This window comes from Fodinicurvata fenggangensis DSM 21160 (assembly GCF_000686045.1).
In the GTDB taxonomy this organism is placed as follows: domain Bacteria; phylum Pseudomonadota; class Alphaproteobacteria; order Kiloniellales; family DSM-21159; genus Fodinicurvata; species Fodinicurvata fenggangensis.
Window position 1 is genome coordinate 222416 of sequence record NZ_JMLV01000004.1, and the last position, 45129, is coordinate 267544.

Sequence of the window (45129 nt, forward strand, 5' to 3'; positions counted from 1 at the left end):
CAAAGGTGTAACAGCCCTTGAGGAAGTGGTGGTGAAGCTGGACATCGCTTGCTCCAGTAGTTTATAAAATATGGCATACACTTGCATATACCTTTATAAAATTTGGCATAAAGTGATTTATGGTATGCCCGATTCAGAAACGAATGAGGTTCGTAAACGCACCGCACCGGTAGAGGTTCCTGACGTAACGGACCGAAGGTTGTTAAGGCTGTTGGCCGAGGATGCCACGCGGTCTTACGCGGAACTTGGTCGCCTCGTGCATCTGTCTCCTCCTGCGGTGCACGAGCGGGTCAAACGTCTGAAACGCGAAGGTGTGATTACAGGAACAGTTGCGACACTCGATGGTGCCAAGATTGGATGCCCGCTTTTGAGTTTCATTCACGTGGATACGGATGGCTGGGGCCTGTCGGGACCCGTGCTGGCCTTGCGGGACCTGGCAGACGTTGAGGAAATCCACACTGTAGCCGGGGATACCTGTCTGATCCTCAAGGTTCGCACCCGAGATACACAGGCATTGGAAGCGCTTCTCGAACGCCTCTACAGTATCGAGGGTGTACGTGGGACTCGCAGCTTTATCGCCCTGCGCAGCTATCTGGAGCGCGGGCCAAAGCCGGATATTCCATAACTATCTGTCAGAGTCAGTCCCGCACCACCAGGACCGAGCAGTCGGCGTGGCGGACGACGCGCGCCGCGTTGGGGCCCAGCAGGTAGTCCTCGAGGCCCGGGCGCGTGGAGGCCATGACGATAAGGTCACAGTTGGTCTGTTTTGCGTAGTGCAGGATCTCCTTGTAGATCGTGCCGTGGGCCAGGATGTGCTGGACGCTGATGCCTTCGGGGACGTGTTCCTTCACGAAGGCATGCAGAGCCTGGTTGCCCTTCTCGAGCGCCTGTTTCTCGTAGTCCCTGGGAAAGAAACTGCCCACCATGCTGAGACCAAAGTCGGGAAGCACGCTGATGACGTGCAGTGTCGAGCCAAAGGCCTGGGCGTACTCGACAGTCGTTTCCAGGGCCTTCTTGTGGGTGTCGGGATCGTCCAGATCCACGGCCAGGAGTATGTCACGATACATGACGGTTTCTTCCGTTCGTGAGGGTTGCCGGCGTGCTCATGGCCAGGACCTCAGGCCTGGGCCCGGGCGGTCTGTCCGCTTTCCCGCGGACGCCGCCGGCGCTGCAGGAACCAGACGCCGCCTGCTAGAAGGAGCGCGGGAATCAGCATGATCTCCCCGGGCGGTCGATCCGGATTGGGCAATTGGACAGAAGTGACGGTGTAGCCGAAGCCGATGTTGAAGTCGCTGGCCTCGCTGCCCTGGGTTACGCGGTCGATGCGGACCTGATCCCCGGCCGTCGAGACATGCAGGCCGGTGTTGGTTGACAGCCGCTCTTCGGGCGTTTCCATGGGCGCGCCCAGGTTCAGCATGACGGTTTTGGTGACCTCGTCGCCCATGTCGTTGAGGCCCTCGACCTCCATGCGCAGGTATCTGTTGGAAGGGGAGTCTTCGACGATCTCCATGAGCTGCGCCGGCGGTTGCGGCAGATAGGCTTCCGTGAACTGGTCCAGGAACAGCCCGGGACGGAAGATCATCAATGCGGCCAGCAGCAGGGCGGCGCTTTCCCAGATACGGCTCTTGGTGACGAAGAAGCCCTGAGTCGCCGCGGCGAAGATCAGCATGGCCAACTGGGCGGTCACGGCGACCAGGATGACATGCGGGATGCTGTCCACTCCGATCAGCAGCAACTGAGTGTTGAAGATGAAGATGAAGGGCAGGATGACCGTACGCAGGCTGTAGTAGAAGGCCTGGAAACCCGTCTTGATGGGGTCGCCCCGCGATATAGCGGCGGCCGCGAAGGAGGCAAGCCCCACCGGCGGCGTGACGTCGGCCATGATGCCGAAGTAGAAGACGAAGAGGTGGACGGCGATCAAGGGCACCACCAGACCGTTCTGTGGACCCAACTCGACGATCACCGGCGCCATGATGGTGGCGACCACAATGTAGTTGGCCGTGGTCGGCAGGCCCATGCCGAGGATCAGGCAGAGCACGGCCGTGAGGATCAGCATGATCATCAGGTTGCCGCCGGAAACCGTCTCGACGACGCCGGCCAGCACCTGGCTGAGACCCGTCTGGGCGACCACACCGACGATGATGCCGGCGGTGGCCGTGGCGACGGCAATGCCGACCATGTTGCGGGCTCCGGCCACGAAGCCGGAGGCAAGGTCCTCAACACCCGCCCAGGCGGCCCGTCCGACATGGCCGGCCTGGCGGAAGACAGCCAGGATGGGGCGCTGCGTCAAAAGGATGAAGATCATGAAGGCCACGGCATAGAAGGCAGAGAGCCCCGGCGAGAGCCGCTCGATCATCAGGCACCAGATCAGGATCACCACCGGCAGCAGGAAATAGAGGCCGGACTTGACCGTGGGACCGGCCTCGGGAAGCTGAAGGATCGGCGCATTGGGGTCGTCAAGGTGCAGTTCCGGCACCCGCGACGCCTGCCAGAGCAGCGCCAGGTAGGCAGCAAGCACCAGCAGCAGGATGACGATCAGCGAGGCCTCGCCCGCCACCACCTTGATCCAGCCGATGCCATAGTAGACCAGTCCGGAGAGGATAATCAGGCTGGTGACCGTGATGCCCACCCTGACCAGCGTGCCCATCAGTGTGGTTGGATTGCGTTTCGGCAGGCCTTGAAGGCCCATCTTCAGGGCCTCGAGATGGACGATGTAGAGCAGCGCCACGTAGGTAATGACGGCCGGCAGGAAGGCGTGCTTGATGATCTGGATATAAGGAATGCCCACGTACTCGATCATCAGAAACGCGGCCGCCCCCATGACCGGCGGCATGATCTGGCCGTTCACGGAGCTGGAGACCTCGATGGCGCCAGCCTGCTCGGCCTTGTAGCCGACCCGCTTCATCAGCGGAATCGTGAAGGTGCCCGTGGTCACCGTGTTGGCGATGGAGGAGCCGGAAATGATTCCGGTCATGCCGGAGGAGACCACCGCCGCCTTGGCGGGTCCGCCACGCATGTGGCCCAGGAAGGCGAAGGCAACCTGGATGAAGTAGTTGCCGGCCCCGGCCTTGTCGAGCATCGATCCGAAGAGCACGAAGAGGAACACGAAACTGGTGGAAACCCCCAGGGCAATGCCGAACACGCCTTCCTGCGTCAGCCACTGCTGGGAGGCCATGCGGCTGAAGGAGGCGCCGCCGTGGGCGATCATGTTCGGCATGTAGGGGCCGGCAAAAGCATAGACCAGGAAGACCGCCGCAATGCTCGTCAGCGCCGGCCCCAGGGAGCGGCGCGAGGCTTCGAGCAGCAGGATCATGCCGATACCGGACACCACCAGGTCTGACAGGATCGGTGCACCCGGGCGCTGGGTCAGCTGTTCGTAGAAGACGAAGAGATAGAGGACACTCGCCACCGCCAGCAGGGCCAACAGCCAGTCGAGCAGAGGGATGCGGCTGAGCGGCGCCGGGCGAAAGGAGGCCAGGCAGACAAGCAGGGCCGTCAGGCCGGTCGCCGCGAATATGAGGGCGCGCCCACCGTCATCGCCAAGAAACGCCATGACTGCGTAGACGAGCGTGACAAGGCCGCCGATGCCGAAAAGGCTGCTGAAGATAGGATAGCCCCGGGCGCTGCTGATCATGCCCGGGAAGGACAGGAAGGCCAGGAAAATGGCGAAGGCCAGGTGTATGGAGCGGGCCTGTGTGGAGTTGAAGATGCCGAACCCGAGAATGAAGGGCAGGGGAGAGGCGATCCAGACCTGGAAGGCCGACCAGAGAAAGGCCACCGTGAGGATCAAGCGTTTCGGAAAGCCTTCGGGCACACGGGCGCCGGTTTCAATCTTGGCGACCAGATCCTGTGCCGTGTCCTGGGAAGTTGCCGTGCCCTGGGAACTTTGGGTGTTGCCCGTTTCGCTGTTCGTCATGCCAAGCCCCGAATGCCTTCACCCCTTGTCCCGCCAAGTCGTGTGCCCAGGGGCAAGCAGATGAATGAAAAACGGAAGAAAAACCGGGGACGCGAGAGGCGCCCCCGGTTTCAGGTCAAAGCTTACTCTTCGAGGAGGCCTTCTTCCTCGAAGTACTTCTTGGCACCGTCATGCATCGGTGCGGAACTGCCGTCGTTGGCCATGGCGTTTGCCTCCAGGACCTCGAAGGCCGGGTGGAGACCCTTGAAGGTGTCCAGGTTGTCGAAGACTGCCTTGGTCACCTGATAGACGGCATCCTCGGGCACGTCGCTGGAAGTCACGAGGGTCGCGCCGACGCCGAAGGTGTTCACGTCCTCTTCGTTATTGTACATGCCGGCCGGGATGGTGGCGCTGAAGTAGTAGGGATATTCCTCGACCACCTGGTCGATGACCTCGCCTTCCACCGGCACCAGGACGGCGTCGCAAGTGGCGATCGGTTCCTCGATGGAGCCGCTGGGGTGGCCGACAGAGAAGACGAAGGCGTCATAGTTGTTGTCACAGAGCGCCTGCGCCTGTTCGCGGGACGGCAGCTCCGAGGTCTGCTCGAAGTCGTCCTGGGTCCAGCCGTATTCCTCCATCAGAAGGTCCATGATGTTGCGCTGGCCGGAACCGGGATTGCCGATGTTGACGCGCTTGCCCTTCAGGTCCTCGAAGCTCTCGATGCCGGCGTCGGGACGGGCCACAACGGTGAAGGGCTCGGGATGCAGCGAAAAGACGGAGCGCAGGTTCTCGTTCGGGCCGGCATCCTCCATGGCGCCCTCGCCATTGTAGGCGAAGTACTGCACGTCGGACTGGGCCACGCCGAAGTCCAGTTCGCCTTCGCGGATGGCGTTCACATTGAACACCGAGCCGCCGGTGCTTTCCGCTGAGCAGCGGATGCCGTGGTCCGCGCGGCCCTGGTTGACCAGACGGCAGATCGCACCGCCTGCGGGATAGTAGACGCCGGTGACACCGCCGGTGCCGATGGTGACGAAGCGCTGATCCTGAGCATGAGCTTCAGGTGTCGCCAGGCTTCCGTAAGCCCCGGCCGCGAGTGCGGCAACGGCGGCTGTGAGTGCGATTTTCTTCATTGTCCGTATCCTTCTTTACTGCTGAATCCTGAGATCGGAGAGCCCGTGATGCACCCGGCCATTGTCAGGCCGGCGACGGCCGGCAGCAGGCCATTGGCGATTGTCCGGGACGGATGCGAGCAGCCCCGCAAACCGGCCACGAAAGCGTGGCGATCCCGAAGTCGTCCGGAAAACGGTATTCCACCTATGGTCATGGCCTCTGCCGGCGTTTCCCAAGGCTCACCTGTTCACTGTTGTTGTTTGGCGGCATCTTCTGCGCCGCCTTTCAAGGTAAAATTAAACACCTTTTTGGCTCCGGCGCCACCCCCAAATGCGGCGTGCCTGCGCCGCCGGTCAAGGGTGGCCGGACAGGCGGAATCTGCAATCTAAAGGAGAGGTTGTAAACAGCCGGCCTGAAGCGGTGCGCCAGCCCGGTCTCAACTGTCCTGCGGGAACGCCAGCATTTCTCGTGCCGTGGCGGCATCAGCCAGGGGGCGGCCGATGGTTTTCGCTGCCGCGGCAGCGGCGCGGACCAGGGCGGCGTTGTCCGGGGCCGTTCCCCCACTGGGCAGGTGCAGATTGTTCTCGAAGCCCACCCGTGCATGTCCGCCCAGGGCGGCTGCTGCTGCGGCACAAGCGCACTCGCGTGGCCCAAAGGCGCAGACGGCCCAGATGTGCGCCTTGCTGTTGGCCTCGAGGAAAGGAAGCAGTTCGCTGGGGTGCGAGGTCATATCCTGGCTGTAGCGGCCCAGGACGAAGAGTACGAAATGCCGGCGGGCGGGAATGATGCCGCGCTCGGTCAGGTCGTTGAAGCGCCGCAGGTCCTCCACGTCGTAGAGGATGAACTGAGGCGAGATACCTGCCTCGTCCAGCCAGGCCATGAAATGGCTGGCCTCCTCCTCCGCCTCGGCATCGGGCACCAGTTCGCGGACCGAAAGGCTGACGGCCTCGGGCTCCACGGCGCGCACGCAATTCATTTGCTGATGCCGGTCATAGAGGCCGACGGCCTCGGTGGTGATCTGGATGATCAGGTCCTGGCCCACCGCCTCACGGACGGCGGCGATGGCTTCACGGTAACGGCCGGCATCCAGGCTGTGGCGTTCCGCGTCGTCGCGCACGTGCAGGTGCAGCAGGCTGGCGCCTGCCTTGTGGCAGTCCCGCGCCGTCGCGGCCAACTCCTCGGGCGTGATGGGGACGCGTTTGTGATCGGCCTTCGTCTTGCGCGCCCCGTTGGGCGCCACCGCCAGGATCAGGGGGTCCCAATCCTCCATTGAGGCTGTCATGGATTCCCTCCAATTTCATGAATGGCAGCTTGCACGGCCCCTTCGAGTCGCTCGAGAATCTCCTCAATTTGCTGTGCGCCAATGATGAAAGGTGGGGCCAGCAGGATGTGGTCGCCGGACTGTCCGTCCTTGGTGCCGCCGTTGGGATAGCACATCAGACCGTGCTCCATGGCCTGCGCCTTGATCCGGGCAAACAGCTTGTGCGAGGGATCGAAGGGCTGTTTCGTCGCGCGATCCTGGACCAGCTCGATGCCGAGGAAGAGCCCGCGCCCCCGTATGTCGCCGACGTGGGGGTGATTGCCGAAGCGCGCCTCGAGCCCCTGGCGCAGCCTTGCGCCCTGTTGCTGCACATTCTCCAGCAGGCCCTCGCGTTCGATTGTGCGCTGGACTTCCAGTGCGCCGGCGCAGGCTGTGGCATGGCCGATGTAGGTGAAGCCGTGCTGGAAGGCGCCGCTGCCGCCGACGATGGTGTCGTGAATCTCGTCCGACAGCAGGCAGGCGCCGATAGGCTGGTAACCCGCGCCCAGGCCCTTGGCACAGGTCAGCAGATCGGGAACCACGCCGTCCTCATCGCAGGCGAAGAGGCGCCCGGTGCGGCCCATGCCGCTCATGATCTCGTCCAGGATCAGCAGGATGCCGTGACGGTCGCAGATCTCGCGGATTCGCTTGAGGTAACCGGGCACGGGCTCGACGGCGCCCAGGGTCGCACCGACCACCGTTTCGGCCACGAAGGCAATGACGGTTTCCGGGCCCAGTTCGCGAATTTTGGCGTCCAGCTCGTCGGCCAGGCGCTGGGCGTAGGCGGCGTCGCTCTCCTCGGCCGGCTGTTCGCGATAGGGGTAACAGGGCGAGACGTGATTGGCGGGCAGCAGGATGGGTTCGTAGACCGCGCGGCGCCCGGGGTTACCGCCAATGGAAAGCGCCCCCAGGGTGTTGCCGTGATAGCTCTGCCGCCGGGCAATGAAATGCCGGCGCTGCGGTTCGCCCTTTTCGTAGAAGTACTGCCGCGCCAGCTTCATGGCTGTCTCGTTGGCCTCCGAACCACCAGAGACGAAGTAGGCCTTGTTCAGGTTGCCCGGCGCGCGGGCCGTCAGGTGCTCGGCCAGGTCCTCGGAGGGCTGATTGGCGAAGAACCCGGTGTGTGCGTAGGGCAATTTGTCCAGCTGGTCCTTGATGGCCTCGACCACGGCCTTGTGGCTGTGGCCCAGGCAGGACACGGCCGCGCCACCCGAGGCGTCCAGGTAGCGCTTGCCGTTGCTGTCGATCACATAGGGGCCATCGCCACTTACGGCGAGGGGCAAGGACTGGCGGGGTTGGCGGTGCAGTATGGCTGTCATGCCGGAAGCTTAGGCCGCCGGCGTGCCACCATCAAGTGCACCTTGCGGAAGCGTGGCAAGTGCCGTCAGGACCAGGGCAATCAGATCGGCCTGCCGGTTCGTGCCCGTCTTCTCGAAGAGGTTGCGCAGGTGGAAGGCCACCGTGGTCTGCGACACGCCCAGCTCGCTGGCGATCTGGTCCGTTCGCCGACCATGTGCCAGGGCACGCGCAACCTCGCCTTCAGTGGGCGTCAACTCGAAGAGTTCTGACAGCACGGAGCCCGGCAGGTCCGGCCGGCGCTCGGGATCGGACAGGAAGACCACGGCCAGGGGGTCGTCGCGTCCCTCCCCGGCGACAGCCGGCAATGCGCAGGCAATGAGCAGCAGGTCACGCCGGCCCGAGGGACGTGGAACCGACAGGCTGGCGACCTGTTCCCGGCCTTCGCGGGCCGCCGAGCGGCAGGCTTCCAGCTGTTGGCGCAGCTGGCGATTCAGCTGCGGGGTGTCGGTCTTCAGCTCCGGCGCGATGCGCAGGCCGTCATGCGCCTCGTGCAGGGAACGCGCCGCCCGGTTGGTGAAAAGCTGGCCCTCGGCGCCGACCAGAACCACGCCGAAGGCCAGCAGGTCGAGAATCCGGTGCAGCCCGCTGTGGTCTCCGGCGTTGGCCTTGGCCAGGGCAGCGCGAAGTGAGTCCAGTTCCTGCCCGAGCTTGTTGTTGATGCGCTGGACTTGCTGCAGGCGGGCGTCGATGCTGGCCAGCAGCAGGTCATAGTCGATGGGCTTTACCAGGTAGTCGTCGGCCCCGGCACGCTTGCCGTTGATGACCTCCTCGCGCTGATTGAGGGCGGTCAGGAACACGAAAGGCACATCGGCCAGGTCGGGGTGTTTGTTGCGCAGGTGGGCCAGCAGTTCATAGCCATCGAGCTGGGGCATGGAGATATCGCAGAGGATCAGGTCCGGCCGACGGTTCTCCAGGGCGGCCAGCGCCTCCAGGCCGTCTTCGGCGCCGATGGCACGATAGCCGGCTGTGATCAGTTCATCGAGGATGTCCTGACGCAGGTAGGGTTCATCCTCGATACAGAGAATGGTGCCAAGAGTCTCAGCCTGTTTCGTCTCCATCCTCATGGTCCTTCCAGAACCCTGTCGCGATGGCCGTCCCAATCGATGGGGGTATCTCTTTCGGATAGAGTTAGTCCGCAAAGTGCCTGCCAGGCAAGCTTTGCCTGAAGGCCCCCTTCAAACGAACGGGGACAGGCCACACGACAGTCCCTAGGATTCCCTTTTTCCGAACCACGCGGAAGAGGGGACACCATGTGGGATTTCTCGGTTGGCCGGGCGCTGGGCCTGATGGGCCAGACCCTGCCATTCCTGTTGCTGCGCGTCGCCGTCTATTTCGGCGTTGCCGTGGCCTATGTGCTGATGACGGGGGTCGGTGCCGGCGTCGGTTGGGGCATCGGCGGCTTCGGTGACGCCGGTTTCCAGGCCGGTTCGACCTTCTGGGGAGGGCTGATCGGCTTCGGCATCGTTGGTGCCGTGATGTATTTCCTGCGCGAATACATCCTCTATATGGTCAAGGCCGGTCACATTGCGGTGCTGGTGAAACTGCTGGACGGCGAGAAAATGCCGGAAGGCCGTTCGCAGATTGCTTATGCTCGTGAGGAAGTCACGAGCCGCTTTGCCCAGGCCAGCGTGCTGTTCGGCGTGGACCAGCTGGTCAAGGGTGTGCTGAGGGCGATCACTGGGCTGGTGCGCGGGATCGTGACCATCCTGCCGATTCCCGGGGCGCAGCAGCTGGTGAGCCTGCTGAAAGCCTTCCTGAAGATTGCCGTGGGCTTCATCGACGAGGTGATCCTGGCCTATGCGATTCGCACCGGCTCGACCAATGCCTGGGGCTCGGCGCGTACCGGTCTGGTGCTCTATGCCCAGAACTACAAGCCCATGCTGAAGAACGCGGCCTGGCTGGCGCTGATCGTCTATGGCCTGTCCTTCGTGATCTTCCTCCTGATGCTGGCGCCGGCGGCGCTTGCCGTCTACCTGATCCCCGGTGCCTGGTCGGCCGGCGGCATCGTCTTTGCCCTGCTGTTTGCCTGGAGCGTGAAGGCGGCCATCCTGGAGCCCTTCGCAATCACCTGCATGATGCAGGTCTATTTCCGCACCATCGAGGGCCAGACGCCGGATCCGGCCTGGGAATCCAAGCTGGAGCAGCTCTCGGGCAAGTTCGGCAAGCTGAAGGAAAAGGCCCGCGCCTATGGCGCTTCGACGGGCGATGCCGGGGACGGGGGCCTGGCACAAGCCAATCAGAGCGCCTCGTGAGGCCTTTCCGCCGGGCGGGGCCGTGCGCTCCGCCCGGCGGCGGCGCGCGTCCTCATTCCACAGCTGGATCTTCAAGCTGCCGGCAGGCGTGGACAGGCCTGCCGGATTCTGCTGTTCTGAACGGAAGATATCAATAATCCGTCAGGTAGCGGGAGGAAGGCATGTCGTCTGTTTGCATGAGGAAAGTGCGCGCGTTGAAAGGGAACGGGAACAGGTCTGTCCTGAGGCGCTTGTTCCATTCCGTGACCTTGTTCCTGGCCGCCCTCCTGGCACTGGGGGCTGTGTCTGCAGCGGCTTCGGACCTGCCCGATCCCACGGGAGAGGTGCTGCTGACCGTCACCGGCAACATCGGACAGACGAACGATGGGGACAGGGCCCTGTTCGACCGGGCCATGCTGGAAAACCTGCCGAGGCAGACACTGGAGACCCGCACGGTGGTGACCGATGGCGTGAAGACCTTCGACGGCTTCCTGATGCGCGATCTGCTGGCGCGGGTGGAGGCCGAGGGCGAGACGGTCACGGCCAGTGCGCTCAACGACTATGTCATCGAGATTCCCATGGAGGACTTCCAGGATTTCGACGTTCTGGTGGCAACGCAGATGGACGGCGAACGCCTCTCCCCCCGGGACAAGGGGCCCTTGTGGATTGTCTATCCAAGGGACGATCACGAAGCCCTGCAGGACATCCGCTATGACTACCGTTGGGTCTGGCAGTTGATACAGCTCGACATCGAATGAAGCGGCGCCATGATGCCATAGCCTATGCGGTCTCGGGCATTGCCATCCTGGCCTTCGCCGTTGTCCTGGTCTTCGCGCTCTGGCGGCTGCTGGAAACGGAAAGCGAGATGCGCCGGAACGAGGGCGACAACATGCTCTGGGCCATCTCGCAGGCGCAGACGGCCACCCTGCTTCTGGATGCCTCATTGGCCCGGCGCGCCAGCGGCCTGGAAGAGAACACCGAGGTCGAGCGCCGCTACAACGTGTTGCTGAGCCGCTTGAACCTGCTGTCCCAGGGGCCCCAGGCCCGCTACATGGCCGACCTGGGATTTGCCGAACCCCTGGCCGAGGATGCGCGCGCGGTGCGCAACCTGGAGGACGTCATCCTGGGAAAGGGAAGCGGGGCGGAGGAGCCGCCGACAGAGGTCCATTCCGTCCTGGGAGAGCTGGAGCGGGATCTGGGCCGTGCTGCGAACGAATCCATGGTCGCCCACTGGGACCGGACCGGGGCGCGCCTGGATCGGCAACGCGAAGCCATCCTGCAGGTGATCGTCTCGATCCTGGCGATCCTGGCGCTGGGCGTTTTCCTGTCCGTGACCATGCTACGCGCCCTGGCCCAGAAGGAGCGCATGCGGCGCACCCTGGCCAGGGAACAGGAAGTGGCCGAGATATATCGCAGTTTCGTGGCGCTGGTGTCGCACCAGTTCCGCACGCCGCTGGCGGTGATCGACTCCTCCATGCAGCGCCTGCAGCGCCAGGGAGACAGCCTGTCGCGCGAGGATATCCAGGAACGGGCGCGGCGCGCCCGAACGGAAGCCCAGGGCCTGGCCCGCCTGGTGGACACGACGCTGGATGCCATCCGCCTCGAGGGTGGTGGCATTGCCGTGGAGGCCCAGGATTGTGATATCGCCCAGTTGCTGGAACGCGTGCGGGAGCGGCAACTGGGTGTGACGCCGGAACGCAGCATCACGCTGTCTATTGCCGATGAGGTACCGCCCTACATCCGCACCGACCCCTTGCTGGTCGAGCAGGTCCTGGGCAATCTGCTGTCCAACGCGGTCAAGTATTCCCCGGACAGCGAGACCGTGGGCCTGAGCGTGCGGGCGGAGGACCATCGAATCCTCTTCTCGGTGACCGACCGCGGCATTGGTATCCCGCAGGACGAGCAGGACAGGCTGTTCAGCCGTTTTTTCCGGGCCACTACGGCGGCCGGCACACGGGGGGCAGGCATAGGCCTGAGTATTTCCCATCAGCTGGCCGGTGAGCTGGGCGGGGATTTGAGATTCGAAAGTCGCAGCGGCCTCGGCTCCACCTTTACCCTGGCCCTGCCCAATTTATAGGGGACGACAGGTCCGACGGCCGTGAATCCCAGGCCGGCCTTGTCATGCCCTCCCGAGCCCGTTATAACCCGCCTCTCGACGCACGGCGGTGCGGCCAACAGGCATGCCCAGCCGCCGGAATTTTGCTGTCCAGACAGCGACCAGACCAGAGGACAAAATGCCGAAACTGAAGACAAAGAGCAGCGCCAAGAAGCGCTTCAAGCTGACCGCCACCGGCAAGGTGCGCGTCGGCTCCGCTTTCATGAGCCATAACATGCGCAAACGGCCGCAGAAAATGAAGCGCAATGCGCGCGGAACGAAGCTGCTGAGCAGCACGGACGCCCGCATCGTCAAGCGCTATTACATGCCCAACGACTGACGGGAGAGCCGAGCCATGTCACGTATCAAACGCGGAACCACCGCACACGCCCGTCACAAGAAGATCCTGAAGCAGGCCAAAGGCTATCGCGGCCGCAGGAACAATGTCTATCGCGCTGCCGTCCAGCAGGTCGAGAAGTCCCTGCAGTACGCCTATCGCGACCGCCGTGTCCGCAAGCGCAATTTCCGTTCGCTGTGGATCCAGCGGATCAACGCCGGCGCCCGCGAGCACGGCCTGAGCTATTCGCAGTTCATGAATGGCATGCGGAAGGCCGGTATCGAGCTGGACCGCAAGGTCCTGGCCGACATTGCCGTGCGCGAGCCGGAGGCCTTCAAGTCCCTGGCCGAGCAGGCACAGAGCGCACTGAACCAGGCCGAGGCCTGAACGCTTCCTGAGACCGGGCGGCTGCGGCCCCGCAAGGCTGCCCGGTATCGGCCCTCCGCTGTCACCGCTGTTGCGGGGCGTCTTTCCGCGCGTGAGAGCCCCATTTCACCTGAAGACTGCGACAGAGTGCCGATGCAAGACCTGGAACAGCTCAAGCAGAAACTGCTGGACGAGGCCGCCGAGGCGGCCGACCTGGACAGCCTGGAAGCCCTGCGTGTGCGCGCGCTCGGCAAGAAGGGCGAGATCACCCAGCGCATGAAGACACTGGGCCAGCTTTCGCCCGACGAGCGGCGAGAGGCAGGCCAGGCGCTCAACCAGGTGAAGGATGCCCTGGCCGAGGCCATCGAGACGCGCCGCGAGGCGCTGGAGGCGACGGCCCTGGAAGCCCGCCTGCAGGCCGAGCGCATCGACGTCTCGCTGCCCGTACGGCCCGAACGCAGCGGGCATGTCCATCCCATCAGCCGCACCATCGACGAACTGATCGCCATCTTCGGTGAGATGGGCTTCTCGGTTGCCGAGGGACCGCACATCGAGGATGCCTTCCACAACTTCTCGGCGCTGAACATTCCCGAGTGGCATCCGGCGCGCCAGGACATGGACACCTTCTACCTGAAGGCCGAGTCCGAGGACGCGGAACGCCCGGTGCTGCGCACCCACACCTCGCCGGTGCAGATTCGGCACATGCTGTCCGACAAGCCGCCCCTGCGCATCATTGCGCCGGGCCGCACCTTCCGCGCCGACCATGACGCCACGCACAGCCCCATGTTCCACCAGGTCGAGGGGCTGGTGGTGGATGAGACCACGCACATGGGGCACCTGAAGGGGACGCTGATCGAGTTCTGCCGCGCCTTCTTCGGCGTGGACGACCTGCCGGTGCGTTTCCGGCCGAGCTATTTTCCCTTCACGGAGCCCTCGGCCGAGGTCGACATCGGCTGCTCGCACGAGGGCGGGCAGCTGGTCATCGGGCCGGGCAAGGACTGGCTGGAGATCCTGGGCTGCGGCATGGTGCACCCCAAGGTGCTGGAGAATTGCGGCATCGATTCCACCCGCTACCAGGGTTTTGCCTTCGGCATGGGCATCGAGCGCATCGCCATGCTGAAGTACGGCATTCCCGACCTGCGCACCTTCTATGAGTCCGACCTGCGCTGGCTGCGGCACTACGGCTTCCTGCCACTTGATGTGCCGTCCATGGTGCGCGGGCTGTAAGGGGGCAAGAGCGATGAAATTCACCTTCAACTGGCTGAAGGATCACCTGGAGACCACGGCCGGCCTGGACGAGATCGTCGAGCGCCTGTCCATGCTGGGCCTGGAGGTCGAGGGCGTTGAGGACCGTGGCAAGCAGTTGGCGCCCTTCGCCGTGGCCCATGTCATCGAGGCCGCGCCGCATCCCGATGCCGACCGCCTGAAGGTCTGCCGGGTGGCCACGGCCGAGGGTGAGGCGCAGGTGGTCTGCGGCGCGCCCAATGCCCACACGGGCATGTATGGCGTCTTCGCCGCGCCCGGCAGCTATATTCCCGGCACCGACCTGAACCTGAAAGCCGGCGTGATTCGCGGCGTCGAGTCCCGAGGGATGCTGGTTTCGGAGCGCGAACTGGGCATCTCCGACGAACACGAAGGCATCATCGAGCTCAATCCCGAGGATTTCGGCGGCAAGCTGGAGGTGGGGCAGGCTTTCGCGCCACTGGCCGGCCTGGACGATGCGGTGATAGAGATCGGCATCACGCCCAACCGCGGCGACTGCCTGGGCGTGCGCGGCATCGCACGCGATCTGGCGGCCGCCGGGCTGGGCAGCTTGAAGCCGCTGAAGGCCGATCCGCTCAAGGGAAGCTTCGAAAGCCCGCGCACCTGGAAGCGTGACCTGCCGGCCGACGACCAGGGCGCCTGTCCCTATGTGGCTGGCCGCAGTTTCCGCGGCGTGACGAACGGGCCCTCGCCCAAGTGGCTGCAGGACCGCCTGCGCGCCATCGGACTGCGCCCCATTTCGGCGCTGGTGGACATCACCAACTATGTCACCTTCGACCTGGGCCGGCCGTTGCACGTCTTCGATGCGGCCAAGCTGGCGGGCAACCCCACCATGCGCATGGCACGGGACGGCGAAAGCCTGGAGGCCCTGGACGAGAACAGCTACGAGCTGGACGGCGAGACCCTGGTGATCGCCGACGACAAGGGCCCGCAGGCCATTGGCGGCATCATGGGTGGCGAGGAGACCGGCTGCAGCCTGGAGACCACGGAGGTCTTCCTCGAAGTCGCGCTGTTCGACCCCATTCGCATCGCCTTCGCCGGACGGCGTCTGGGCATCCATTCCGATGCGCGCTATCGCTTCGAACGCGGCGTTGATCCCGAGAGCGCCCGCTGGGGGGTCGAGGTGGCCACGGCCATGATCCTGGATCTCTGCGGCGGCGAGGCAAGTGAAGCGGTAGCCGCCGGGACCCTGCCCGAGGAGCGTCCTGTGGTGGAGCTGCGCGCCAGCCGGGTGGCAAGCCTGGGCGGGGTGGAGATTCCGGCTGCCGAACAGCAGGCTCTGCTGGAGAAGCTGGGTTTCGAGGTCCAGCTCAAGGGCGAGGTCCTGTCCTGTAGTGTGCCGAGCTGGCGCCCGGATATCGAGGGCGAGGCCTGCCTGGTGGAAGAGGTGCTGCGCCTGCATGGCTATGAGGCGCTGCCGCTGACCCCGCCGAAGCGGGACGAGAGCCTGCCCCGCGAGGTGCTGACGGTGAAGCAGAAGCGCTTCTCGGCCGTGCGCCAGGCACTGGCCTGGCGCGGCCTCGACGAGGCCGTCACCTTCTCGTTCATCGCCGAGCGGCAGGCCCGCCTGTTTGGCTGGGAGGCCGAATCCCTGCGCGTGGACAATCCCATATCCAGCGACCTGGACGTGATGCGCCCCTCGATCCTGCCGACCTTGCTGGACGCGGCTTCGCGCAATGCGGCGCGCGGCTATCACGACGGTGCCTTCTTCGAGATCGGGCCGCAGTATGCCGGCACTGCGCCTTCGGACCAGACCGACCTAGCCGCAGCCCTGCGCAGCGGACGGGCGGTCTCGCGGCACTGGCTGGCCGAAGGCCGTGCCGTGGATGCCTTCGATGCCAAGGCCGACGCGCTGAAGGCGCTGGAGGCCGCCGGGGCTCCGGTGGACAGCCTTCAGGTCACGGCCGATGCACCGGCCTGGTACCATCCCGGCCGCTCGGGACAGCTGCGCCTGGGGCCCAAGGTGCTGGCCAGCTTCGGGGAGTTGCACCCGCGCGTGCTGAAGTCCTTCGACCTGAAGGGCACGGCGGTGGCCTGCGAGGTCTATGTGGAGAGCATTCCCGAGCCCAAGGCCAAGGCGGGCAAGGCACGGCCGGCCCTGGAGCTTTCGGCCTACCAGCCCGTGGAGCGGGACTTCGCCTTCCTGATGGACGCGGATGTGCCGGCGGAAAAGGCGATCCGGGCGGCCAGGGGGGCCGACAAGAAGCTGGTGACCGGCGTCGAGGTCTTCGACGTCTACAGCGGCAAGGGTGTGCCCGAGGGCCAGAAGTCACTGGCGCTCTGCGTCACGCTGCAGCCCCGGGACAAGACCCTGACCGACGAGGAACTGGAAGCCGTCAGCGCGAAGATCATCGCCCAGGTGGAGAAGGCAACAGGCGGCAGCCTGCGCGGGTAGCAACCTGTCGGCAAAAGCTGGGCGCCAAGTATTCCTGCCCTGATTCAGGATATCTTAACAAGATTTTGTTTTTCTTGTGCAAGGACTGCCATAAAATGCGCAGACATAACCTGCAAGTCTTGCAGGTCTCCGGTAAATTGTACAGGCAGGGTAAATGCAGGCACCGGAAAGACCCGTCGAGGAAAGGGAACGTCAGGAAACCCTGGAGCGTTATGGAATTCTCGATGCGGAGCCGATTGCCGAACTGGATGTCCTGACCCGCCTGGTTGCCCGCCATTTCTCGGTCCACTACTGCATGCTGAGCCTGGTCGACCGGGACCGCCAATTCTTCAAGTCTCGCCATGGCCTGGAGGCCCAGGAGATTCCTCGCGAACTGGGGCTTTGCGGGCATGCCATCCTGCAGGACGGGATCCTGACCGTACCCGACACGAAGCAGGATCCCCGTTTCTTTGACAATCCGCTTGTGTGCGGCGAGCCCCATGTGCGTTTCTACGCCGGGGCGCCCCTGGAGGTTTCCGAAGGCTTTCGCCTGGGCACGCTTTGCATCGCCGACACGCAGCCGCGCCAGGAATTCGAAGACCAGGACAAGCGCGCGTTGGAGGATTTCTCGATCCTGGCCATGGATATCCTGGAGCGCGAACGCCTCCAGCGCCAGCATCTCCTGCAGAACCAGGCCCTGGTGGGTCTGGTGTCCTCGCGGGCTCTGGCCGACGGCGATGTGGACTCCGTGGCCGAGGAGGTCTGCGAACTGTTGACCGAGATCCTGATGGTCAAGCGCGCGTCTGTCTGGATGTTCGGCGAAAACCAGATGGAGGCTGCCTGTCTGCGTGACCTGCGGGAGGGGCATGGCGCGTCCGAGGATGTTGCGCTCAGTTTCGAGGAGCTGCAGGAGTACCTGCCAGCCGTGAGCCAGCGCCGCGGCATCATCGCGCCGGATGTCCAGCAGGATCCTGTCCTGCTATCGCAATTGAACGACTACATCCATCGCCACGAAATTGGTGCCCTGGTCGACTCGCCCATTCGTGTTGCGGGCGAGGTTGTGGGCGTGGTCTCGGCCGAGCATGTGGGAGGACGCCGCAACTGGGCCGAAGAGGAAACGGCCTTCGTGGCCTCGCTGGCCGATACCATATCCCTGGCGCTGGAGGCATGCGAGCGGTCACGTGCCTATGCCCAAAGCCTGCTGGACCGCGACCAGGCCGAGGCGGCCAACCGGGCCAAGGAGAATTTCCTCGCCTCCATGAGCCACGAGCTGCGTACGCCGCTGAACGGCATCATCGGCTTCAGCGAGGTCATGGAGCAGGAACTATTCGGTAAACTGGGCAACGAGAAGTATCGCAGCTATGTCCGGGACATCCGGCAGAGCGGCCAGCACCTGCAGCGCATCATCGGCGACATCCTGGAAATCGTGAATCTGCAGCGCAACGAGGTGGCGCTGGAGGATTCCGAGGTCGATCCTCATGAACTGCTGGAGGACTGCCTGAGCCTGCTGCAGCAGGACACGTTCCGCCAGGATCTGGAAGTGGTGCGCGGCTACGAGTGGCAGGACGTGCGCCTGAAAGCGGATGCCAGGCGCCTGCGCCAGGTTTTCCTGAATATCCTGTCCAATGCCTTTAAGTACAGTTATCGCAATGGCCGCCTGAACCTGCGCAGTTGGCAGCAGGGGTCTTGCCTGCATATTGCCGTCGAGGACCAGGGCGTCGGCATCCCGGCCGAGGATCTGGCGCGCATCCGCGAACCCTTCGAGCGGGTGCGTTCGGCCATGGCCTCCGACGGCGGCGGGTTGGGCCTGGGGTTGTCCACGGCCATCGAGTACATGCGCGCCCACAATGGCGAAGTGAAGATTGAAAGCGAACCGCACCGCGGAACACGCGTGACCTTGTGCTTTCCCGAGACGCGGATCCTGAAGTCCGTGCAGTCCGCCTGAGCGAAAAAAAGACCTTGTAGCTGCGGCAAGGACTTTCCAAGTCTGTAGCTGTTATACGTGAGCAAAACGGTCAACCACAGTCAAAAGAGGGACCGATTTCATGAAGAAAACAGCTGCAATACTTGCCGCTGGTCTGGCCGGAATGATGGCGGCCTCGGCCGTTGCTTCCGACGGAGCAGATGACTACGAGCGTCGGGCGGCGCACCAGGAACGCATGCAGGCCTGGATGGACGGCATCGATGTGAACGACGACGGCTATATCGATGCCGACGAGGCCGCCATGGCCCGTGAGTCCATGTTCAAGCGGCACGACGACAACAACGACGGCCGCGTTACACGCGATGAGATGGGTTCCTTCATTGAACGATTCCATCGCGATCGCCCCAACCGTGCCAACAGCCAGCAGATGAGCAAGCAGGCGTTCGAGCACATGGACCGAAACAACGATGGTGTCATCAACGCCCAGGAATATGACCTGGCCGGTCAGCAGCGTTTCGAACGCATGGCCGGGGAAGATGACCGCATCAATATTTCCGAGGTCATGGACCGTATTGGCGAGCGCCGCGGCCGGGGCCGCGACTGAGACCAGTCTCATCGCCTGAAAAAGCGAATGCTGGGAGGGTCCGCCCCTTCCGGCATTTGTTGTTTTCGAGGGGTGGCAGGGGCGCCAGGCGGTACCGCCGGCAATTCTTCCAGGCCCCACTCCCGGTGCCAAGGTGCTTCGAGGCATTGACTGACGTCAATGCGCCTCAGCATGAGGTTCAATTTAACTAACTGAAATTACGATGAAATTCCCCACCCAAAGAGGCCTTGCGGTTAGGCAGGGCCTCGAAGAGCCTGTCGAAGGGATGAAGCCACACGGCCAGGCGGGGCCGCTGGCGCCCTTGGGCCCTACAACTGCCCGACGCGCAGGCTGAGGGGCCAGGTGATGCGGCGGATGACCTGGGGGTTGCCCCAGGCCTGCTCCAGGTCCGAGAGGAAGCTGTGGAAGGGCGCGGGGCCCTGGTCCTGTTCAAGGCGTTTCACGGCGGACCAGGTGCCGAGATAGCCGGCATAGGCCTGGAAACTCCAGGTGGCTTCCATGCGGAAGTCCGGGGCCGCAATCTCGGGGAAGGGAAAATCCAGATTGGCGTAGCCGTCCTCTACATGGCTCCGCTCCGGCGGCCAGTAGGCGGCGGCCGGCCCGTCGTAGAAGCGCCGGACCACGGCATCGATTTCAGGTGAAACGCGGGCCAGGCCATAGCTGATGAGGGCCAGCACGCCGGCGGGCCTGAGGACGCGGCGGACTTCCTGGTAGAAGGTTGGCAGGTCGAACCAGTGCGCCGCCTGGGCCACGGTGACCAGGTCGGCACTGCCGTCGGGCAGGCCACAGTTCTCGGCGGGTGCCACGTGATACGCGACGGCCGGATGGGGCTCGGCCTGCGCGATCTGTTCCGCGCTGGCATCGGTGGCGATGACATGATCGAAGACATCCCCCAGAAGACACGCGAACTGTCCCGTGCCGCAGCCGCAGTCCAACGCCAGCTCGCGATTGGGGGCAAGCTTGCCCAGCCAGGCGGCCAGCGCCGGCGGATAGCCCGGGCGGTAGCTGGCATAGGCCGTGGCATGGCCCGAGAAGTGATCCTTGAAGGTCGTCATGGGCCTGGATCATAGCTTGTCGTTCGGGGGTAGAAAACCCGGCGTTGGGGCTTTCCGATTTGCCTGTTCCAGGCCGGTCCGTACGTGCCGGGATGCTTCGAGGCATTGACTGGCGTCAATGCGCCTCAGCTGAGGGAGGGGTTTGTTCGACCGTGCCGCCGAGCCGTACGCCGTAGCGTCAGAAAAAACGCCCGGGCCGAGACGGCGCCGGGCGTGCGAGGTGCCGCGGGGCTGCCCGCAAGGGGCGAGCTGGCCGCGGCTTTGGGTGTTCGAATGGCGGAGCCGTTGGGCTCAGGGCCACTTGGATCAGGCGGTGGTCTTTTCGTCGCCCTCCTGGGTGATGGGATGTTCCAGGCGGCCCAGCATCTCCTTGGGCACCACCTGCCAGAAGTGGCCGCGCTCCAGCTCCCAGTCGTTGAGCAGGCGCTCCGAGAAACGGCTCTGGGTCTCGGCGTAATGCTCGGCCACCAGTTCGTGCAGCAGATTTTCGTAGTGCTCGGTTTCCACCCGCTGCCAGACCACGCTGTCGGGATTGACGCGTCGGGGCAGCACCTCCTGGGGGTCGTAGACGAAGGCCATGCCGCCGGTCATGCCGGCGGCGAAGTTGAAGCCGACGCTGCCCAGGATGACGGCGGTGCCGCCGGTCATGTACTCGCAGCCATTGGAGCCGCAGCCCTCGATCACCGCCACGGCGCCGGAGTTGCGCACGCAGAAGCGCTCGCCCGCCTGGCCGGCGGCCAGAAGCTTGCCGCCCGTGGCGCCATAGAGCACCGTGTTGCCGATGATGGTGTTCTCCTCGGTGTTCAGCAGACTCTTGGTCATGGGCCGCACGACGATGGTGCCGCCGGACAGGCCCTTGCCCACGTAGTCGTTGGCGTCGCCGAAGACCTCCAGCTTCAGGCCCTGGACCGCCCAGGCGCCCAGCGACTGGCCGGCCGAGCCGCGCAGGCGCACGGTCATGTGCCCCGGCGCCAGGCCGGTCATGCCGAACTTGCGGGTGATCATGGCCGACAGCCGCGTGCCGATGGCGCGGTGGGTGTTCCGGATGGTGTACTGCAGCTGCATCTTCTCGCGGTCGCGGAACAGCGGCTCGGCGTCCTGGATGATCTGGGCATCCAGGGTGTCCGGCACCTCGTTGCGGCCCTCGACCACGCAGTAGGTGGGCAGGCCGCCGGCATCGGCGCGCGCCAGCAGCGGGTTCAGGTCCAGGTCGTCCAGATGCGACGCGCCGCGGCTGACCTGGTGCAGCAGGTCGGTGCGCCCGATCACCTCGTTCAGGCTCTTCACGCCAAGCTGGGAGAGGATCTCGCGCACCTCCTCGGCGATGAAGGAGAAGAGGTTGACCACCTTCTCCGGCGTGCCGACGAACTTGTCGCGCAGCATTTCGTCCTGGGTGCAGACGCCCACCGGGCAGGTGTTGGAGTGGCACTGGCGCACCATGATGCAGCCCATGGCCACCAGCGAGGCCGTGCCCACGCCGTATTCCTCGGCGCCCAGCATGGCGGCGATCACCACGTCGCGCCCGGTCTTGATGCCGCCGTCGGTGCGCAGGCGGATGGTATGGCGCAGGCGGTTGACCGTCAGCACCTGGTTGACCTCGGACAGGCCCATTTCCCAAGGCACGCCGGCATACTTGATCGAGGTCTGCGGACTGGCGCCAGTGCCGCCGTTGTGCCCGGCGATCAGGATCACGTCGGCCTTGGCCTTGGCGACGCCGGCAGCGATGGTGCCGATGCCCGAGCGGGCCACCAGCTTGACGCAGACCCGGGCGTCGGGATTGATCTGCTTCAGGTCATAGATCAGCTGCGCCAGGTCCTCGATGGAATAGATATCGTGGTGCGGCGGCGGGCTGATCAGCATGACGCCCGGCGTCGAGTGGCGGAATTTGGCGATCATCTCGGTGACCTTGAAGCCGGGCAGCTGCCCGCCTTCGCCGGGCTTGGCGCCCTGGGCCACCTTGATCTCGATCTCGCGGCACTGGTTCAGGTACTCCGCCGTCACGCCGAAGCGCCCCGAGGCGATCTGCTTGATGGCCGAGTTCTCGTTGTCGCCGTTGGGATGCGGCGTGAAGCGCGCCGGATCCTCGCCGCCCTCGCCGCTGTCGGACTTGGCGCCGATGCGGTTCATGGCGATGTTCAGCGTGCCGTGCGCCTCGGGCGACAGCGCGCCCAGCGACATACCCGGCGTGACGAAGCGCTTGCGGATGGCGGTGATGGACTCGACGTCGTCGATGTCCACCGGGGTGACGCCGCCGGTCTTGAAGCCCAGCAGGTCGCGCAGCGTGGTGGGCGGCATCTTGCCGATCCCTTCGCTGAACCTCTTGTAGGTGGAATAGGAATCGCTGGCCACGGCCGCCTGTAGCGTATGGATCAGGTTGGCCTCCCAGGCGTGGCTCTCGCCGCCGCGGCGATAGCGGTAGAAGCCGCCGATGGGCAGGGCCGCGATCTCCTCGTCCCAGGCGCGGCGGTGGTTTTCCAGCACCTTCTGCTGGATGCCCGACAGGCCGATGCCGCTGATGCGGCTGGGCATGTCGGGGAAGAACTCGTCGACCAGGGTGCGGCTGAGGCCCACGGCCTCGAAGTTGTAGCCGCCGCGATAGGACGAGATGACCGAAATGCCCATCTTGGACATGATCTTCAGCAGGCCTTCGTCCACCGCCTGGATATAGCGCTCCACCGCCTGCTGCAGGGTCAGGTCGCCGAACAGGCCGCGTTCGTGGCGCGCGGCGATGGCTTCCTGCGCCAGGTAGGCGTTGATGCTGGTGGCGCCCACGCCGATCAGGACGGCGAAGTAGTGCACGTCCAGGCACTCACCCGAACGCACGTTCAGGCTGGTGAAGGTGCGCAGCTTCTGCCGTGCCAGATGGGTGTGCACCGCCGCCGTGGCCAGGATCATGGGCATGGCGGCGCGGGTCGGGCCCACGGCCTCGTCGGTCAGGATGACGTGGGTGGCGCCGCCGCGCACGGCGTCCTCGGCCTGGTGCTGGATGCGGCTGATGGCCTCGCGCAGGGCGTGTTCGCCGGCCTTCACATCGAAGGTGCAGTCGATCTCGGCCGCCGTCTTGCCCATGTAGTCGCGCATGGCCAGGAACTCGGCGGTGGAGAGCACCGGCGAGTGCAGCTGCAGCAGCCGGCACTGGCTTTCGTCCTCGTCCAGGATGTTGCCCAGGTTGCCCAGCCGGGTCTTCAGCGTCATGACCCGCTTTTCGCGCAAGGAGTCGATGGGCGGGTTGGTCACCTGGCTGAAGTTCTGGCGGAAGAAGTTGTGCAGCCCGCGATAGCGGTCGGACAGCACGGCCAGCGGCGCGTCGTCGCCCATGGAGCCCACGGCTTCCTTGGCGGTTTCGACCATGGGGTGGAGGATCAGTTCCATGTCCTCCATGTTCAGGCCGAACTCGAGTTGGCGGCGGCGCAGCTGCTCCTTGTCATAGTCGCGCGGCTCGCCCCGGTCGGGGCGGATGATGTCGTCGATCACGCGGATCGACTTCACCCAGTCGGCGAAGGGCTGGCTGGCGGCCAGGCGGTCCTTCATCTCGCCGTCGTGGTAGAGGCGGCCCTCCTGCAGGTCCACGGCCAGCATCTCGCCGGGGCCCAGGCGACCCTTCTCGACGATGTTGGCCTCGTCCAGGCGCACCATGCCGGTTTCCGAGCCGGCGAACAGCAGGCCCTCGTTGGTGATGGTGTAGCGCATGGGGCGCAGGCCGTTGCGGTCCATGCCGGCGACCAGCCAGCGGCCGCCGTAGCCGCAGATGGCGGCCGGGCCGTCCCAGGGTTCCATCACGGCGTTGACGTAGCTGTAGAGCGCCTTCCATGAGTCCGGCATGTCGCTGTCGGGATTCCAGGCCTCGGGAATGGTCATCAGCTTGGCCATGGGCAGGTCGCGGCCCGAGCGGACCAGCAGCTCAATGACCGCGTCCAGGGCGGCGGAGTCCGAGGAGCCCGGCTGGATGATCGGCTTCACGTCGTCGATGGCCGCGCCCAGGACGTCGCTGGACAGGCGGCATTCGTGCGCCTTCATCCAGTTGGTGTTGCCCTTGACGGTGTTGATCTCGCCGTTGTGGGCCAGCACGCGGAAGGGCTGTGCCAGGCGCCAGGTGGGGAAGGTATTGGTGGAATAGCGCTGGTGGAAGATGGCGAAGTTCGACACGAAGCGCTCGTCCAGCAGGTCGGGGTAGAAGCTGGAAAGCTGCTCGGCCAGGAACATGCCCTTGTAGATGATCGAGCGCCCCGACAGCGAGCAGATATAGAAGTCCTTGATGGATTCCTGCTCGGCGGCGCGTTCGATGCGGCGGCGGATGGCATAGAGGTCGATCTCGAAGCGCGCCAGGGACACGTCCTTGGTGTTGGCGATCATGATCTGCTCGATCTCGGGCCGGGTTGCATTGGCCTTCTCGCCGATCACCTCGGTGTTCACCGGCACCTGGCGCCAGCCATGAATGGTGTAGCCGTACTGCAGGATCTCGCGTTCGACCAGCACGCGGCAGCGCTCCTGCGCGCCGTGGTCGGTGCGCGGCAGGAAGACCATGCCGACCCCGATGTGGGCTTCGCCGGCGTCGTGGCCGGTGCGGGCCACGTGCTCGTGGAAGAAACCCTGGGGAATCTGCACGTGAATGCCGCAGCCGTCGCCGGTCTTGCCGTCGGCGTCCACGGCACCGCGGTGCCAGACGGCCTTCAGCGCCTCGATGCCGGCCACGACCACGTCGCGACTGGGGGTGCCGTCCAGCGAGGCCACCAGGCCGACGCCGCAGGAATCATGCTCGTCGGCCGGGTCGTAAAGGCCCTCGCGTTCCAGGCGGCGCAGTTCGCTTGCCTGCAGGCCGACCTGCTTCAGGCTTTCGGCTTCGGCAAGCTGTGCGTTGCGGGCCGCTTTCTTGATCCACTCGGTCATTGTCTCGATTCCTTTCGCGGCTTTATTCGGCGGCCATGACGGCCGGCCCCTCGGCCTTGGCCTTCAGGTGGCGGTCGATGGATTCGGCGGCGTCGCGGCCGTCGCGGATGGCCCAGACCACCAGCGAGGCGCCGCGCATGATGTCGCCAGCGGCGAAGACGCCGTCCAGGTTCGACATCATCGTCCGATGATCGACACGCACGGTGCCCCAGTTGGTGGTCTCCAGTTCCGGCGCGTTGAACAGCACCGGCAGGTCTTCGGGATCGAAGCCCAGCGCCTTGATGACCATGTCGGCCTTCAGCGTGAAGTTGGAGCCCTCCACCGGCTGCGGGGTCTGGCGCCCGGTGGCGTCGGCCACGCCCAGGTGCATGCGCACGGCGCGCACCTCCTCGACGGTGTTGTCCCGGCCGTCGAAGGCCTCCGGCGCGGCCAGCCAGACGAACTCCACGCCCTCTTCCTCGGCATTGGCCACTTCGCGCTGCGAGCCCGGCATGTTCTTGCGGTCGCGGCGATAGAGGCACTTCACGGAGGTGGCGCCCTGGCGCACGGCGGTGCGCACGCAGTCCATGGCGGTGTCGCCGCCGCCGATCACCACCACGTCGCGGCCTTCGGCGTTCAGGGTGCCGTTGTCGAAATCAGGCACGGAATCGCCCAGGCCCTTGCGGTTCGAGGCGATCAGGTAGTCGAGCGCCGGGAAGACGTTCTGCAGGCCCGCGCCGGGCAGCTTCACGTCGCGCGCCTTATAGACGCCGGTGGCCAGCAGGACGGCGTCGTGCTTCGCGCGCAGCTCGGCCAGGCTGGCGTCGCGGCCCACCTCGAAGTTCAGCTTGAAGACCACGCCGGCATCGGCGATCAGGCGGCTGCGCCGTTCGACGACCTCCTTCTCCAGCTTGAAGTTGGGGATGCCATAGATCATCAGGCCGCCGGCCCGGTCGTGGCGGTCGTAGATGGTGACCTGGTAGCCCTTGCGGCGCAGCTGCTCGGCGGCGGCCATGCCGCCCGGCCCGGCACCGACGATGCCGATGGACTGGTCGCGCTCGTGGGTCGGCTTCACCGGCTGGACCCAGCCTTCCTCCCAGGCGGTGTCGGTGATGTACTTCTCGACCTGGCCGATGGTGACCGTGCCGTGCCCGGCCTGCTCGATGACGCAGTTGCCCTCGCACAGGCGGTCCTGGGGACAGATGCGCCCGCAGATCTCCGGGAAGTTGTTGGTGGCCTGGCTGACCTCATAGGCCTCTTCCAGGCGGCCTTCCGCCGTCAGCATCAGCCAGTCGGGGATGTTGTTGTGCACCGGGCAGTGCACCTGGCAGAAGGGCACGCCACACTGCGAACACCGCCCGGCCTGGTCGGCGGCGGAATCCGGGTCGAATTCCTCGTAGATCTCTTCGAAATCCTCTCGCCGTTCCGGCGCACTGCGCTTGGGGGGCGTGCGCTGTTCGAGGTTGACGAATTTCAGCATGCGGTTCGGCATCGTTCCTGACTTTCCTGGCTTTTTCTGGGAGCCCGTTGCGGCGGGCCGCCGGTCGTCTTTAGCGGCGGTTATACGGCATTTCATCCGCTTTGACGAGCAAAAATCATTATATAGGTCAGTAATAGATAACTAAATGACAGCTGGCCTGAGCCGGAAGTGCAACTTTTGTCAGGCCGCAAATAAACCATCGAGAATGATAGTACCGAAACGAGACTAAATATGTCGCTGGCAGGAAAAAAGGCGGCGCTGCTCTTGCGTTCACGGGGGCGAATGCCCTATATGCGAGTGCGCCGTGCGGCGAGATTGTGAATTCCAATCAAAGACTGTATGATCCGCGCGCTTTCCGACAGGCCCATGCTTGGGGAGAGCCACAACGGCGCTTTTGCCAGAAAGAACAACGACAGAAACGTAGGTATGTCCAAAGAAGACCTGATGGAATTTCAGGGCACGGTTGCCGAACTGCTGCCCAACGCCATGTTCCGCGTGAAGCTGGACAACGGCCACGAAGTCCTGGCCCACACGGCCGGAAAGATGCGCAAGCACCGCATCCGCGTGTTGGCCGGAGACCGCGTCAACGTGGAAATGACGCCCTACGACCTGACCAAGGGCCGTATCACCTTCCGCTACAAGTAAGGGGGCCGGCCGTGGCCGCTGCCCGCTTCATCCTCGCCTCGGCTTCGCCGCGCAGGCGCGATCTGTTGCGTCAGATCGGGCTGCCGCCGGACGCGATCGACCCGGCCGACCTGGATGAGACGCCGCTGAAGGGCGAGCTGCCGCCGGCCTATGCCAAGCGCATTGCGCGCGACAAGGCCGAGGCCGTGGCCGCGCGGCAGCAGGACGCCTATGTCCTGGCCGCCGATACGGTGGTGGCCCTGGGCCGGCGCATCCTGCCCAAGCCGGCGGACATGGCGACGGCGCGCAGCTGCCTGGAGAAGCTCTCCGGCCGGCGCCACCGCGTGCTGGGCGGCATCACCCTGATCCGTCCCGACGGCACATGCTCCCAACGCCTGGTGACCACGGCGGTGCGCTTCAAGCGCCTGGATGAGATCGAGATCCAGGCCTATCTGGAGTCCGGCGAATGGGACGGCAAGGCCGGCGGCTATGCCATCCAGGGCTTCGCCGCCGCCTTCATCCCCTGGATCAACGGGTCCTACGACAATGTCGTAGGCCTGGCCGTGGACCAGGTCTGGAACCTCCTGAGGGGCGCGGGATACCGGCCGTGAGCGGGCGCCTGCTGATCTCGGCCTGGCCGGGGGAAACCCGGATCGCCCGCCTGGACGCCTACGACGAGCTGACCTTCCTGCGCATCCTGCGCGACGAACGCCCACCCGCCCTGGACGACATCTATCTTGCGCGCGTGACGCGCCTGGACAAGGGGCTGAACGCTGCCTTTGTCGACCTGGGCCGGGAGCAGCCCGGCTTTCTGCCCCTGGGCAAGGCCGTGACGCGCCCGGACGAAGGCACGGCTCTCACCCTGCGCGTGACCCGTGCGCCGGCCGAGGACAAGGGCGCCAAGCTGGCGCCGGCCCAGGTGGAGGTGCCGGCCGGCGTGAAGCCACCCGCCTGCCTGCAGCGCGGCGAGGACCTGACCGCCCTGGTGCGTGGCCTGGCACAGGCCGACGACGAGATCATCTGTGACGACAGCGCGACCTGCAACGCCCTGAAGGCGGCGGGGGTCGAGGGGACGCACCACCGCGGGCCGGCCCCGCTGTTCGAGCCAACGCTGGAGGCCGAGATCGATGCCCTCCTGCAGCCGCAGGTGACCCTGTCCGGGGGCGGCGACCTGTTGGTCGAACCGGTGCGCACCCTGACCGCCATCGACGTGAACAGCGGTCGCCGGGACGGCCGCGGCGGGGCCGCGCGCAAGGCGCTGGAGGTCAACCTGGCCGCGGCGGAGGAGATCGCGCGGCAACTGCGCCTGCGCGACCTGTCGGGGCGCATCGTGGTGGACTTCCTGGAGATGGCCGGCAAGCGCGAGCGCGAACAGCTGATGGAGGCCCTGCGCGCCGCCGTGGCGGGGGACTCCGAACCGGTGCAGGTCCAGCCGCTGAAGGGCAGCGGCCTGGCCGAGCTGACCCGGCGGCGCAGCCGGCAGCCCCTGCATGAAGTGCTCTGCGCGCCCGTGGGCCCGGGCGGCTGTGGCTGGCGCAAGTCGGCGACAACCCGGGCCTTCGAGCTGGTCCGCGCCCTCGATGCCCGTCCGCCCCAGGTCGCCCTGAAGGCGACAGTGACGCAGCCGGTCGGCCAGGCCCTGGAGGGACCGGCCGCCGCCGCCCTGGCGCGGCTGGCCGAACGGCGCGGACGACAGCCGGATATTGCAATCCGCGCGGCGGACGCGCTAGACCGGTATGGCTATAGCCTGGAAGAGGGATAGGCGGTCATGAGTGGCGGCGACGACAGCGAAAGCGGCAAGGACAACAGCGGTGCCGAGGCCGAGGAGGCCAAGGTGATCTCCCTGCAGGCGCGCAAGCGCCAGGGGCGGAGCTGTCCCATCTGTGGCAAGCCGGAGGTGCAGGACCATCGCCCCTTCTGTTCGGCCCACTGCAAGAACGTGGACCTGAACCGCTGGCTGGGCGAGCGCTATCGCGTGCCCACGGACGAGGCCCCCGACAGCCTGCCCGGCGGAGGCGGCGGGGACGAGGACGACCCGGGCCCCCAGTCTGCCTGATCCCGCAACCGGCCTGATCTCCCGGCAGGCGCCGCTGCGCCTTCTCCACAGGAAAGCGGATAAAAATCGGCCCGGCACTCTGGACAGAACCCCTCACTTCTCCTATAAGCCCGAACTGCCCGCTGCATTCGGGACGCGCCAACCGCCCGACCAGACCCGCAGCCCGGCGCCCAGGTAGCTCAGTTGGTAGAGCATGCGACTGAAAATCGCAGTGTCGGTGGTTCGATTCCGCCCCTGGGCACCACCTGCTTCACAGAAAATCAACTTGAAATAGAGGCTCTTCCCCATGAACGGGGGGGTGGGCATTCATCTTTAGCGCGCCGCATAAATTTGGTCACTGCGTCACAAAAATTTTGCGGCTACAGGACGGTAACCTGAGGAGTCTATGGGACCCTTTATAAAGGTCATCTTCCATTCCCTTAATGTAGGTTTTAAGGTTTCTTTTATCTGACCTGTAAAGGGGGCCTCCATGCGCATACTGATTGCCATTCTCGTCATCTTACTCGCTGTTCCGGTCTTGGCCGCGCCTGGCGATATCCACTATGTGAAGTCGCTTCAGGCCGAAGTGCGGGAAGGACCCAGCGATGTCTCTGAGGTCAAGTTCGTGATTGCCATTGGCCGCAAGCTTGTGGAGTTCCAGCGGGAGGGAGATTATATCCAGGCTGGCATTGATAAGACCGGCGGTCGTGAAGGCTGGATCAGACTTAACCAGGTTGGACCCACAGATCCGGACGGCCTGACGTATTGACCCGACGCCGTCATTCCGGCTGTGATATATTAAATCGATGCCAATATTTGCGAAGCGGCGGCAGTGCGCAATGCTCACGGAACTTTCGCAGTACATTACTCCTGCGAAGTTCAACGACTATCTGGGACGCCTTGATAACAAAGATCCGAAAGACGCACTTTCTATCGAAAGCGAGTTGGCTGTCCTGTGGGCGATTTCTCGTGTGGCGCATATTTTGCCGGAACCGGTGCTTACAAATGGAAGAACGCCGGATGCGCGATCGGACGATTTGTTTGCCTCAGGTCCGTCCGTTGTCGAAGTACGCGCGCTTTCTGACGATAGTTTCTCAGGTAAGGAAGCCATGGACCGGACGGCCAATATCATTGCTTCCTACGCAGACCGGTTCCAAAAAAGGGCGGGCGATCATCTCTACTTCGAGTTCCTGGATCGAAAATACTGGACAACGCGCTTTCATCGTGAGCGCTGCGTCGATCCGGAATTTGAGTTAAGTGATGGAATCAAAGGTGTGCTCCGACAATGGATAACGGCATCGGACTGGCCCAACCCTGAACGGATCAGGATCGCGGAAGGTAAAACGGATGTTGTTATCAGCTGGAAGGAATCCACGATTCGGCAGTTCCGAACCTTTTGCCGCATGCCGCCTGTCGCCTACCATCTTGAGAAGAATCCCGTCTACAATGCACTCTGGAAAAAAAACAAGCTCAAGCAGCTAAAAGGAACACCTCCCGGTACGCGGCGTTGTGTCGTGCTCGTGGATGCTGGCTGCTACCTGCTTAGCACGGGGCTTCGTCCTAGGGGCACCGTATTTGAAATCAGTGGCGAAGCAATCATTCACCACGCGCTTGCCAAGCTGAAGATAGATACGGTCATCGTTCTGTCTCCCTACAGGCACAGGGAGCCTGTATTTAGTGCACATTCCGAAATGTTCTGGAAGGTGAGTTGCTTTGATAATCGAACAAGCATCCCCGATGGTGAATATGACCGAATTTGGGAGATGGCTGACCAGCTTCCGAAGCCCCAATTTGAAGGGGACCAGGCAAGGGATAGGCATGGCAGCTTCGTCGCGGACAAGCGACGTTGGTACTTACCAACGTGTAGACGGCAGTCAGCGGGAGGAAAAATGACAATCAAGCTTTCAGCTAGGCTTCTGCATGAGTATCTCGCGGGTCGAATTGATGGCGATCAGTTTCGCGAAAAGGCCTTCAACAATGAGAAGAATTATTTCGACTCCGAATTTGCTCGAGGTCATGAGATCATAGAAGCTCACTTCGAATCCGGTGGCGTTGATGCGGACGACGACTATGTAGTCTTCGATCTCGATATCAATTGGAACAAACTGGCAAAAAAACACCCTAAGTAAGGTATATCCGTCTATCGCGTGTCGGTCTGATAATCTGCAAGCCACAGAGGTCCCAGACGCAGTTGCGCGTATTCACAATGTCAAAGAGCCGGTCGTCCTGACCAAATAGATTGCATTCTTGCTATCGGTGCTAGTCGTGATACTATCGCAGGTTATAGAACGCTTTCGCCCTGCCAAGTACACGCTTACGCTGGCGCAGATCCTGCGGCTTCGCTTCGGGTGGACCGAGGAAAAGGTTGTGCGCACTTGCGTTCAGCTGGTTGAAAAGCATCCCTGCTGGACGGTTCACCCTCGGCCCTTCCATGGCGGTGAGACCAAGCGCGTCTGGATCCCCGAAGTCCTCATGGAGTATGCTCGTATTCTGATGGCGAAAGCCGTTCCCCTGGGGGCTGCGGCGGCGTTTGAAGCCCTATGATGATTTCTACCGGCATCTGGTGCAGCTAGGACGTGAAGGCCGGCGTCCTGTTCTTCGACAAGCGCCCGGCTGTTCGATGACAGCCTGGAGGACACGGAGAACCTGCCGGCCCCGACCTGCTGGCCGCCGAGATCGTCGAGAACCTGGAATCGGCCCTGGAACAGTTCCGCAGCGTCAGCCAGGAACTTGCGGCAGAGACGGAATAGGGAGCGGTGTGTCGATCAAGGAGGGTAAATGAAAAAACCAAAGACCATGAAGGCGCTGGAGGAGCTTGGGCGAGTCCGGCTGTCAAAGAGCTTCTATATGCGCGACTTCCTCTATTCCGAGATCGCCGCTTTCCATGGCATCCCCAATATCCCTGATGATCCTGATCTCGCCATCGCTGCGGGCGAGCGGCTGTGCGAAGAACTTCTCGAACCTCTACACGCGACCTTCGGCCGGGTCGCCATTCGCTCGGCTTATCGCTCCTGCGAAGTCAACGAGTATGGAAACAGGAACGGCCTGAATTGCGGGAGCAATGAGGCCAATTACGTCCATCACATCTGGGACCGGACTGACGGAGATAACTGTATGGGGGCGACCGCCTGTGTCGTGGTCCCGTGGTTCGCTGATCGCTTCGAAGCCGGTGCCGATTGGCGTGCGCTTGCATGGTGGGTCCATGACCACTTGCCTTACTCGACGCTCTATTTCTTTCCGAAACTGGCCGCCTTCAACATACAGTGGCACGAGCGACCGTTGCGCCGGATTGACAGCTACGTGACGCCGAAGGGCTGTCTGACCAAGCCGGGGATGGAGAACCATTCCGTCAGTCATGCGGATTGGTATGAAGGCTTTCCTGAACTGAGTCCGGTAGCGGTTTCTTGAACCATGAAGGTGCGCCGCGGGCACGTGCGGATTCTCAAGGCGTTCGGCTGCTCATAAACATCTTGCCTATAATATCTTCAAGCGCGTGCGTGAACGCAATTACGTGGAATGACGTGCCACTGCCAAGGGGATAGAGCTATTCCACCAGCGGGCGGCTGTAGCGTTCGATGAAGCTGGCAAGATCCGCCACGGTCGTCTCGTGCCGGATGACGGACATGCCGGCTTCGTAGGCGTCTTCTTCCGGGGCGTCGAGATAGATGCCGTTCATCACCAGGAAGGTCATGGCGGCCAGCCAGGCCAGGCGCTTGTTGCCGTCCAGCAGAGCATGACGTGTCACGATCCCCTCGAAGACCAGAGCCGAGAGCAGGGCTGCAGTGGCCTGGGGATCGTAATCGGCGTAGGTTCGCGCACGCTCGAAGCCTGCGCTGAGGTCGTCGGGAGAGGTGACCACCAGTTTCTCGTCATGGTCCTCCATGAAACGGGCAAGCCGGTCGACCACCGCCTGGGGATGCGGCCAGACGTAACTGTTGACGCTCATGCCCTGTTGCCCGGTTGCGCTGGTATCTGGCGAAGCTGTCTGCGTGTCATTGTCCGAAAAGGCGCAGGGTGCGGGCATAGCGTGAGGCCATGCGGTCCGCGGCCCGCCAGGTCTCGTCGTAGTGGCTGTCTTCAACCTGGGCCGTGAACTGTCCTTCGGATACGGAGACGCGTAGGGTCGAGCCCACGTCAGCCTTCAATTCCTGAAGAATATCCTGGGAGAGCGGCAGGAAAGCACTGTTTCCGATTTTCTTGATGGTCTTGCGTGTATCCATGGTGCGCCACTCTCAATCTTAAGCATTACGTATATACTAAAGTTTATACGGAAATTCAAGGTCTCGAATACTGCTGACGTGATTTCTTGAAAATAGCCCAAGCCGACAGTCTCTAAAGAATATTCCCGTCCTCAGCGAAGAAGGGGTGGGGACCGTCGAAGGCGCCGATGGGACTGAGGTGAGAGACAAGGGGTTCCCCTGGCGGCGCATGGAACAGCCGCAACAAGGGCGGCTCCATGGTGAAGCTGGCTGGGCCGTTCGGGTCGAGGTCGAGGGTCACCGCGTGCGCCGGGCTCGGGGCGATGCTGATGCCGATTCCGTTCAGGACCGTCTCGCTGGCGCGGTGCACGTGGCCGCAGGCGACGTGGGCCACCTGGGGATGGCGGGCCAGCACCGCCAGGAAGGCCTCTGCGTCCTGCAGGTTTTGCACATCCATGTGCCGGATGCCGGTCTTGAAGGGCGGATGATGCTGAAAGATCAGGGTCGGCCTGTCCGGTGCCTGGGCCAGCGTGCTTTCGAGCCAGTCGAGACGTGCCGGGCAGAAGCGGCCGTAGGGCTGGCCGGGTACGCTGGAGTCCAGGACCACGGCCCGCAGATGGCCCAGATCGACGGCGTAGTGGATGAAGCCGTCATCACGCTGGCCATTATCCTTGAGGTAGTCGTGGCCGGGAAAGGCGGCGCGAATGCCGGCGCGGCGGTCGTGATTGCCCGCGGCGAGATACACCGGTGCCGTCAGATCGGCGAGTATGTCCGCCAGCAGGGCATATTCCGCATCCAGGCCGCGATCGGCGAGATCCCCGGTGACGAACACCGCGGCCACGGCCGGCCGCAGCGCATTGAGATGCTGTATGGCACGGCGCAGGAATGCAGCAGTGTCCACCTTGCCATAGGCGGTCTCGCCCGCTGGCTTGATATGCGTGTCGGTAAGCTGGGCGATCAGCATGGATTGCTCTCCCCGCCCGTAGCAGGCAGTGGGATGAGGCGATCGGGCTTGAGGCGGACAGCGACCTCCTCACCGACCTGGATGGTGCCGCGATGGCCGGTGTCTACGATGATGGGCTGCAGCCCATCGCTTTCCAGCACAAGGCGGGTGCGGTCGCCCAGGAACAGCGACGAGGCAACGCGCCCCCGCAGGTGTGCGCCTTCGCCGCTGACGATCTCGGCGTCCTCCGGACGGAACAGCACGGCATCGCCCGCGTTCCCCTCCCAGGCCGCGAGCGCGGATGCCGGGACACGGTTCATCGTGCCGATGAAGTCGGCGACGAAATCCGTCGCCGGCGTATGGTAGATGTCGCGCGGCGCGCCGACCTGCTCGATCCGCCCTGCGCTCATGACGGCGACCCGGTCTCCGAGCGCCATGGCCTCGGCCTGGTCGTGGGTGACGTAGACGGCGGTGATGCCGAGGTCCCTCAGCAAGCTGTCGAGTTCCACCCGCAGGCGGTCGCGCAGCAGCGCGTCGAGCGCGGTCAGCGGTTCGTCGAGCAGAAGGATGCGCGGGCGGACCGCGATGGCCCGTGCCAGCGCCACCCGTTGGCGCTGGCCGCCGCTGAGCTGGTCGATGCGGCGTGCGCCCAGCTCGGTGATCTGCATCATCCCGAGTGTCTCCTCGACGCGGCGGGAGCGCTCGTCCCGGGGGACGCGGCGCACCTTGAGCCCATAGGCGACATTCTGGCGGACCGACATGTTCGGGAAGAGTGCATAGGACTGGAACACCATGCCGACCTGGCGCCTTTCGATCGGTCTTGCCGTGACGTCCTCGCCGTTGAAAAGGACGCGGCCGCCCCTGTCCGGGGCCTCCAGCCCGGCGATGATGCGCAGCAAGGTGGTCTTGCCGCAGCCGGAAGGCCCCAACAGCACCACGGTCTCGCCGCCGGCAATCGTGAAATCGATCGGCTGCAGCGCCCGGGTGCCGTCGGCGAAGGTTTTGCCGCAGGCGGTCAGTGTGATGGCTGTTTTCTCGGTCGGCATCGGCTCACTCATTTCCGCAAAGGGGTTCCTGTCACCGCTTCCGCGACATCATCTGCATGGCGATCAGCAACGGTACGATCATGATGAAGAAAATCAGGGTGTAGGCGCTGGCCACCTCGAGGCGCATGGAGGCGTAGGAGTCGGCCAGGCCCACCGGCAGGGTCTTGGTGACCGGCGTGTGCAGCATCCAGGTCAGATTGAACTCGCCGATGGAGAGGGTGAAGGTCATCAACGCGCCGGCCAGGATGCCCGGTTTGACGTTCGGCAGAACCACATTGCAGAAGCGCTGGCGGAAGGTCGCGCCCAGGCTGGCGGCGCCTTCCTCCAATTCGCGGAAGTTCACGCTGTGCAGCACCGCCAGCACCGAACGCACCATGAAGGGCAGCGTGTAGAGCACATGGCCCACCAGGATGAAGGACCAGTTCGTGCGGAAGTCGGGGACTCCGCCATAGGTGACGATCAGGGCAAGCGCGATGGCCAGGCCGGGAATGGCCACCGGCAGTACGATCAGTTCCTCGAGCACCCGCGCCAGCCGCCCGCCCGTGCGGGCCAGCACATAGGCCGCCGGCACGCCGATCACGAGGTTGACGGCCAGGCAGGTCGCGGCGATCCAGAGGGACAGAAAGATCGTTTCCGAATAGAGCGACCAGACCTCGCCGATCCACCGCAGGGTGAGCCCGCTGGAGAGTCCCTGGAAATAGTTCACGGTCAGCCCGGCCATGACCGAGAGGATCACCGGCAGGATGAGGAAGGTGCAGACCAGCAGAGTGAAAGCCAGCTGGCTGTAGAACAGAAACCCGCGTCGCATCACCGTCCTCCTCAACCCGACGCCGCGACGGTGGAGCCCGAGAAGCTGCGCGCCAGGGCCAGAGCCGCCCAGGTCACCAGCCCGAGGATCACCGATAGGCTGGCCGCGCCGGCGATATTCGCGCTGAGCGTGAATTCCGTGTAGATGGTCATCGGCAGCACATCGATGTTGGTCGCTAACGTGAAGGCGGTGCCGAAGGCGCCCATCGAGGTGGCGAAACAGATGGCTCCGGAGGCGATCAGACCCGGCTTGAGCGCCGGCAGGATGATATCGGCAACGATGCGCCAGGGGGCGGCCCCCAGCGACCTGGCCGCTTCCTCGAGTCTGGGGTCCAGCTTCTCGGCCGCCGCCATGACCGTGAGTATGACCCGCGGTATGGAGAAATAGAGGTAGCCGACGAAGAGGCCGGCCATCGAATAGGCGAAGACCAGCTTGTTGCCGGTCAGGAATTGGGCCACCTGACCGACCAGTCCTTGACGGCCGGCCAGCAGGATCACCAGGAAGCCGATCACCACGCCCGGGAAGGCCAGCGGAAAGGTCAACAGGGAGACCAGCGCCGCCCGGCCCGGAAAGCGATGGCGCACCAGGAACACCCCCGCCACGGTCGAAATGGCGAGCGCGGTGAGCGTCACGCCCAGCGACAGCAGAACGGTGGCGATCATGCTCTCCAGGTGCCGCGGTGTGGTCAGCATCGAGAGGTAGGCCGCCGCGCCCTCTTCGCCCGAGGCGCCGATCAGCACCAGCCGGACCATGGGCAGCAGGAAGAACGCCAGGAAGACGATTCCGGCCGGCAAGGCCAGAAGCCCAAGAATGAGAGCGGGATGGTGCGACACCCCCTTGCGGTCCTGCAAAAGCGGCATGGATGTCGCACCTCCCTTGACGAACGCGCTGCTCAACGGACTTCAGAGAGATAGCGTTCTTTGAAGCTGTCCTGGACGGTCGCCATCTTGCTGTAGTCGACCGCCGACGCCCGGGCGTAATCGGAGTCCGGCAGGAACTTCGAGGCAGCCTCCTCGCTCATTGCCGAGGCCCGCACCGGGCGCAGGAAGGCGTTTGCCCAGACCGCCTGTCCCTTGTCGGACATGATGAAGTCGAGGATTTCCTTGCCGCGCTCGGGGTGGGGTGCGTTCTTCACCAGGCTCATCACATAGGGCACCACCACGGAGCCTTCCTGCGGAATGACGAAGGCCGTATTCGCATCATCCTTGTACTTGGCCCGGTAGGCGTTGAAGTCGTAGTCGAGCAGGATGGGGATCTCGCCCGACAGCACGCGGGAATAGGCCGTCTGCTTCGGCACGATGGGGTCGTTGTCCGCCAGCTTCTTGAAGAAGTCGATGCCGGGATCGAAGTTGTCGAGATCACCGCCCATGGCACGGTTCACCGCCACGGCACCGGCGTAGCCGACGAAGGCGGACGAGGGGTCCAGGTAGCCGACCATGCCGCGGTACTCGTCCTTCAGGAGGTCTTCCCATGACTGGGGCACCGGCTTGCCGTCCAGGGCATCGACGTTGACGAAGAAGCCCAGGGTGCCGGAGTGGATGGTGAACCAGCGGCCGTCGGGGTCCTTCAGTCCGTCGGGGATCTCGTCGAAGTGGTCGGGCTTGTAGGCCTCGACCACGCCCTTTTCCCCCGCCTGAATGCCGAAGGAAACGCCGTAGTAGGCGACATCGGCGACCGGGTTGTCCTTTTCCGCCAGAAGCTGCGAGAGCGTCTGGCCCGAGTTCTTGTTGTCGTGCGGGATATCGAAGCCGAGATTTTCCTTGATGTTTTCCAACTGGGCTGCCCAGTCCGCCCACTGCGGCGGGCAGTTGTAGCAGATGGCGTCGGCGGCTTGCGCCACCGAGGCCCCGGCGCTTAAACTGGCGACCGTTGCGAAAGCAAGAGATTTCAGGGTCCTACCGATCATAGTGCGAGTCTCCTTCGCGTGGATTGGCCGGGTCCTGGAGGTCGGCGGGGCGTGCGTTGCCAGCGGGCCCCGCCGATTCCCCAAGACGCAGCGTAAAGGGGAGGCGGCAGGGTGGTGTGGCCTTCTCCCCGGCTAGGCGGTGCAGCAGATGCTGCGCCGCGACTTCTCCCATCTCGCGCGACGGCTGGATTACGGTCGCCAGAGTGGGATGCAGGTGGGTGCCGATGGCGATGCCATCGAACCCGATCACGGAAACGTTTTGAGGAACAGGGAGTCCCATCCTGTCGAGCGCGCCGATCACCGAAATGGCGAGCAGGTCGTTGGAGCAGAACAGCGCCGTGGGTGCTGTAGGGGGATCGTCAAAGAGGTCTTTCAACACGGCGTCGACATTCAGGGCGATGAAATCAACCTCACGCACGGACGGCATGGCCAGCCCGGCGCTGTGGGCGCCTGCCAGGAAGCCGTCGCGCCTGGCGCTGGCGCGGTCGGACTCGGCGAAGCGGCCGGAAATCATGGCCATGCGGCGGTGGCCGAGGTCCTGCAGAACCTCGGCGACCTTGGCGCCTGCGGCGGCATTGTCGATGGTCACGGCCGGGCGCCCAGTGCAGGGAGGCTCGTTATAAATCAGGACGTAGGGCAAGGCCGCCGTGTCGAGCAGGTCGAGAGCCGGGCTCTTCCCGGCGTTCGCAACGGTGAGGATCATGGCGTCGACGCGTTGCTCCATGAAGGTGCCGACCGTCGCCAGCTCCTCGGCGCTGTCATAATTGGTGGCCGTGATCATCACGTGGTAGCCGGCCTTGCGTGCACAGGCGGTCACACCCGATACCGCCTCGGCAAAGACCGGGTTGGACAGAGCGGGTACGATCACCCCGAAGGTGCGCGTTTTTGCCGTGGAGAGGCTGCGACCGATTGCATTGGAGCGAAAGCCGAGACGTTCTATGGCGTCCTGGACACGCGCGGCGGTCCTGGCGCCGACGTAGCCGGACTTGTTGATCAGCCGGGATACCGTGGCGACGGACACGCCGGCCTCTTTCGCAATATCCCGGATGGTGGCAGCCATCTGTTCCTGCCTCTTCCCCTGTCAGACCAAAATGGCAGGACGGCCGGCCCACAGAGTGTCCCAGGCTGAAAGTACCCGGGGCAGCGCCGTATGTAACCGGTTACATGCCGTGCGTCCTTATGCACGAAAGGTGTTACGGATTTTTGATGACTGCATGATCATGATGCGACAAACCGGGTGTCGGGTGGGGCCCTGCACCCACGGTGGCCCGGCCGGTATATCCGTAGTCGAGCCCAGCGAACATATCGGTCCTGCCGCGAACAGAGAAACTCTCGTTCCAATGGAGGGTGAGGGATGACGGAGAGTTTGAAGAAAACCCAGGCCCGGAACGTGCCTTGCTCCGATGGTTTCGCTCATAGGTGAGCCAACAGCTCCTCCCGCTTCGCACGCGAGGCGTGAAGGCGGCCCTTGGCGGTTTCCAGTACTTGAGGAGAGGCCTCCCTGGGTGTGCCGGAGGTGAATGGCGGCGCCGGTGCGTATTCCAGCATCAGTTGGATGGTCTCGGCCTCCGCCTGTCCGAATAGCTCCGCGATCAGCGTCAGGCCGAAGTCGATGCCGGAGGTGACACCGCCGGCGGTGATCAGCGTGCCGTCCGTGACCACACGCGCCTCGACAGGTGTGGCGCCAAGTTTTGCAAGAGTGTCGTGGGCGTTCCAGTGGGTCGTTGCGCGCTTGCACTTGAGCAGCCCGGCCGCCCCCAGCACGAGGGCTCCGGTGCAGACCGAGGTGACATAGCGCGCGCCGGTGGCCTGTTCGCGCACGAAGGCGCGCACGGTTTCGTCCTGGAGCAGCGCGTTGATGCCGCTGCCGCCCGGGATGCAGAGCACGTCCAGCGGCGGGCACTCCTGGAACGTGGTGGTCGGGGTCAAGGACAGGCCGCTGGTGGAGCGTACGGGGCTCTCGTCCTTCCATATGAGGTGGACCTCCGAACCGGGTGCCATGGAAAACACCTCGTATGGCCCGGTGAGGTCCAGTTGCTGGACCTGGGGGAAGAGCAGGATGCCGAAGCGCACACTCATGAACATCTCCTTTGAATAGCTTCTTTGCGTTGACGGTCTTGACGCTAGCAGACTAACCTTTGGCTGAATCGCCAGAGTTCCCACGATTCATGCCAAATCATCAGCGACGCATCGAGATCCTGACCTTTCCCGACAGCCAGCTGCTGGACGTGGCGGCGCCACTGCAGGTCTTCGCCACGGCCAACGACCTGAGTGGCGCAGCCGGCCGCCTGCCTCCCTACGAGGCCGTGGTGGTCGCGCGGGAGACGCCTGTCAGGACGTCGGCCGGATTGGCGCTCGATGCGGGTCCGCTGGCCGCGGCCGATATGCCGCTGGACACGTTGGTCGTTTCTGGCGGGTGGGGCGTGGACGCGGCCTGCGAAGAGGCGGCGCTGGTGGACTGGCTCCGCCGGCGCACGAGTGCCGCGCGCCGAACGGCCTCGGTATGCAGCGGGGCCTTCCTGCTGGCGACGGCGGGGCTGCTCGACGGACGGCGCGCCGTCACCCACTGGCAGCGCTGCAGCGACTTTGCCGCGCGCTTCCCGGCAGTGCAACTGGACCCCGAGCCGATTTTCGTCCAGGACGGCGACGTCTGGACCTCGGCCGGCGTCACGGCGGGGATCGACCTCGCCCTGGCTCTCGTCGAGGCCGATCTGGGGCGGCAGCTTGCGCTGTCCGTCGCGCGGCAGCTGGTCGTGTTCCTCAAGCGCCCGGGCGGGCAGACGCAGTTCAGCACCCTGTTGGAACTCCAGGAGGGCGACGACCCGTTCGGCCGCCTGCATGCCTGGATCGTCGAGAACCTGGATCGTCCCTTGCCCCTGCCGGTTTTGGCCGAACAGGCGAACATGAGCCTGCGCAGCTTTTCGCGCCGCTATCGCCAGGCCACCGGGGCTACGCCCGCGCAGTCGATCCGCAGGCTGCGTATCGAGACGGCGCGACGCTTGCTGGAGGAGGGCCTGTCGGTGGCCCGGGTTTCGCGCCGGTGCGGCTTCGGATCCGAGGAGACGATGCGGCGCGCCTTCCTGCAGAGTTTCGGCGTCAGCCCCCAGGCCTATCGCGAGCGCTTTGCCGTGTGAGCGGGGTGACGAGAAGGACCGTACCGCTGTCAACGGTGCGGCCAATGCCCTGTTGCCGTCTTGTTGACGTGATACTATATTTTAGTATCATCTTTCAATGAAGCGAAAGCACAAGAGGACCCTCGCGGCGATTTTCGCGCGCCCTACACCAGGATCGATTCAATGGGGGGATGTTGAAGCCCTGTTCAAAGCACTTGGGGCTGAGGTCGAGGAACGAGAAGGCTCGCGTGTTGCTGTCGTGCTGTTCGGGGAGGTGCGGATCTTTCATCGACCACACCCAACTCCGGATACCGACAAGGGTGCTATCGCCAGCATTCGGAAATGGCTGGAAGCGAATGGAGTCAAACCATGAACAACGTCATGATCATCAATGGCTATCGTGCTGTTATTCAGTACGATCCGGAGATCGAGAAATTCCGTGGAGAGTTCACGGGTCTCAATGGTGGCGCGGACTTCTATGCGGACAGTGTTGAAGACCTGCGCAAGGAGGGCGAAACCTCGTTGCGCATCTTCCTGGAGACATGCCGGGACAAGGGCGTCGAGCCCACCAGGCGGTTTTCCGGAAAGTTCCAGGTGCGCGTTCCCGAGATGGTGCACAAGCAGGCCGTCGAAGCCGCCAGGGCCCGAGGGGTCAGCCTGAATCAACTGGTGGCTGAGGCTCTTGAGCACGAGTTATCCGCGTGAATGTGCTGGTGACCCCATTGCCCTGCTGAAGGCTGGGTGCGCGTTGTTTTTCGCCATGACGCTCGAAGCGCTCCAAGTTGTCGATGAAGCGGAGGGCCGTCGCCGAATGCATCCGTTGTAGATAGTTCGTCGGTATCTAGCAGCCGCCTGAGACCGGAAGATTCCACCTCTTATCAATCGGTTGAGAGACTTCCTCCCGACGCGGGCCAGAGCGCTCAACATTATTTTCATCGCCCTCTTTCAAGCCGCCCCGGGCGTACACAAATCAAATCATCCGCGCATGAGCTGGGGGTCGCATGAGCGCCCTGCCGTTTCGCTGCGCCTTGCCTCCTGGACGTAAAAATGAACGCAATGCTTGGCGTCGGTATGCTGGCCGTGTCGGCCCTGTTTTTTACCTGGGTTTATGGACAGTTTCGCCGCCCGCACCCCAAGGTCTGGACCCAGGGCGATTTGGGGGGCGTCAGCATCACTCTGACGCTTGTCATCCTGACGATGTTCGGTGTGTTCCACTTGGGTGCCTTCCTGTTCAACCTCGGCTCCGAAACCCGCTGGCTGGAGATCGCCGTCGTGGCGGGCGGTGGTTTGTTCGCTGTGTTCGGCGAGAGGCGGTCACCATCTCGGCGTTAACCTCTTGAAGTTCCACAGCCCGGACAATCGCATTCTGGCTACTCTCGGCTGATCACCACTTCGTGTGCCTTCTTGGCATAGCTCCCGCTTCCAGCAAGTCGGACCCCCAGGGAAGCTGGGGCCGTTCACTTTAATGCTGAGTGGTGGTAGAAAAACATGCCTAGAAACTAAATTCAAAAGGCTTGATACCCTATCCGGTCAAACTAGATGTATGCCAAGCAAGACAGGGACCCAGCCTCTTATGTCAAATATGGTCATAAGAAAATCAATGACACCACATTTGATATTTCCTGTACCGGACAGGTATAGAGGCTTGTTTCTGCTTTCTATGGCTATGGTTATATTACTTCTTACCATAGCTCTATATATTATCATCTACCAGCTTGGCGGAACGCACTTGTCCTATGTGCATCTGGGTTATTTTCCAGTTCTTCTGGCGGCCGCTTTCTTTGCAGTTCCAGGGGGCGTGATTGCGGGGCTGGTGACGGGTCTGGCCTTTGGCCCGATCATGCCCCTAGATGTGAGCGCAGAGCTTAGCCAGCCCACCATGAGCTGGATTGCACGAACCGGGTTTTTTGTCGGGATCGGGACCTTGGCAGGCCTGCTCGTCGGCGTCCTCAAGGCCGAGATACAGCGATTACGGGATAGCGTGCTGCTGGATCCGATCACCGGCCTGCCAAACCGGGCCGCTTTCATGCGCGATACTGCGGACCAATCTGGCAGATGCCTGGTCGTCCACGTTGAGGGCTACAATGACACCATCGTAACATTCGGACCTGAAATAGCGGATGAATCTCAAAGGGCGGTGGTGAGCAGACTGCAGAGTGTTCTGCCGGATGATCTCGCACTCTATCATCTACGCAGTTTTCGTTTCGGACTCTGGCTGCCCAATGCCAGCCGATCTCAGGCAGAGAAGATCGGTGAGGTGATTTTGCAGGTGATGGACCAGCCCTTGGAGGTTTCGGGCATATCACTTCCAATTAATACAACCTATGGCATATCGGAAACAACCGAGGAGAGCGCCTTTTTCCCATACCAGGCGGCTACGGCGGCTGTGGAAACGGCCTTGCAGCAACAGCGAACGTCAGCCGTTTTCGAGGAAAAGGACATCAACCAACGCCGAGAGGCGGTAACCCTGCTTGGCGACCTCAAGGAAGAGCTGTCAGGCGCGGGGAAGGGGCTGTCCCTTCACTTCCAGCCGAAGGTTGACCTGGCTGGCGGTGAAATCCGAGGTGCAGAGGCGCTTCTGCGTTGGCGGCATCATGAGCGCGGCCCGCTGTCACCCGGCGTATTCATGCCCATGGTCGAGAAAACCACACTGATGGCTGGCCTGACACGATGGGTTGTCAGCGAGGCGCTGAAGTGTGCTTCAGATCCATCCCTGCCAGAGGATTTTGTCGTCTCAATCAATGTTTCCGTACGGGATCTTGAGGATCCCGCCTTCCCTGAATTCGTCAGATCCGCTCTCGAGGAAAGCCGCGTGGTGGGCGCGCGCCTTGAGCTGGAAGTGACCGAGACTGCATTCGTGGAGGATTTCAAGATCCTGTTTTCAGCTCTCAACGAGCTGCGGGAACTGGGCATCACGATAGCAGTTGACGACTTCGGGACGGGCCATGCTTCGCTCGAGCACTTGCGGCACTTGCCGGTCGATGTGCTCAAGATCGATCGCACTTTCATTTCTGCCCTGCCTGCGGCCGTGGATACCGAAATCGTGAAATCCACTATACTCCTGGCACGGGCCATTGGGCTGGAGGTTGTTGCCGAGGGCGTCGAGGACCCGGAAGTTGGTTTTCAGCTTGGCCAGTGGGGCTGTCACTATGCCCAGGGATATGCCTATGCGCGCCCCATGCCATTGGAGAAGCTAAAGGAATCGCTCACCGAAGAGGCTTGTGCTGAATAGTGGCAGTCCGGGAGGTATGAAGCCACAGGTACTGGTATCTGCAGCTTGGGCCGTTTCTCGCAGTGCGGATTTTTCGTATCCATGCCGTGCATCCAAGTCCTGCAGCGGCAAAAGCATACGGCCAGTTCCGTGAGAGACATCCAGAGTATCTTCATAAAAAAAGGCCGCCCGGCGGGTGGGCCGGGCGGCCAGGGCCCTCCTTGCACAGGGCAGGGCAAGAGGAGGGAGGGAGGAAACGTTTGAACTGAGACCCGGGCTTCAGGTCAGATTGCACTCTTCCGGCTTCGTCCTTGAGGGGGCTGGCAAAGGAGTGGCCGGCAGGGGCAGGGGGCAGTGCGTTCAGGTCAGTGAATGTCTCTTGTCTTCCCATGTTGTTGCTCGGTCGGTGGCTCGGGCCTGGCCTTTCGCCACCTTGGGCGCGGCCCTAAACCAGGGTCGCCGCCGAAATCCCCTCATCGCGGGGATAGAATACAGATAATCACCACACTCAGGACCGCAAGGGCGGTAATGTGGCAATTCTCGGGCGTGCCTGTGAGGCGGAGGCCGGGGCGTTGCGGCAGGGCTGGTGTTTGCCGCACCGTATGTGCAAAGGCGCTTCGAGGCTCGCGTTGCTCGCACCTCAGCGTGGAGACCTTTGCGCGGTAGGTGCTTGGCACTGAGCTGAGGCATGAACGCTGCTCAATACCTTCGATCAGGCAGATTCATGGAGAGCTTTTGGGTGATTTGCCCTTGTTTGGGGTTTTTACGGGCAGGTTCGGACAAATTCCGGACAGACTCAGCCTGCAAGCAACCTGTCCAGGCGTCTGAGGTTGTAGGCAAAGCAGGCCAGCGTAAGGCAGGCCGTGTTGCGCGCCAGCGAGAAGTGCGGCAGGCGGTTCAGGCGATAGGAGCGTTTGAGCGTCCCAAAGACCTTCTCCACCGGCCGCCTGGCCAGGACCAGGGCGTAGTTGCGCAAGGTCTCCAT

General features: G+C 63.6%; 43 protein-coding genes and 1 tRNA gene (1 of these 44 running past the window's edge). 24 read left to right on the forward strand and 20 right to left on the reverse strand.

Going from position 1 to position 45129, the window contains the following annotated elements; translation table 11 throughout:
* Positions 1 to 45: the start of an MFS transporter gene (locus BP38_RS19785; RefSeq protein ID WP_081816550.1), read on the reverse strand. It extends 1146 nt beyond the left edge of the window; only the first 45 of its 1191 coding nucleotides appear in the window; its start codon is at positions 43 to 45; its stop codon lies beyond the left edge, outside the window.
* Positions 46 to 124: 79 nt separating this feature from the next.
* Between BP38_RS19785 and BP38_RS0108640 the strand changes: the two genes are divergently transcribed.
* Entirely contained in the window at positions 125 to 625 is a 501-nt protein-coding gene (locus BP38_RS0108640; RefSeq protein ID WP_051609139.1) for an Lrp/AsnC family transcriptional regulator, read from the forward strand.
* Between the two features lie 13 nt (positions 626 to 638).
* Here BP38_RS0108640 and BP38_RS0108645 read toward each other — a convergent pair whose 3' ends face one another.
* The 6 genes from BP38_RS0108645 to BP38_RS19790 all read right to left on the reverse strand — a co-directional run bounded on the left by BP38_RS0108645 (position 639) and on the right by BP38_RS19790 (position 8722).
* Positions 639 to 1067, reverse strand: a complete 429-nt coding sequence (locus BP38_RS0108645) for a universal stress protein (protein ID WP_026987402.1) — start codon at positions 1065 to 1067, stop codon at positions 639 to 641.
* Between the two features lie 50 nt (positions 1068 to 1117).
* Complete coding sequence (locus BP38_RS0108650) at positions 1118 to 3916, reverse strand: TRAP transporter permease (protein WP_026987403.1); 2799 nt, start codon at positions 3914 to 3916, stop codon at positions 1118 to 1120.
* Positions 3917 to 4038: 122 nt separating this feature from the next.
* Positions 4039 to 5025, reverse strand: a complete 987-nt coding sequence (locus BP38_RS0108655; RefSeq protein ID WP_026987404.1) for a TAXI family TRAP transporter solute-binding subunit — start codon at positions 5023 to 5025, stop codon at positions 4039 to 4041.
* A gap of 416 nt (positions 5026 to 5441) precedes the next feature.
* Positions 5442 to 6287 carry a beta-keto acid cleavage family enzyme gene (locus tag BP38_RS0108660; protein ID WP_026987405.1) on the reverse strand — a complete coding sequence of 282 codons (846 nt, stop codon included), beginning with the start codon at positions 6285 to 6287 and terminating at the stop codon, positions 5442 to 5444.
* Entirely contained in the window at positions 6284 to 7624 is a 1341-nt protein-coding gene (locus tag BP38_RS0108665; protein ID WP_026987406.1) for an aspartate aminotransferase family protein, read from the reverse strand. The genes BP38_RS0108660 and BP38_RS0108665 overlap by 4 nt, the downstream gene beginning before the upstream one ends.
* 9 nt (positions 7625 to 7633) lie before the next feature.
* The gene (locus tag BP38_RS19790) at positions 7634 to 8722 is read right to left on the reverse strand and encodes a response regulator (RefSeq protein WP_051609140.1); all 1089 of its coding nucleotides are present in this window, start codon (positions 8720 to 8722) and stop codon (positions 7634 to 7636) included.
* Positions 8723 to 8914: 192 nt separating this feature from the next.
* Between BP38_RS19790 and BP38_RS0108675 the strand changes: the two genes are divergently transcribed.
* From BP38_RS0108675 to BP38_RS0108715, 9 genes are all read left to right on the forward strand, one after another.
* Positions 8915 to 9916: a hypothetical protein gene (locus BP38_RS0108675; protein WP_026987407.1), complete on the forward strand. Its 1002-nt coding sequence runs from the start codon at positions 8915 to 8917 to the stop codon at positions 9914 to 9916.
* A 161-nt stretch (positions 9917 to 10077) separates the two neighbouring features.
* Positions 10078 to 10653, forward strand: coding sequence for a putative pterin-binding protein (locus BP38_RS0108680; protein ID WP_211250270.1), 576 nt, complete (start codon positions 10078 to 10080; stop codon positions 10651 to 10653).
* On the forward strand, positions 10650 to 11972 hold the full coding sequence (locus tag BP38_RS21710) for a sensor histidine kinase (RefSeq protein ID WP_051609141.1): 1323 nt from the start codon (positions 10650 to 10652) through the stop codon (positions 11970 to 11972). The genes BP38_RS0108680 and BP38_RS21710 overlap by 4 nt, the downstream gene beginning before the upstream one ends.
* Before the next feature lie 157 nt (positions 11973 to 12129).
* Entirely contained in the window at positions 12130 to 12330 is a 201-nt protein-coding gene (gene rpmI / locus BP38_RS0108690) for a 50S ribosomal protein L35 (RefSeq protein ID WP_022729988.1), read from the forward strand.
* 15 nt (positions 12331 to 12345) lie between these two features.
* Positions 12346 to 12714 (forward strand): 50S ribosomal protein L20, encoded by a 369-nt coding sequence (gene rplT / locus BP38_RS0108695; protein WP_026987409.1) that lies wholly within the window; start codon positions 12346 to 12348, stop codon positions 12712 to 12714.
* Between the two features lie 132 nt (positions 12715 to 12846).
* Entirely contained in the window at positions 12847 to 13920 is a 1074-nt protein-coding gene (gene pheS / locus BP38_RS0108700) for a phenylalanine--tRNA ligase subunit alpha (RefSeq protein WP_026987410.1), read from the forward strand.
* 13 nt (positions 13921 to 13933) lie between these two features.
* Positions 13934 to 16351 carry a phenylalanine--tRNA ligase subunit beta gene (pheT, locus tag BP38_RS0108705; RefSeq protein ID WP_026987411.1) on the forward strand — a complete coding sequence of 806 codons (2418 nt, stop codon included), beginning with the start codon at positions 13934 to 13936 and terminating at the stop codon, positions 16349 to 16351.
* A 154-nt stretch (positions 16352 to 16505) separates the two neighbouring features.
* A complete protein-coding gene (locus BP38_RS21715; protein WP_026987412.1) occupies positions 16506 to 18275 on the forward strand; it encodes a GAF domain-containing sensor histidine kinase in 1770 nt (589 codons plus the stop codon).
* 100 nt (positions 18276 to 18375) lie between these two features.
* Entirely contained in the window at positions 18376 to 18858 is a 483-nt protein-coding gene (locus BP38_RS0108715) for an EF-hand domain-containing protein (RefSeq protein ID WP_026987413.1), read from the forward strand.
* Between the two features lie 308 nt (positions 18859 to 19166).
* Here the strand turns inward: BP38_RS0108715 and BP38_RS0108720 are convergent, their stop codons facing one another.
* The 3 genes from BP38_RS0108720 to BP38_RS0108730 form a co-directional block, all read right to left on the reverse strand.
* Entirely contained in the window at positions 19167 to 19913 is a 747-nt protein-coding gene (locus BP38_RS0108720) for a class I SAM-dependent methyltransferase (RefSeq protein ID WP_026987414.1), read from the reverse strand.
* Between the two features lie 306 nt (positions 19914 to 20219).
* The gene (gene gltB / locus BP38_RS0108725; RefSeq protein WP_081816553.1) at positions 20220 to 24800 is read right to left on the reverse strand and encodes a glutamate synthase large subunit; all 4581 of its coding nucleotides are present in this window, start codon (positions 24798 to 24800) and stop codon (positions 20220 to 20222) included.
* Positions 24801 to 24822: 22 nt separating this feature from the next.
* Complete coding sequence (locus tag BP38_RS0108730; protein ID WP_026987416.1) at positions 24823 to 26271, reverse strand: NAD(P)-dependent oxidoreductase; 1449 nt, start codon at positions 26269 to 26271, stop codon at positions 24823 to 24825.
* A gap of 414 nt (positions 26272 to 26685) precedes the next feature.
* On the opposite strand from BP38_RS0108730, the gene infA reads away from it, so the two are divergent.
* The 9 genes from infA (at position 26686) to BP38_RS0108775 (ending at position 32326) form a co-directional block, all read left to right on the forward strand.
* A complete protein-coding gene (gene infA, locus BP38_RS0108735) occupies positions 26686 to 26904 on the forward strand; it encodes a translation initiation factor IF-1 (protein ID WP_022729997.1) in 219 nt (72 codons plus the stop codon).
* An 11-nt stretch (positions 26905 to 26915) separates the two neighbouring features.
* Positions 26916 to 27494 (forward strand): Maf family protein, encoded by a 579-nt coding sequence (locus tag BP38_RS0108740; protein WP_245602365.1) that lies wholly within the window; start codon positions 26916 to 26918, stop codon positions 27492 to 27494.
* Complete coding sequence (locus BP38_RS21720) at positions 27491 to 28645, forward strand: ribonuclease E/G (RefSeq protein ID WP_051609142.1); 1155 nt, start codon at positions 27491 to 27493, stop codon at positions 28643 to 28645. Before BP38_RS0108740 ends, BP38_RS21720 begins: the two co-directional genes overlap by 4 nt.
* Before the next feature lie 6 nt (positions 28646 to 28651).
* Complete coding sequence (yacG, locus tag BP38_RS19810; protein ID WP_081816555.1) at positions 28652 to 28939, forward strand: DNA gyrase inhibitor YacG; 288 nt, start codon at positions 28652 to 28654, stop codon at positions 28937 to 28939.
* A gap of 168 nt (positions 28940 to 29107) precedes the next feature.
* Positions 29108 to 29183, forward strand: a tRNA-Phe gene (locus tag BP38_RS0108755).
* 225 nt (positions 29184 to 29408) lie between these two features.
* The gene (locus BP38_RS0108760; protein ID WP_026987418.1) at positions 29409 to 29687 is read left to right on the forward strand and encodes an SH3 domain-containing protein; all 279 of its coding nucleotides are present in this window, start codon (positions 29409 to 29411) and stop codon (positions 29685 to 29687) included.
* A 70-nt stretch (positions 29688 to 29757) separates the two neighbouring features.
* Entirely contained in the window at positions 29758 to 31047 is a 1290-nt protein-coding gene (locus BP38_RS0108765; RefSeq protein ID WP_026987419.1) for a hypothetical protein, read from the forward strand.
* A 136-nt stretch (positions 31048 to 31183) separates the two neighbouring features.
* The gene (locus BP38_RS0108770) at positions 31184 to 31462 is read left to right on the forward strand and encodes a hypothetical protein (protein WP_155992311.1); all 279 of its coding nucleotides are present in this window, start codon (positions 31184 to 31186) and stop codon (positions 31460 to 31462) included.
* A gap of 234 nt (positions 31463 to 31696) precedes the next feature.
* Entirely contained in the window at positions 31697 to 32326 is a 630-nt protein-coding gene (locus BP38_RS0108775; RefSeq protein WP_026987421.1) for a hypothetical protein, read from the forward strand.
* A 136-nt stretch (positions 32327 to 32462) separates the two neighbouring features.
* On the opposite strand, the gene BP38_RS21725 is transcribed toward BP38_RS0108775, so the two are convergent.
* The 9 genes from BP38_RS21725 to BP38_RS0108820 all read right to left on the reverse strand — a co-directional run bounded on the left by BP38_RS21725 (position 32463) and on the right by BP38_RS0108820 (position 39899).
* Positions 32463 to 32864, reverse strand: coding sequence for a type II toxin-antitoxin system death-on-curing family toxin (locus BP38_RS21725; RefSeq protein ID WP_051609143.1), 402 nt, complete (start codon positions 32862 to 32864; stop codon positions 32463 to 32465).
* A 46-nt stretch (positions 32865 to 32910) separates the two neighbouring features.
* Positions 32911 to 33138: an AbrB/MazE/SpoVT family DNA-binding domain-containing protein gene (locus BP38_RS0108785; RefSeq protein ID WP_026987422.1), complete on the reverse strand. Its 228-nt coding sequence runs from the start codon at positions 33136 to 33138 to the stop codon at positions 32911 to 32913.
* Positions 33139 to 33250: 112 nt separating this feature from the next.
* Positions 33251 to 34081 (reverse strand): phosphodiesterase, encoded by an 831-nt coding sequence (locus tag BP38_RS0108790; RefSeq protein WP_026987423.1) that lies wholly within the window; start codon positions 34079 to 34081, stop codon positions 33251 to 33253.
* Positions 34075 to 35118, reverse strand: a complete 1044-nt coding sequence (locus tag BP38_RS0108795) for an ABC transporter ATP-binding protein (protein WP_026987424.1) — start codon at positions 35116 to 35118, stop codon at positions 34075 to 34077. Before BP38_RS0108795 ends, BP38_RS0108790 begins: the two co-directional genes overlap by 7 nt.
* 19 nt (positions 35119 to 35137) lie before the next feature.
* The gene (locus tag BP38_RS0108800; RefSeq protein WP_026987425.1) at positions 35138 to 35914 is read right to left on the reverse strand and encodes an ABC transporter permease; all 777 of its coding nucleotides are present in this window, start codon (positions 35912 to 35914) and stop codon (positions 35138 to 35140) included.
* Positions 35915 to 35925: 11 nt separating this feature from the next.
* Positions 35926 to 36774: an ABC transporter permease gene (locus BP38_RS0108805; RefSeq protein WP_155992313.1), complete on the reverse strand. Its 849-nt coding sequence runs from the start codon at positions 36772 to 36774 to the stop codon at positions 35926 to 35928.
* A 32-nt stretch (positions 36775 to 36806) separates the two neighbouring features.
* Positions 36807 to 37820: an ABC transporter substrate-binding protein gene (locus BP38_RS0108810; RefSeq protein WP_026987427.1), complete on the reverse strand. Its 1014-nt coding sequence runs from the start codon at positions 37818 to 37820 to the stop codon at positions 36807 to 36809.
* A complete protein-coding gene (locus BP38_RS0108815) occupies positions 37810 to 38880 on the reverse strand; it encodes a LacI family DNA-binding transcriptional regulator (protein WP_026987428.1) in 1071 nt (356 codons plus the stop codon). The genes BP38_RS0108810 and BP38_RS0108815 overlap by 11 nt, the downstream gene beginning before the upstream one ends.
* Positions 38881 to 39233: 353 nt before the next feature.
* Positions 39234 to 39899 (reverse strand): DJ-1/PfpI family protein, encoded by a 666-nt coding sequence (locus tag BP38_RS0108820; RefSeq protein WP_026987429.1) that lies wholly within the window; start codon positions 39897 to 39899, stop codon positions 39234 to 39236.
* Positions 39900 to 39988: 89 nt separating this feature from the next.
* On the opposite strand from BP38_RS0108820, the gene BP38_RS0108825 reads away from it, so the two are divergent.
* The 5 genes from BP38_RS0108825 (at position 39989) to BP38_RS0108840 (ending at position 44165) form a co-directional block, all read left to right on the forward strand.
* The gene (locus tag BP38_RS0108825) at positions 39989 to 40954 is read left to right on the forward strand and encodes a GlxA family transcriptional regulator (protein ID WP_026987430.1); all 966 of its coding nucleotides are present in this window, start codon (positions 39989 to 39991) and stop codon (positions 40952 to 40954) included.
* Between the two features lie 97 nt (positions 40955 to 41051).
* Positions 41052 to 41306: a type II toxin-antitoxin system HicA family toxin gene (locus tag BP38_RS22215; RefSeq protein ID WP_081816556.1), complete on the forward strand. Its 255-nt coding sequence runs from the start codon at positions 41052 to 41054 to the stop codon at positions 41304 to 41306.
* A complete protein-coding gene (locus BP38_RS0108830; RefSeq protein WP_026987431.1) occupies positions 41303 to 41638 on the forward strand; it encodes a type II toxin-antitoxin system HicB family antitoxin in 336 nt (111 codons plus the stop codon). The genes BP38_RS22215 and BP38_RS0108830 overlap by 4 nt, the downstream gene beginning before the upstream one ends.
* Positions 41639 to 41980: 342 nt before the next feature.
* A complete protein-coding gene (locus tag BP38_RS0108835; protein ID WP_155992315.1) occupies positions 41981 to 42265 on the forward strand; it encodes a hypothetical protein in 285 nt (94 codons plus the stop codon).
* 406 nt (positions 42266 to 42671) lie between these two features.
* Positions 42672 to 44165 carry a putative bifunctional diguanylate cyclase/phosphodiesterase gene (locus BP38_RS0108840; RefSeq protein ID WP_245602369.1) on the forward strand — a complete coding sequence of 498 codons (1494 nt, stop codon included), beginning with the start codon at positions 42672 to 42674 and terminating at the stop codon, positions 44163 to 44165.
* A 775-nt stretch (positions 44166 to 44940) separates the two neighbouring features.
* Here BP38_RS0108840 and BP38_RS0108845 read toward each other — a convergent pair.
* Positions 44941 to 45129 (reverse strand): transposase (locus BP38_RS0108845; protein ID WP_026987434.1); only part of this gene is annotated, 189 nt, incomplete at its 5' end.

What these genes read in the sequence shown, in the direction of transcription:
- BP38_RS0108645 (WP_026987402.1), bottom strand. Translation starts at nt 1,067, where the DNA reads ATGTATCGTGACATACTCCTGGCCGTGGATCTGGACGATCCCGACACC.
- BP38_RS0108820 (WP_026987429.1), bottom strand. Translation starts at nt 39,899, where the DNA reads ATGAGTGTGCGCTTCGGCATCCTGCTCTTCCCCCAGGTCCAGCAACTG.
- gltB (WP_081816553.1), bottom strand. Translation starts at nt 24,800, where the DNA reads ATGACCGAGTGGATCAAGAAAGCGGCCCGCAACGCACAGCTTGCCGAA.
- BP38_RS0108765 (WP_026987419.1), top strand. Translation starts at nt 29,758, where the DNA reads ATGCTCACGGAACTTTCGCAGTACATTACTCCTGCGAAGTTCAACGAC.
- BP38_RS0108650 (WP_026987403.1), bottom strand. Translation starts at nt 3,916, where the DNA reads ATGACGAACAGCGAAACGGGCAACACCCAAAGTTCCCAGGGCACGGCA.
- BP38_RS0108805 (WP_155992313.1), bottom strand. Translation starts at nt 36,774, where the DNA reads ATGCCGCTTTTGCAGGACCGCAAGGGGGTGTCGCACCATCCCGCTCTC.
- BP38_RS0108760 (WP_026987418.1), top strand. Translation starts at nt 29,409, where the DNA reads ATGCGCATACTGATTGCCATTCTCGTCATCTTACTCGCTGTTCCGGTC.
- BP38_RS21715 (WP_026987412.1), top strand. Translation starts at nt 16,506, where the DNA reads ATGCAGGCACCGGAAAGACCCGTCGAGGAAAGGGAACGTCAGGAAACC.
- BP38_RS0108655 (WP_026987404.1), bottom strand. Translation starts at nt 5,025, where the DNA reads ATGAAGAAAATCGCACTCACAGCCGCCGTTGCCGCACTCGCGGCCGGG.
- yacG (WP_081816555.1), top strand. Translation starts at nt 28,652, where the DNA reads ATGAGTGGCGGCGACGACAGCGAAAGCGGCAAGGACAACAGCGGTGCC.
- BP38_RS0108800 (WP_026987425.1), bottom strand. Translation starts at nt 35,914, where the DNA reads ATGCGACGCGGGTTTCTGTTCTACAGCCAGCTGGCTTTCACTCTGCTG.
- BP38_RS0108730 (WP_026987416.1), bottom strand. Translation starts at nt 26,271, where the DNA reads ATGCCGAACCGCATGCTGAAATTCGTCAACCTCGAACAGCGCACGCCC.
- BP38_RS21710 (WP_051609141.1), top strand. Translation starts at nt 10,650, where the DNA reads ATGAAGCGGCGCCATGATGCCATAGCCTATGCGGTCTCGGGCATTGCC.
- BP38_RS0108775 (WP_026987421.1), top strand. Translation starts at nt 31,697, where the DNA reads ATGAAAAAACCAAAGACCATGAAGGCGCTGGAGGAGCTTGGGCGAGTC.
- BP38_RS0108795 (WP_026987424.1), bottom strand. Translation starts at nt 35,118, where the DNA reads ATGAGTGAGCCGATGCCGACCGAGAAAACAGCCATCACACTGACCGCC.
- pheT (WP_026987411.1), top strand. Translation starts at nt 13,934, where the DNA reads ATGAAATTCACCTTCAACTGGCTGAAGGATCACCTGGAGACCACGGCC.
- BP38_RS0108790 (WP_026987423.1), bottom strand. Translation starts at nt 34,081, where the DNA reads ATGCTGATCGCCCAGCTTACCGACACGCATATCAAGCCAGCGGGCGAG.
- BP38_RS21725 (WP_051609143.1), bottom strand. Translation starts at nt 32,864, where the DNA reads ATGAGCGTCAACAGTTACGTCTGGCCGCATCCCCAGGCGGTGGTCGAC.
- pheS (WP_026987410.1), top strand. Translation starts at nt 12,847, where the DNA reads ATGCAAGACCTGGAACAGCTCAAGCAGAAACTGCTGGACGAGGCCGCC.
- BP38_RS22215 (WP_081816556.1), top strand. Translation starts at nt 41,052, where the DNA reads ATGAAGCGAAAGCACAAGAGGACCCTCGCGGCGATTTTCGCGCGCCCT.
- BP38_RS0108660 (WP_026987405.1), bottom strand. Translation starts at nt 6,287, where the DNA reads ATGACAGCCTCAATGGAGGATTGGGACCCCCTGATCCTGGCGGTGGCG.
- BP38_RS0108720 (WP_026987414.1), bottom strand. Translation starts at nt 19,913, where the DNA reads ATGACGACCTTCAAGGATCACTTCTCGGGCCATGCCACGGCCTATGCC.
- BP38_RS0108675 (WP_026987407.1), top strand. Translation starts at nt 8,915, where the DNA reads ATGTGGGATTTCTCGGTTGGCCGGGCGCTGGGCCTGATGGGCCAGACC.
- BP38_RS0108665 (WP_026987406.1), bottom strand. Translation starts at nt 7,624, where the DNA reads ATGACAGCCATACTGCACCGCCAACCCCGCCAGTCCTTGCCCCTCGCC.
- BP38_RS0108810 (WP_026987427.1), bottom strand. Translation starts at nt 37,820, where the DNA reads ATGATCGGTAGGACCCTGAAATCTCTTGCTTTCGCAACGGTCGCCAGT.
- BP38_RS0108680 (WP_211250270.1), top strand. Translation starts at nt 10,078, where the DNA reads ATGTCGTCTGTTTGCATGAGGAAAGTGCGCGCGTTGAAAGGGAACGGG.
- BP38_RS19790 (WP_051609140.1), bottom strand. Translation starts at nt 8,722, where the DNA reads ATGGAGACGAAACAGGCTGAGACTCTTGGCACCATTCTCTGTATCGAG.
- BP38_RS0108835 (WP_155992315.1), top strand. Translation starts at nt 41,981, where the DNA reads ATGAACGCAATGCTTGGCGTCGGTATGCTGGCCGTGTCGGCCCTGTTT.
- BP38_RS0108640 (WP_051609139.1), top strand. Translation starts at nt 125, where the DNA reads ATGCCCGATTCAGAAACGAATGAGGTTCGTAAACGCACCGCACCGGTA.
- rplT (WP_026987409.1), top strand. Translation starts at nt 12,346, where the DNA reads ATGTCACGTATCAAACGCGGAACCACCGCACACGCCCGTCACAAGAAG.
- infA (WP_022729997.1), top strand. Translation starts at nt 26,686, where the DNA reads ATGTCCAAAGAAGACCTGATGGAATTTCAGGGCACGGTTGCCGAACTG.
- BP38_RS0108825 (WP_026987430.1), top strand. Translation starts at nt 39,989, where the DNA reads ATGCCAAATCATCAGCGACGCATCGAGATCCTGACCTTTCCCGACAGC.
- BP38_RS0108815 (WP_026987428.1), bottom strand. Translation starts at nt 38,880, where the DNA reads ATGGCTGCCACCATCCGGGATATTGCGAAAGAGGCCGGCGTGTCCGTC.
- BP38_RS0108785 (WP_026987422.1), bottom strand. Translation starts at nt 33,138, where the DNA reads ATGGATACACGCAAGACCATCAAGAAAATCGGAAACAGTGCTTTCCTG.
- BP38_RS0108715 (WP_026987413.1), top strand. Translation starts at nt 18,376, where the DNA reads ATGAAGAAAACAGCTGCAATACTTGCCGCTGGTCTGGCCGGAATGATG.
- rpmI (WP_022729988.1), top strand. Translation starts at nt 12,130, where the DNA reads ATGCCGAAACTGAAGACAAAGAGCAGCGCCAAGAAGCGCTTCAAGCTG.
- BP38_RS0108830 (WP_026987431.1), top strand. Translation starts at nt 41,303, where the DNA reads ATGAACAACGTCATGATCATCAATGGCTATCGTGCTGTTATTCAGTAC.